Origin of the sequence: Sulfuritalea sp., assembly GCF_031426875.1 — a bacterium.
Lineage (GTDB): Bacteria > Pseudomonadota > Gammaproteobacteria > Burkholderiales > Rhodocyclaceae > Sulfuritalea.
The window spans coordinates 1-54571 of the sequence record NZ_JASJPC010000013.1; the positions used below are offsets into that span (position 1 = coordinate 1).

61 protein-coding genes (1 of these 61 cut by a window edge) are annotated in these 54571 nt (G+C 63.8%); 22 read left to right on the plus strand and 39 right to left on the minus strand.

Going from position 1 to position 54571, the window contains the following annotated elements:
• Positions 1-391 precede the first annotated feature (391 nt).
• Positions 392-982 (minus strand): tetratricopeptide repeat protein, encoded by a 591-nt coding sequence (locus RMO95_RS06535; protein ID WP_310449796.1) that lies wholly within the window; start codon positions 980-982, stop codon positions 392-394.
• A gap of 39 nt (positions 983-1021) precedes the next feature.
• Here RMO95_RS06535 and RMO95_RS06540 point away from each other — a divergent pair, with 39 nt between their 5' ends.
• Complete coding sequence (locus RMO95_RS06540) at positions 1022-1327, plus strand: hypothetical protein (RefSeq protein WP_310449797.1); 306 nt, start codon at positions 1022-1024, stop codon at positions 1325-1327.
• A 149-nt stretch (positions 1328-1476) separates the two neighbouring features.
• On the opposite strand, the gene RMO95_RS06545 is transcribed toward RMO95_RS06540, so the two are convergent.
• Genes RMO95_RS06545 through RMO95_RS06560 form a run of 4 tightly spaced genes read right to left on the minus strand, consistent with a single transcriptional unit; the run spans position 1477 to position 3923 of the window.
• Positions 1477-1836, minus strand: a complete 360-nt coding sequence (locus tag RMO95_RS06545; RefSeq protein ID WP_409574931.1) for a DUF167 domain-containing protein — start codon at positions 1834-1836, stop codon at positions 1477-1479.
• A gap of 7 nt (positions 1837-1843) precedes the next feature.
• Positions 1844-2422 (minus strand): YggT family protein, encoded by a 579-nt coding sequence (locus tag RMO95_RS06550; protein ID WP_310449798.1) that lies wholly within the window; start codon positions 2420-2422, stop codon positions 1844-1846.
• Positions 2422-3234, minus strand: coding sequence for a pyrroline-5-carboxylate reductase (proC, locus tag RMO95_RS06555; RefSeq protein ID WP_310449799.1), 813 nt, complete (start codon positions 3232-3234; stop codon positions 2422-2424). The genes RMO95_RS06550 and proC overlap by 1 nt, the downstream gene beginning before the upstream one ends.
• A complete protein-coding gene (locus RMO95_RS06560) occupies positions 3231-3923 on the minus strand; it encodes a YggS family pyridoxal phosphate-dependent enzyme (RefSeq protein WP_310449800.1) in 693 nt (230 codons plus the stop codon). Before RMO95_RS06560 ends, proC begins: the two co-directional genes overlap by 4 nt.
• 46 nt (positions 3924-3969) lie before the next feature.
• Here RMO95_RS06560 and RMO95_RS06565 point away from each other — a divergent pair, with 46 nt between their 5' ends.
• A complete protein-coding gene (locus tag RMO95_RS06565) occupies positions 3970-5013 on the plus strand; it encodes a type IV pilus twitching motility protein PilT (protein WP_310449801.1) in 1044 nt (347 codons plus the stop codon).
• Between the two features lie 122 nt (positions 5014-5135).
• Positions 5136-6272, plus strand: coding sequence for a PilT/PilU family type 4a pilus ATPase (locus RMO95_RS06570; RefSeq protein ID WP_310449802.1), 1137 nt, complete (start codon positions 5136-5138; stop codon positions 6270-6272).
• A gap of 210 nt (positions 6273-6482) precedes the next feature.
• Here RMO95_RS06570 and RMO95_RS06575 read toward each other — a convergent pair whose 3' ends face one another.
• From RMO95_RS06575 to RMO95_RS06585, 3 genes are read right to left on the minus strand one after another with little or no spacing between them, the layout of a single operon-like run.
• Positions 6483-7643, minus strand: a complete 1161-nt coding sequence (locus tag RMO95_RS06575; protein ID WP_310449803.1) for a THUMP domain-containing protein — start codon at positions 7641-7643, stop codon at positions 6483-6485.
• 2 nt (positions 7644-7645) lie between these two features.
• A complete protein-coding gene (locus RMO95_RS06580) occupies positions 7646-8062 on the minus strand; it encodes a CopD family protein (protein WP_310449804.1) in 417 nt (138 codons plus the stop codon).
• Between the two features lie 10 nt (positions 8063-8072).
• Positions 8073-8903 (minus strand): NAD(P)H-binding protein, encoded by an 831-nt coding sequence (locus RMO95_RS06585; protein WP_310449805.1) that lies wholly within the window; start codon positions 8901-8903, stop codon positions 8073-8075.
• Positions 8904-8953: 50 nt separating this feature from the next.
• On the opposite strand from RMO95_RS06585, the gene RMO95_RS06590 reads away from it, so the two are divergent.
• Positions 8954-10024: a CDP-6-deoxy-delta-3,4-glucoseen reductase gene (locus RMO95_RS06590; RefSeq protein ID WP_310449806.1), complete on the plus strand. Its 1071-nt coding sequence runs from the start codon at positions 8954-8956 to the stop codon at positions 10022-10024.
• Positions 10025-10061: 37 nt separating this feature from the next.
• Here the strand turns inward: RMO95_RS06590 and RMO95_RS06595 are convergent, their stop codons facing one another.
• On the minus strand, positions 10062-11120 hold the full coding sequence (locus RMO95_RS06595) for a helix-turn-helix domain-containing protein (RefSeq protein WP_310449807.1): 1059 nt from the start codon (positions 11118-11120) through the stop codon (positions 10062-10064).
• A gap of 229 nt (positions 11121-11349) precedes the next feature.
• On the opposite strand from RMO95_RS06595, the gene RMO95_RS06600 reads away from it, so the two are divergent.
• The 6 genes from RMO95_RS06600 to RMO95_RS06625 all read left to right on the plus strand — a co-directional run bounded on the left by RMO95_RS06600 (position 11350) and on the right by RMO95_RS06625 (position 17780).
• Positions 11350-12819, plus strand: a complete 1470-nt coding sequence (locus tag RMO95_RS06600; RefSeq protein ID WP_310449808.1) for a benzaldehyde dehydrogenase — start codon at positions 11350-11352, stop codon at positions 12817-12819.
• Positions 12820-12850: 31 nt separating this feature from the next.
• Entirely contained in the window at positions 12851-14041 is a 1191-nt protein-coding gene (locus RMO95_RS06605; protein WP_310449809.1) for an amino acid ABC transporter substrate-binding protein, read from the plus strand.
• Positions 14042-14252: 211 nt separating this feature from the next.
• The gene (locus RMO95_RS06610; protein WP_310449810.1) at positions 14253-15128 is read left to right on the plus strand and encodes a branched-chain amino acid ABC transporter permease; all 876 of its coding nucleotides are present in this window, start codon (positions 14253-14255) and stop codon (positions 15126-15128) included.
• Entirely contained in the window at positions 15125-16063 is a 939-nt protein-coding gene (locus tag RMO95_RS06615) for a branched-chain amino acid ABC transporter permease (RefSeq protein ID WP_310449811.1), read from the plus strand. The genes RMO95_RS06610 and RMO95_RS06615 overlap by 4 nt, the downstream gene beginning before the upstream one ends.
• A complete protein-coding gene (locus tag RMO95_RS06620; RefSeq protein WP_310449812.1) occupies positions 16056-16802 on the plus strand; it encodes an ABC transporter ATP-binding protein in 747 nt (248 codons plus the stop codon). Before RMO95_RS06615 ends, RMO95_RS06620 begins: the two co-directional genes overlap by 8 nt.
• A 231-nt stretch (positions 16803-17033) precedes the next feature.
• The gene (locus RMO95_RS06625) at positions 17034-17780 is read left to right on the plus strand and encodes an ABC transporter ATP-binding protein (RefSeq protein ID WP_310449813.1); all 747 of its coding nucleotides are present in this window, start codon (positions 17034-17036) and stop codon (positions 17778-17780) included.
• Between the two features lie 126 nt (positions 17781-17906).
• On the opposite strand, the gene RMO95_RS06630 is transcribed toward RMO95_RS06625, so the two are convergent.
• Positions 17907-18797, minus strand: coding sequence for an NAD(P)H-binding protein (locus tag RMO95_RS06630; RefSeq protein WP_310449814.1), 891 nt, complete (start codon positions 18795-18797; stop codon positions 17907-17909).
• A 119-nt stretch (positions 18798-18916) separates the two neighbouring features.
• On the opposite strand from RMO95_RS06630, the gene RMO95_RS06635 reads away from it, so the two are divergent.
• Both RMO95_RS06635 and RMO95_RS06640 read left to right on the plus strand, forming a co-directional pair.
• Positions 18917-19822, plus strand: coding sequence for a LysR family transcriptional regulator (locus tag RMO95_RS06635; RefSeq protein ID WP_310449815.1), 906 nt, complete (start codon positions 18917-18919; stop codon positions 19820-19822).
• Positions 19823-19948: 126 nt separating this feature from the next.
• Positions 19949-20311 (plus strand): hypothetical protein, encoded by a 363-nt coding sequence (locus tag RMO95_RS06640; RefSeq protein ID WP_310449816.1) that lies wholly within the window; start codon positions 19949-19951, stop codon positions 20309-20311.
• 36 nt (positions 20312-20347) lie between these two features.
• On the opposite strand, the gene RMO95_RS06645 is transcribed toward RMO95_RS06640, so the two are convergent.
• Together RMO95_RS06645 and RMO95_RS06650 are read right to left on the minus strand one after the other, a co-directional pair.
• Entirely contained in the window at positions 20348-20749 is a 402-nt protein-coding gene (locus RMO95_RS06645) for a heme-binding protein (RefSeq protein WP_310449817.1), read from the minus strand.
• A 75-nt stretch (positions 20750-20824) separates the two neighbouring features.
• Positions 20825-21505 carry an ankyrin repeat domain-containing protein gene (locus tag RMO95_RS06650; protein ID WP_310449818.1) on the minus strand — a complete coding sequence of 227 codons (681 nt, stop codon included), beginning with the start codon at positions 21503-21505 and terminating at the stop codon, positions 20825-20827.
• Between the two features lie 301 nt (positions 21506-21806).
• On the opposite strand from RMO95_RS06650, the gene RMO95_RS06655 reads away from it, so the two are divergent.
• Complete coding sequence (locus RMO95_RS06655; protein ID WP_310449819.1) at positions 21807-22259, plus strand: hypothetical protein; 453 nt, start codon at positions 21807-21809, stop codon at positions 22257-22259.
• Positions 22260-22551: 292 nt separating this feature from the next.
• Here RMO95_RS06655 and RMO95_RS06660 read toward each other — a convergent pair whose 3' ends face one another.
• Positions 22552-22791 (minus strand): hypothetical protein, encoded by a 240-nt coding sequence (locus tag RMO95_RS06660; protein WP_310449820.1) that lies wholly within the window; start codon positions 22789-22791, stop codon positions 22552-22554.
• A 29-nt stretch (positions 22792-22820) separates the two neighbouring features.
• On the opposite strand from RMO95_RS06660, the gene RMO95_RS06665 reads away from it, so the two are divergent.
• From RMO95_RS06665 to brnA, 6 genes are all read left to right on the plus strand, one after another.
• On the plus strand, positions 22821-23144 hold the full coding sequence (locus RMO95_RS06665) for a toxin-antitoxin system HicB family antitoxin (protein WP_310449821.1): 324 nt from the start codon (positions 22821-22823) through the stop codon (positions 23142-23144).
• 178 nt (positions 23145-23322) lie between these two features.
• Entirely contained in the window at positions 23323-23547 is a 225-nt protein-coding gene (locus tag RMO95_RS06670; protein WP_310449822.1) for a hypothetical protein, read from the plus strand.
• A 161-nt stretch (positions 23548-23708) separates the two neighbouring features.
• On the plus strand, positions 23709-23945 hold the full coding sequence (locus RMO95_RS06675; RefSeq protein WP_310449823.1) for a DUF4160 domain-containing protein: 237 nt from the start codon (positions 23709-23711) through the stop codon (positions 23943-23945).
• A complete protein-coding gene (locus RMO95_RS06680; RefSeq protein ID WP_310449824.1) occupies positions 23926-24225 on the plus strand; it encodes a DUF2442 domain-containing protein in 300 nt (99 codons plus the stop codon). Before RMO95_RS06675 ends, RMO95_RS06680 begins: the two co-directional genes overlap by 20 nt.
• A 58-nt stretch (positions 24226-24283) precedes the next feature.
• On the plus strand, positions 24284-25141 hold the full coding sequence (locus tag RMO95_RS06685; protein ID WP_310449825.1) for a hypothetical protein: 858 nt from the start codon (positions 24284-24286) through the stop codon (positions 25139-25141).
• A gap of 179 nt (positions 25142-25320) precedes the next feature.
• Entirely contained in the window at positions 25321-25584 is a 264-nt protein-coding gene (brnA, locus tag RMO95_RS06690; RefSeq protein ID WP_310449826.1) for a type II toxin-antitoxin system BrnA family antitoxin, read from the plus strand.
• Between the two features lie 121 nt (positions 25585-25705).
• On the opposite strand, the gene pobA is transcribed toward brnA, so the two are convergent.
• From pobA to RMO95_RS06755, 13 genes are all read right to left on the minus strand, one after another.
• A complete protein-coding gene (pobA, locus tag RMO95_RS06695) occupies positions 25706-26881 on the minus strand; it encodes a 4-hydroxybenzoate 3-monooxygenase (RefSeq protein ID WP_310449827.1) in 1176 nt (391 codons plus the stop codon).
• 25 nt (positions 26882-26906) lie between these two features.
• On the minus strand, positions 26907-27746 hold the full coding sequence (locus RMO95_RS06700) for a class III extradiol dioxygenase family protein (protein ID WP_310449828.1): 840 nt from the start codon (positions 27744-27746) through the stop codon (positions 26907-26909).
• Between the two features lie 82 nt (positions 27747-27828).
• Complete coding sequence (locus RMO95_RS06705; RefSeq protein WP_310449829.1) at positions 27829-28185, minus strand: protocatechuate 4,5-dioxygenase subunit alpha; 357 nt, start codon at positions 28183-28185, stop codon at positions 27829-27831.
• Positions 28186-28199: 14 nt separating this feature from the next.
• A complete protein-coding gene (locus RMO95_RS06710; protein ID WP_310449830.1) occupies positions 28200-29195 on the minus strand; it encodes an aldo/keto reductase in 996 nt (331 codons plus the stop codon).
• 1 nt (position 29196) lies between these two features.
• Positions 29197-30156 carry a Gfo/Idh/MocA family oxidoreductase gene (locus RMO95_RS06715; RefSeq protein ID WP_310449831.1) on the minus strand — a complete coding sequence of 320 codons (960 nt, stop codon included), beginning with the start codon at positions 30154-30156 and terminating at the stop codon, positions 29197-29199.
• On the minus strand, positions 30153-31007 hold the full coding sequence (locus tag RMO95_RS06720) for a class III extradiol dioxygenase subunit beta (RefSeq protein ID WP_310449832.1): 855 nt from the start codon (positions 31005-31007) through the stop codon (positions 30153-30155). Before RMO95_RS06720 ends, RMO95_RS06715 begins: the two co-directional genes overlap by 4 nt.
• A 354-nt stretch (positions 31008-31361) precedes the next feature.
• The gene (ligA, locus tag RMO95_RS06725) at positions 31362-31808 is read right to left on the minus strand and encodes a protocatechuate 4,5-dioxygenase subunit alpha (RefSeq protein WP_310449833.1); all 447 of its coding nucleotides are present in this window, start codon (positions 31806-31808) and stop codon (positions 31362-31364) included.
• A 3-nt stretch (positions 31809-31811) separates the two neighbouring features.
• Positions 31812-32726 (minus strand): amidohydrolase family protein, encoded by a 915-nt coding sequence (locus tag RMO95_RS06730; protein WP_310449834.1) that lies wholly within the window; start codon positions 32724-32726, stop codon positions 31812-31814.
• A gap of 2 nt (positions 32727-32728) precedes the next feature.
• Positions 32729-33649, minus strand: a complete 921-nt coding sequence (locus tag RMO95_RS06735; RefSeq protein WP_310449835.1) for a DUF1932 domain-containing protein — start codon at positions 33647-33649, stop codon at positions 32729-32731.
• Between the two features lie 14 nt (positions 33650-33663).
• Positions 33664-34353 carry a 4-carboxy-4-hydroxy-2-oxoadipate aldolase/oxaloacetate decarboxylase gene (ligK, locus tag RMO95_RS06740; RefSeq protein ID WP_310449836.1) on the minus strand — a complete coding sequence of 230 codons (690 nt, stop codon included), beginning with the start codon at positions 34351-34353 and terminating at the stop codon, positions 33664-33666.
• Positions 34350-35378, minus strand: a complete 1029-nt coding sequence (locus RMO95_RS06745; protein WP_310449837.1) for an amidohydrolase family protein — start codon at positions 35376-35378, stop codon at positions 34350-34352. Before RMO95_RS06745 ends, ligK begins: the two co-directional genes overlap by 4 nt.
• A 13-nt stretch (positions 35379-35391) precedes the next feature.
• Positions 35392-36084 carry a substrate-binding domain-containing protein gene (locus tag RMO95_RS06750; RefSeq protein WP_310449838.1) on the minus strand — a complete coding sequence of 231 codons (693 nt, stop codon included), beginning with the start codon at positions 36082-36084 and terminating at the stop codon, positions 35392-35394.
• 75 nt (positions 36085-36159) lie between these two features.
• Entirely contained in the window at positions 36160-37098 is a 939-nt protein-coding gene (locus RMO95_RS06755) for a LysR substrate-binding domain-containing protein (RefSeq protein ID WP_310449839.1), read from the minus strand.
• Positions 37099-37206: 108 nt separating this feature from the next.
• Here RMO95_RS06755 and RMO95_RS06760 point away from each other — a divergent pair, with 108 nt between their 5' ends.
• Genes RMO95_RS06760 through RMO95_RS06770 form a run of 3 tightly spaced genes read left to right on the plus strand, consistent with a single transcriptional unit; the run spans position 37207 to position 40130 of the window.
• Positions 37207-37746, plus strand: a complete 540-nt coding sequence (locus tag RMO95_RS06760) for a TRAP transporter small permease (protein ID WP_310449840.1) — start codon at positions 37207-37209, stop codon at positions 37744-37746.
• The gene (locus RMO95_RS06765; protein WP_310449841.1) at positions 37743-39071 is read left to right on the plus strand and encodes a TRAP transporter large permease; all 1329 of its coding nucleotides are present in this window, start codon (positions 37743-37745) and stop codon (positions 39069-39071) included. The genes RMO95_RS06760 and RMO95_RS06765 overlap by 4 nt, the downstream gene beginning before the upstream one ends.
• Positions 39072-39092: 21 nt before the next feature.
• A complete protein-coding gene (locus RMO95_RS06770; RefSeq protein ID WP_310449842.1) occupies positions 39093-40130 on the plus strand; it encodes a TRAP transporter substrate-binding protein in 1038 nt (345 codons plus the stop codon).
• Between the two features lie 149 nt (positions 40131-40279).
• Here the strand turns inward: RMO95_RS06770 and RMO95_RS06775 are convergent, their stop codons facing one another.
• The 13 genes from RMO95_RS06775 to RMO95_RS06835 all read right to left on the minus strand — a co-directional run.
• Entirely contained in the window at positions 40280-40906 is a 627-nt protein-coding gene (locus tag RMO95_RS06775; protein ID WP_310449843.1) for an ANTAR domain-containing response regulator, read from the minus strand.
• Between the two features lie 14 nt (positions 40907-40920).
• Positions 40921-42072 (minus strand): transporter substrate-binding domain-containing protein, encoded by a 1152-nt coding sequence (locus RMO95_RS06780; protein WP_310449844.1) that lies wholly within the window; start codon positions 42070-42072, stop codon positions 40921-40923.
• Between the two features lie 96 nt (positions 42073-42168).
• On the minus strand, positions 42169-44280 hold the full coding sequence (locus RMO95_RS06785) for a VWA domain-containing protein (RefSeq protein ID WP_310449845.1): 2112 nt from the start codon (positions 44278-44280) through the stop codon (positions 42169-42171).
• Positions 44281-44351: 71 nt separating this feature from the next.
• The gene (locus RMO95_RS06790) at positions 44352-45158 is read right to left on the minus strand and encodes a CbbQ/NirQ/NorQ/GpvN family protein (RefSeq protein ID WP_310449846.1); all 807 of its coding nucleotides are present in this window, start codon (positions 45156-45158) and stop codon (positions 44352-44354) included.
• Between the two features lie 151 nt (positions 45159-45309).
• Complete coding sequence (locus tag RMO95_RS06795; RefSeq protein ID WP_310449847.1) at positions 45310-46347, minus strand: aliphatic amidase; 1038 nt, start codon at positions 46345-46347, stop codon at positions 45310-45312.
• A gap of 35 nt (positions 46348-46382) precedes the next feature.
• Positions 46383-47075, minus strand: a complete 693-nt coding sequence (gene urtE / locus RMO95_RS06800) for an urea ABC transporter ATP-binding subunit UrtE (RefSeq protein WP_310449848.1) — start codon at positions 47073-47075, stop codon at positions 46383-46385.
• Between the two features lie 8 nt (positions 47076-47083).
• Complete coding sequence (gene urtD, locus RMO95_RS06805; RefSeq protein WP_310449862.1) at positions 47084-47821, minus strand: urea ABC transporter ATP-binding protein UrtD; 738 nt, start codon at positions 47819-47821, stop codon at positions 47084-47086.
• 109 nt (positions 47822-47930) lie between these two features.
• A complete protein-coding gene (gene urtC / locus RMO95_RS06810; protein WP_310449849.1) occupies positions 47931-48962 on the minus strand; it encodes an urea ABC transporter permease subunit UrtC in 1032 nt (343 codons plus the stop codon).
• A 4-nt stretch (positions 48963-48966) separates the two neighbouring features.
• On the minus strand, positions 48967-49899 hold the full coding sequence (gene urtB, locus RMO95_RS06815; protein WP_310449850.1) for an urea ABC transporter permease subunit UrtB: 933 nt from the start codon (positions 49897-49899) through the stop codon (positions 48967-48969).
• A 61-nt stretch (positions 49900-49960) separates the two neighbouring features.
• Positions 49961-51151 carry an urea ABC transporter substrate-binding protein gene (gene urtA / locus RMO95_RS06820; RefSeq protein ID WP_310449851.1) on the minus strand — a complete coding sequence of 397 codons (1191 nt, stop codon included), beginning with the start codon at positions 51149-51151 and terminating at the stop codon, positions 49961-49963.
• 440 nt (positions 51152-51591) lie between these two features.
• Positions 51592-53001, minus strand: a complete 1410-nt coding sequence (locus RMO95_RS06825) for an MBL fold metallo-hydrolase (protein WP_310449852.1) — start codon at positions 52999-53001, stop codon at positions 51592-51594.
• A gap of 114 nt (positions 53002-53115) precedes the next feature.
• On the minus strand, positions 53116-53556 hold the full coding sequence (locus RMO95_RS06830) for an acyl-CoA thioesterase (protein ID WP_310449853.1): 441 nt from the start codon (positions 53554-53556) through the stop codon (positions 53116-53118).
• Positions 53553-54571, minus strand: partial view of an indolepyruvate oxidoreductase subunit beta family protein gene (locus RMO95_RS06835; protein WP_310449854.1) — the 3' portion only. The gene runs 523 nt beyond the window's last position; 1019 of the gene's 1542 nt are visible here — the last part of the coding sequence; the start codon falls outside the window, past its right edge — the gene reads right to left on this strand; its stop codon occupies positions 53553-53555. The genes RMO95_RS06830 and RMO95_RS06835 overlap by 4 nt, the downstream gene beginning before the upstream one ends.

Sequence of the window (54571 nt, forward strand, 5' to 3'; positions counted from 1 at the left end):
AGCAGTATCATCAACAACCAATTGAATCTGTTCGCGATTTAGCCGGACAGCAGTGGTCTGACTTGGAAAGTCAGACGGTACCCCCCGGTGGGGTATGTCCGCGCCGGAGGCACGGGAGGTATTCCTCGGCGGGATATGTCTCGGAGGCTCTGCCGACGAGACGGTATGCAGAGCTATCGCCGGCCCGCGTCCCGGGATATCGTCCCTTGCAGGACATAAAGCGGAATCCCCGGCGGGCAAAGCCCTCGACCAAAACGCGAAGCGGTATTCCGGGATATATCCAGCCACTGGGCTGAATACATCCGCAGGAGGTCTTTGGCCTGGATGGATACGAATTTGCCGTGCCGCCAGCGTCAACTACCGTGGCGCTGCGGGCGGCAGCCTTAACGAATCAGAAGGGAAGTTCCGGAATGAATTTCATCAAATCGGCGCGCTGGGTGTCCTGCGCCAGTTTCCTTGCTCGCTTGGGCTCGAAACCGACCAGGCGCTTGAGGATTTTCGTGACGTCGTCGGGACGGTTGGCATGGTGATAGGCCATGCCCAGCTGGTAGAAGCCTTCGCCGCTCATGGGCTGCAGTTCGACCACTTTTTCCAACGCCGTGACCGCCTGGTCATGCTGCCCCAGGCGTGCATAGGCCAGGCCCATGCCGTACCAGGCCATGTCCTGCGAGGGCACCAGGCGCACCGCCTCGGTAAAGGCGGCGACCGCCTGCTGCGGCTTGCCCGCATGCTCGCAAACGTAGCCGAGGTTGAACCAGTTGGCGCCGTCGTCCGGAGTCAGCGCCAGCGCCGTCTCGAACCACTTGATCGCGACTTCGTAATTCTTCCGCTTCGCTGCAATCGCCGCCAGATGGCGTGCCGACTGCACGTCCTGCGGGTTGATGCTGAATGCCGTGAGGTAGGCGTCGAAGGCGCTGTCCTCGCGGCCGAAGAAGTGAAACAGCCAGCCGCGGGCATAATGCCGCCAGTGATCGTAATTCATCAGATTGACCAAGCAAATTAACGGAGACCGAAACATACCATGAGCCACCCTGAACTCTTCATGATCGGCGTGTTGCGCGCGCTGGTCGAAGTCGCGATGTTGTTTCTGCTCGGCCAGGGTCTGCTGGCTCTGCTGGCGGGCAGCCGCCGCCACAACAACACCATGTACAAATTGTTCCTGATCGTCACGGGGCCGGTGGTGAAGCTTGTGCGCAAGATTACGCCACGGCTGATCATCGACCGCCACGTGCCCGTGGTGGCCTTCTTCCTGCTGTTCTGGCTCTGGCTGGCCCTGGCTTACTGGAAGAAACTCTATTGCGATCAATACCTGCTGCAATGTTTTTGACGGGTCCGGTCGGACCGATATCGAATCCCCAGCGCCGGTGCGGCGCTGGCGCAATAGCCCTTCCATGGCAGGGCGGACCGTAGGGCGGGCTGTAGGGCGGACTTCAGTCCGCCAACCACTCTGGCCGACTGAAGCCGGCCCTGCAACCGCTAGGCTGGCCGCTTCGGCACGGCATCGCTGCCGCCGCCCAGGCGGGCTTGCACGGTAGACGGATCGATGCCTGCCACCCGCACCCGCTTGGCGCGCGAACTGTCGCCGCTGATCAGGCTGACCGCCGATTTGGCCACATCGAGCCGTTCGGCAAGAAAGGCCAGCAGGCAGGCATTCGCCTTGCCGTCCACCGGCGGTGCCGCAAGGCGGATCTTCAGCGCCTCGCCGTGCAGGCCCACCACTTCGGTTTTCTTCGCTCCCGGCTGGATATGCAGGCGCAATGTCACGCCGCTGCCGTCGGCCACCAGCCAGCTCATGATCTGCCGTAACCCTTTGTCCTGGATAAGGGGCTGGGGCACGGGCCGTTCATGAGAGCAGCATCATGGGCATCACGTTCTGGCGCAGGCCGGCGATGATGAACAGTGCAATCTGCAGCACCAGCAGCAGCGCCAGCGGCGAAAGATCGACCCCGCCGATGGGCGGGATGACGCGGCGGAACGGTCGCAGCAGGGGCCGCGTCAGGGTGTCGAACACCCCGGCCAGCGGCGCATGGGGATTCACCCAGGAGAATACCGCCGATATCAACACCGCTCCGATCATCAGATAGAGGCCGATCTTCGCCACGTCCAGCGCGGCGAGCATGGCCACCACAAGAATTGGTGCTGGCGATACGGCGGAGAGCACGCCCGAGAGCCCCAGTGCAAGTCCCTGATAGGCCACCTGCCACAGCCAGGCCAGCAGCAGGCTCGCCAGGTCGAGGCCGAACAGCCCGGGCACCAGGCGCCGCAGCGGGCGCACCATCCAGTCGGTGACGGCGACGATGAATTGCCCCAGGGGGTTGCGGAACGGGGTGCGCGCCCATTGCATCGCGAAGCGCACCAGCAGCGCCAGCGTCAGGAAGCCGCAGACGGTGTCGAGGACGAACAGGAATATCTGGGCAATCATCAGGCTTTACCGAGAATTTCGCCGAGTTCACGCCCTCGCGCCTCGGCGGCCATGATGCCCTCGCCGATGGCGCCGGCGATGTTGCTGGCAGCGAATGACAACAGTGCCGCTTCCGTGGTGCCGCCCTTGGAGGTTACGCGCTGGCGCAAGGTGGCGATCGACTCGCTGCTCTGTTGCGCCAGGCGGGCGGCGCCGACAAAGGTCTCGACGCTCAGCTGGCGTGCGGACTGCGCATCGAAACCCAGCTTGAGCGCGGCGGTTTCCATGGCCTCGATGAAATAGAAAACATAGGCCGGGCCGCTGCCCGAAATCGCGGTGACGGCATCCATTTGTTCCTCTTGCGCTATCCACACCGTGCTGCCCACTGCCTTGAGTATCTTTTCCGCCGTGCCGCGCCCTTCGAGGTCGACGCTCGGGTCGGCGCACAGGCCGGTGATGCCGGCGGCGATCAGCGCCGGCGTGTTCGGCATGGTGCGCACCAGCTTGCTGTAGTTGCCCAGCCAGCACGAGATGTCGGCCATGCGCAGGCCGGCGGCGATGCTCACCACCAGCTGCGTGCCGAGTTTGCCGCGCAGGGGGGCGACCGCTTCCCTGAGCTGTTGCGGCTTGACCGCCAGCACCAGCGCCTCGCAATCGAGCGCCGCGGCGTCGACCGCTGCCGTGCAACGCACGCCGAAACTCTCGGTGAGCTTTTCGCGCGCCTCGGCGAAGGGCTCCACCACCTGTATGCCGGCCGCTGAAAAACCCTGCTTGCGCAGGCCGCCGATCAGGGCGACGGCCATATTGCCGCCACCGATAAATGTAATTTTCATGTCGTGTAATCCCGTTTGCCGAAAATTGCGGTGCCGATGCGCACGATGGTCGCGCCTTCCATTATCGCCGCCTCGAGGTCTTCGCTCATGCCCATCGACAGGGTGTCGAGTTCCAGTCCTTCCGCGTTGAGCCGATCGCGCAACTGCCGCAACAGGGCGAAGCGGCTGCGCTGCAGGCGGCTGTCGTCGCTCGGCTCGGGAATCGCCATCAATCCGCGCAGGCGCAGGTCGGGCAGGGCGGCCACGGCATGCGCCAGGGCCGCGGCCTGGTCCGGTGCGCAGCCGCTTTTCGAAGCTTCGCCGGAGACATTGACCTGGACGCAGACCTGCAGCGGCGGCAGTTGCGGCGGGCGCTGCGCGGCGAGCCGCTCGGCGATTTTCAGGCGATCCACCGAATGCACCCAGGCAAAGCCTTCCGCCACCGGTCGCGTCTTGTTGCTCTGCAGCGGGCCGATGAAATGCCAGTCGAGTTTCAGTGCGGCCAGTTCCGCAGCCTTGTCGACGGCTTCCTGCACGTAGTTCTCGCCGAAGGCGCGCTGCCCCGCCGCGGCCGCTTCACGCACGCTGGCAGCCGGCCAGGTCTTGGAAACCGCCAGCAATTGCACGGAATCCACCGGTCGTCCCGCGGCAGCACAGGCGGCGGCGATGCGTGCACGCACGGCTTGCAAGTTGGCGGCGATTGATGTCATATAGCGTTTTCAAAGTATATCGCACCCCATCTAGAGGAAAGCGCTCATGGACATCACCGAACTGCTCACCTTCGTCGTCAAGAACAAGGCCTCCGACCTGCACCTGTCCGCCGGTCTGCCGCCGATGATCCGGGTCCATGGCGACGTGCGCAAAATCAATCTGCCGCCGATGGAACACAAGGACGTGCATGCCATGATTTATGACATCATGAATGACGGCCAGCGCAAGGTATATGAGGAAAATCTGGAGTGCGACTTTTCCTTCGCGGTGCCGAATCTGGCGCGCTTCCGGGTCAATGCCTTCGTCCAGAACCGCGGCGCGGCGGCGGTGATGCGGACCATTCCGTCGAAGATCCTGTCGCTCGAAGACCTCAAGTGCCCGAAGATTTTCGAGGAACTGGCCGACCAGCCGCGCGGACTGGTGCTGGTCACCGGGCCGACCGGTTCGGGCAAGTCGACCACGCTGGCGGCCATGGTCAACCACAAGAACGAAGTCGAATACGGCCACATCCTGACCGTCGAGGACCCGATCGAGTTCGTCCATGAAACCAAGAAATGCCTGATCAACCAGCGCGAGGTCGGCCCGCATACGCTGTCCTTCAACAACGCGCTGCGTTCGGCCCTGCGCGAAGACCCGGACGTGATCCTGGTCGGCGAAATGCGCGACCTGGAAACCATCCGCCTGGCCATGTCCGGCGCCGAAACCGGCCACCTCGTATTCGGCACGCTGCACACCTCGTCGGCGGCCAAGACCATCGACCGGATCATCGACGTGTTCCCCGCCGCGGAAAAGGAAATGATCCGCGCCATGTTGTCGGAATCGCTGAAGGCGGTGATCTCGCAGACCCTGTGCAAGACCATGGATGGCACCGGCCGCGTCGCGGCGCACGAGATCATGGTCGGCACCCCGGCCATCCGCAATCTGATCCGCGAGGCCAAGGTGGCGCAGATGTATTCGGCGATCCAGACCGGCCAGCAGTACGGCATGCAGACGCTGGACCAGAACCTGCAGGACCTGGTCAAGCGCAAGATCATTTCTCCCGGAGAGGCGCGCAGCAAGGCGGCGAACAAGGATAATTTCCCTGGCTGACGCCAGGGAATTGTCCTTGTTCGCAAATTACGCCCGCCCCTCCCATCCTCCCCTCGCGGGGAGGCTACTAGTCGGAGCCGCTGACGCGGCTAAAGCAGAAAGAATCAACGGAGATTCCCACCATGGAACGCGACGAAGGCCTTAAGTTCATGTACCAACTTCTGACAATGATGATGCAGAAGAAGGGGTCGGACTTGTTCATCACCGCCGGCTTCCCGCCGGCCATGAAAATCGACGGCAGGATGACGCCGGCCACCACCCAGCCGCTGTCGCCGCAACACACGCAGGAATTGGCGCGCGCCATCATGAACGACAAGCAGGCCGCCGAGTTCGAGGCGACCAAGGAATGCAACTTCGCTATCTCTCCCGCCAGCATCGGCCGCTTCCGCGTCAATGCCTTCGTCCAGCAGGGTCGCGTCGGCATCGTCATGCGCACGATCAATGTGCAGATTCCCGAATTCGAAGATCTCAAGCTGCCGCCGGTGCTGAAGGACGTGTCGATGACCAAGCGCGGCCTGGTGCTGTTCGTCGGCGGCACGGGTTCGGGCAAGTCGACCTCGCTGGCGGCGATGATCGGCTACCGCAACCAGAACAGCTACGGCCACATCATCACCATCGAGGACCCGGTCGAATACGTGCATGACCATCGCAACTGCGTGATCACCCAGCGCGAGGTCGGCGTCGATACCGACTCCTGGGAAATCGCGCTGAAGAACACCCTGCGCCAAGCGCCCGACGTGATCCTGATCGGCGAGATCCGCGACCGCGAAGTCATGGAACACGCCATCGCCTTTGCCGAAACCGGCCACTTGGCGATGGGCACGCTGCACGCCAACAACGCCAATCAGGCGATCGACCGCATCATCAACTTCTTTCCCGAGGAACGCCGCCCGCAGCTGCTGATGGACCTTTCCCTCAACCTCAAGGCTATCGTTTCGCAGCGCCTGATTCCGGTCAAGGAAGGCAAGGGCCGTGCGGCGGCCGTCGAGGTGCTGCTCAATTCACCGCTGATTGCCGACCTGATCTTCAAGGGCGAGGTTCACGGCATCAAGGAGATCATGAAGAAGTCGAAGGAGCTCGGCATGAAAACCTTCGACATGGCGCTGTTCGACCTGTTCGAGGAGGGCCGCATCAGCTACGACGATGCGCTGCGTTTCGCCGACTCGATGAACGAGGTGCGCCTGATGATCAAGCTGCACAGCAAGCAGTCGCAGGACATGGATCGCAACGCCGGGATCCAGCATCTGGATATTGTCTGACTTTCACGATACGTGAGCTGCGCTCACGATCGTTAAGTCAGACAATAAACATAGTCCCCCCCCGTTCCACGGCCGGCTTTGCACAGCCGGCCGGCTACGGCGGCGCAAAGCAGTGCTTTGCGAAACCCCGCCTGCGCCCCCCGCCCCGGGGCGGGCGCTAAAGTTCGCTCGCTTCACTCGAATTCGAGGGGCGCTTCGAACCGAAGCGCCTTACTGCGCTCGCTCGCGGCGGTTGCCGCCGGCGATGATCTCGATGTTGTACAGCCGGCATTCGAGCGCGCCGTTGTAGAGCGGGATCTTGCGCGATGTCTGCAGCCGGATCAGCTTGGGCAGGCGCGTGTCGGCCGAGAGGAACCAGCAGCTCCAGCCGGCGAAGCGCTGCTTCAGCGCATCGCCCAGCGCGGGATAGAAGGCCGCCAGTTCCTCCTCGCTGCCGAGCCGTTCGCCATAGGGCGGATTGGCCACCAGCACGCCCGCCGGCGCCGGCGCCGGGCGGGTCAGCAGGTCGGCCTGTTGCAGCGTGACCAGATCGTCGAGCCCGGCGCCGGCAAGGTTCTGCCGCGTGCGGGCGACGGCATCGGCATCGATGTCGCTGCCGAACAAGGGCAGGGCGACGGCTTCGCGGCGGCGCTCGGCGGCTTCACGCTGGAGTTTGCGCCAGAGGCCGGGATCGAAGGACTTCAGATGCTCGAAGCCGAAGTCGCCCGGTTCACGCGACAGGCCCGGCGCGTCGTCGAGGCTGATCTGCGCCGCTTCGAGCAGGAAAGTGCCGCTGCCGCACATCGGATCGAGCAGCGGCGTGCCGGGCTGCCAACCGGACAGGCGCAGGATGCCGGCGGCGAGGTTTTCCTTGAGTGGCGCGCCGACCTTGGCCAGCTTGTGGCCGCGCATGTAGAGCGGTTCGCCCGAGGTGTCGAGGTAGAGCGTGGCCTGCTGCTCGGTGATGAAAAGATGGATGCGGACCTCGGGATTTTTCGTATTGACGCTGGGACGGCGCCCGGTCTCGGCGCGAAAACGGTCGCAGACGGCATCCTTGACCTTCAGGGTGATGAACTCGATGCTCTTCAGCGGCGAGCGGATCGCCGTGACATAGACGCGGATCGAGCGGTCCACCGAAAACAACCGCGACCAGTCGACGTCGTAGGCCAACTGGTAGATCTCGGCTTCGTTGCGATAGCCGCCGCGCGCGACGCGCCACAAGGCGCGCGTCGCAATGTGCGATTCGAGATTGATGCGATAGCCGGTTTCGAGACTGCCGTTGCAGCCGACGCCGCCCGGTACCGTCGCAAGCTCCTTGCCGCCGGCGGCGGCGAGATCTTCGGCGAGCAGGGATTCGAGTCCGCGCGGACAAGTGACGAAATAGTGGTTCATGTTCAGAAGGGTTTCACCACGGTCAGGATGCAGATCGCCACCAGCACCAGCACCGGCAGCTCGTTGAAGAAGCGAAACCAGACATGGGTTTTGGTCGAGCCGCCGCTGGCGAATTCGGCGAGCAGCCGTCCGCACCAGACATGATAGGCGGCGAGGACCAGTACCAGCGTGAGCTTGGCATGCAGCCAGCCGCCGCCGAAGCCGTAACCGAACCACAGCCACAGGCCGAAGCCTATCGCCAGCACGCCGATCGGTGTGACGAAGCGATACAGCTTGGTCGCCATCAGCCGCAGCCGTTCCCGTTCGGCATGACTGTCGGCCGGCACCATGGCGAGGTTCACGAATATGCGTGGCAAATAGAACAGTCCGGCGAACCAACTGACGACGAAGACGATGTGAAAGGCTTTTACCCAGAGCATGGTGCTTCCTCTATAAAACCGCCGAAATTCCCGCGGCTACGGTCGGATAGCGCAGGCGCAGGCGCAGTTCCTGTTTCATCCGGCTGTTGTCGAGTCGCCGCGATTCGTTCATGAACGACCACTGCAGCGGCGGTACCAGGCGCCGCACTTCCTCGCGCGGCAGCCGCGGGGCGCGCGGCAGGGCAAAGGCGTCTGCCAGCGCGTCGAACCATTCGCCCATCAGCAGCGAAGAGTCGTCGTTGATGTTGTACGCGCGGTTGGCCCGTCCGCGCGCCAGCGCCGCGATGCAGGCGCGCCCGAGGTCGTCGGCGTGGATGTGGTTGGTGTGGCTGTCCTCGGCGTGCAGCATCAGCGGCAAGCGTTTGTGCAGGCGCTCCAGCGGCAGCCGGTCGGCCGCATAGATGCCCGGTGCGCGCAGGATGCTGACGCGGCAATGGCGCCCCGGCTGGCGGCCGAAGCGACGCAAGCGGTGTTCGGCATCGACGCGCCTTGCCGCGCGGGCGGACTGTGCGGCAGGGCTCCGGGTTTCGCTGACCCAGGCGCCGCCGCAATCGCCATAGACGCCGCTGGTGCTGATGTACACGAGTTGCCGTGGTAGACTTTTGCCGCGCTGCAAAGTGGCAATCAGATTTCGTGTGCGGGTGTCATCCGTTCCCTGCGGGGGCGGCGGCGCGCTGTGGATCACGGCATCGCTGATGCCGGCGAGGCGGGTCAGGGTCTCGGGCCGGTCGAGGTCGCCCTCGATTTGCGTGATGCCCAGCGCGGACAGTTGCGGATCGTGTTGACGCACCAGCGCCAGCACGTGCCAGCGACGCACGAGTTGCGGCAACGCGCGGCGCATCACGTCACCGCAACCAATTATCAGCAATCTTCGCATCGGATGATTATCGCATGGCCTCAGTTGCCCCCTCAGTTGCCCCCCCAGCCACCCCATTTCGCGTCACCCTGCAGCCCAGCGGGCACAGCTTCACCAGCGACGGCAGCGATACCGTGCTGCAGGCGGCGCTCGACGCCGGCCTGACCCTGCCTTACGGCTGCCGCAACGGTGCCTGCGGCACCTGCAAGGGCAAGGTGCTCGACGGCCTGGTGGACCACGGCGCGGCGCAGGACCAGGCTCTGTCCACCGCCGATCGCGCCAGCGGGCTGACGCTGTACTGTTGTGCCAAGCCGCTCTCCGACCTGGTGCTCGAATGCCGCGAAGTGGGCACGGCCAAGGACATCCCGGTCAAGATCATGCCCTGCAGGGTGCAGACGATCGAGCGCGTGGCCGACGACGTGATCGTGCTGAGCCTCAAGCTGCCGGCCAACGAGCGCCTGCAGTTCCTTGCCGGGCAGTACATCGAGTTCATGCTCAAGGACGGCAAGCGCCGCGCCTTTTCCATCGCCAATGCACCGCATGACGATGGCTTTCTGCAACTGCACGTGCGCCTGATCGCCGACGGCGAATTCACCGGCCATGTGTTTTCCGGCATGAAGGAAAAGGACATTCTGCGTTTCCAGGGCCCCTATGGCAGCTTTTTCCTGCGCGAGGAATCGAGCAAACCGGTGATCCTGGTCGCCGGCGGCACCGGCTTCGCGCCGATCAAGGCCCTGGTCGAGCACGCCATTCACAGCCACATCGCGCGGCCGATGGACATCTACTGGGGCGCGCGCACCCGTGGCGGGCTCTACCTGCCCGACCTGCCCGCAGGCTGGGCCGCCACGCACCCGCATATCCGCTACGTGCCGGTGCTGTCGGACGCCACGCCGCAGGATGCCTGGGCCGGGCGCAGCGGCCTGGTGCATCGCGCCGTGCTGGAAGATCACGGCGACCTGTCCGCCTATCAGGTCTATGCCTGCGGCGCGCCGGCCATGATCGACGCTGCGCGAGCCGAGTTCATCGCGCGCGGCCTGCCGGCCGAAGAGTTCTTCGCCGACGCCTTCACTTTTGCGCCTGCCGTGGCCGCTCCGCTGCCGGCCTGATTTTTCGATCGCTGGAGCCGGGGCCTGAAAGCTCTTCCTAGCCTGCGCGATATTCGTCGGGCAGGTCGATGCTGCGCAGGACCGACGCCACCGACGACGTGAATGACGCGTCGCGCCGAACCCGAGGACGCAGGTGTTCGCTCTCCTTGCCCGCCGCCAGCCGGTAGGCGCGCGGTGGCATGCCGAAGGCTTCCTTGAATGCCTTGCTGAAGTGCGTCGAGCTGTTGAAGCCCCAGGAAAATGCGATCTCGGTAATGGATTTCCAGGCGCAGGTGGGCGCCGCCAGATCATCGCGACAGCGCTCCAGCCGCAGTCTCCAGATGAAGTCGCTGATCGTCGTGCCGTCATGGCTGAAGACCTTGTGCAGGTTGCGCTTGCCGCAATGCAAGGCATCGGCGATCTGGTCGATCGACAGTCCGGGGTCGCGCAGATTTCGATCGATGTAGGCCTTGATGCGGTCGCGCAGCGCCTCGCGGTGCGACAGGTCGGTGGGCACGCCCGAGCGCTCCAGCAGCGAGTGCCGCAGCAACTGGGTGATCGCTTCGCCAACGGCCGCCGCCGACTGCGGGCTGCTGCCGGGAATTTCGTCGAACGCGGCGCCCATCAAATCGCAGGCCAGGCGGCCGATGCCCGCACGCGCCGAATAGCGCTGCACCATCAGGTCGTCGGCTTTCATGCCGGCCGTCAGCACCTGCTCGCGCGGCACCAGCAGCACCAGTTGTTCGATTGGGCCGGTGTTGGATACGCTGTAGGCCTTCATCGTGTCGTAGATGCTCCATTCGCCCGGTGACAACAGGGTCTTTTGCCCGTTCTGCTCGAACCAGGTGCTGCCTTCCAACTGCACCACCAGCTTGAGATAGCCGCGGTCATCCTGGCGGATCAGGTCGGGCGTGCGCAACACGCGGTGGCGCGCCGCCGAAAGGCGGCACATCTTCACGCTGCCGACCTCGCCCAGCACCATGCGACCGCGGAAGTTCTCGTCGCCGAAGGTCTCGGAACGCAGGCGTCCGAGCTTGTGCCAGATCAGATCGGTCCAGAAAGCCGTCCGCTCATGCGGCCGAACCTCGTCGGTGGAAACCGTCGCCAAAGTGCCCATGGGGTGTTCTCCTCCGTCGGCCTTTTGATTGGAATGGCCAACTGTTTAATACTAAACAACATAGCAGACAATCCGGGACGGCGCAAACCGCGCCGGGCTGCTGCGGTGCGCAATCGAATGTGCGCTGGCGGACAAGAATCCGTGCGCTGTGGTGCAAGCCGCGCGCGGCTGGGCGGCCTACTCTGGGGTCTGCTGCAGCCACCAGCAAGAACCAACAGAGGAGACCTCAATGGGTGCCAACGACAAACCTTTCCTGAATACCGGCATCTGGAACGGCAAACTGTTCCTCGGCGGCTGGAAGGCCGCCGCTGCCGCACGCGAAATCCTGGAACCGGCCACTGGCGCGGTACTGACCCGCGTCGGCATGGCCACTCCGGCCGATGTCGCCGAAGCCGCGCAGGCCGCCAGGGCCGCGCAGGCGGCCTGGGTCGCGCTGCCTTACGAGCAGCGCGCCGCGATCTTCCGCAAGGCCGCCGCGATCATCGAGCGCGAGACCGAGGGCATGACGCAATGGATCGTGCGCGAGACCGGCTGCATCCCGCCCAAGGCCGGCGTCGAACTGCACATGGCGGTCGGCATCCTGCACGAGGCCGCCGGCATGGTGACCCAGCCCAGCGGCCTGATGCTGCCCAGCGACGGCGGCCGCATCAGTTTTGCCCGACGCGTGCCGCACGGCGTGGTCGGCGTCATCTCGCCCTTCAACTTTCCGCTGATCCTGTCGATCCGCGCCGTCGCCCCGGCGCTCGCGGTCGGCAACACCGTGGTGCTGAAACCCGATCCGCAGACGCCGATCACCGGCGGCTACCTGATCGCCCGCGTCTTCGAGGAAGCCGGCCTGCCCAAGGACTGCCTGCAGGTGCTGCCCGGCGCCGCCGACGTCGGCCAGGCCATGTGCGCCGATCCCAACATCGCCATGATCTCCTTCACCGGTTCCACCGCGGCCGGGCGCAGCGTCGGCGAACTGGCCGGCAAGCACCTGAAGAAAGTCACGCTGGAACTCGGCGGCAAGAACCGCCTGATCATCCTCGACGATGCCGATGTCGATCTCGCCGCATCGTGTGCGGCCTGGGGCGCCTACCTGCATCAGGGGCAGATCTGCATGAGCACCGGGGTGATCCTGGTACACGAAAAGATCGCGGCGAAAATCACCGACCTGCTGGTCGGCAAAGCCACCCACCTGCCGGTCGGCGACCCGGCGACGCAGCAGGTCGCCCTGGGCCCGCTGATCAGCGAACGCCAGCGCGAGCGCGTGCACGGCATCGTCGAGGACAGCATCAAGCAAGGCGCGCGGCTGGCCGCCGGCGGTACTTTCGAGGGCAATTTCTACAAGCCGACGGTGCTGACCCAGGTCGCGCCCGGCATGCGCTGCTTCGACGAGGAAGTGTTCGGCCCGGTGGCCTCGGTGGTCGAGTTCAAGGACGAGGACGAGGCCGTGGCGCTGGCCAACCAGACCGACTATGGCCTCTCGCTCGGCGTCATCAGCGCTTCGGTCGGGCGCGCCATGGCGCTGGCCAACCGCATCCCGACCGGCCTGCTGCACATCAACGACCAGACCGTGGCCGACGAGCCGCACATTCCCTTTGGCGGCCGCGGTGCCTCGGGCAACGGCGGGCGCCACGGCGGGCCGGCCAACTGGGAAGAGTTCACGCAGTGGCAGTGGGTCACGATCAAGGACAGCGCGCCGCGCTATCCCTTCTGACCATCAAACATTCCAACAAGGAGGAGACACCATGCATCCATTACCCAGAAGACTCACCCTGCAAGCCGCCCTCGCCATCGCCGGCCTGCTGGCACTTCCCGGTTTCGCCGTGGCGCAGGAGCCAACCATCAAGGTCGGCTACACCCAGTCGCGTTCCGGCCCCTTCGCGCCCGGCGCGCAGACCACGCAGGAGCCCAACTACCTGCTCTGGGCCGACATGGTCAACAAGGCTGGCGGACTCAACGTGCAGGGCAAGAAGCGCAAGATCGAACTGGTCGGCGTCGATGACCGCAGCGACATGGAAACCATCGTGCGCAGCTACGAAAAATTCATGACCACGGACAAGGTTGATATCGTCCTGCCGCCCTGGGGCACCGGCGCCAACTTCGCCGTGGCGCCCGTCGCCAACAAGCACGGCTACCCGCTGGTGGCGCCCACCGCGCTGTCGCAGAAGCTGGTGGACATGAAGCTGCCCTACTACTTCGTCACCCTGCAGCAACCCAAACCGATGATGCAGGCGCTGGTCGACATGCTCGCCGCCAACGGCGTCAAGACCGTCACCGTGGCCTACATGGACGACCTGTTCGGGCTGGAGAACATCGGCGCGCTGGAGCCCATGCTCAAGGACAAGGGCATACAGGTGCTGGACAAGAAGAGCTACCCGCTCGGCGTCAAGGATTTGTCGACCATGCTCAAGGGCATGAAGGCCGCGAACCCGGATGCCTTCGTCGGCATCACCTACCCGCCGGACAACTTCCTGATCACCGGCCAGTCGAAGGAAATCGGCTTCGCGCCGAAGATCTTCTACACCGCCGTCGGCACCGCCTTCCCGATCTACCGCGAGCGCATGGGCAAGGCCTCCGAAGGCGTGATGGGCATGGGCTCGTGGAACCCGAAGATGAGCAAGGCGGCCAAGACCTACTTCGACGCCCACGTCGCGGTGAACAAGCGGGAACCGGACCGCTGGGCCAGCGCCCACGCCTGGGCCGCGCTGGAAATCATCCAGCAGACCGTGGAGAAAGTCGGCCTCGACCGCAAGGCAATGCGCGACCACATCGCGAAGACCGAGTTCGATACCGTGCTGGGCAAGATGAAATTCAACGGCACCGAAGAAGTCGGCGTGCCGGGCATGGTAGGCCAGTGGCAGAACGGCGAATTCGAAATCGTCTGGCCGCCGGCGCGGGCCACGGCCAAGGCGGTGGTGCCGAAGGTCTGGAACTAGTGATCGCCACGGATTTTCGGCAAGCCCGTGGGATGGCGCCGTAGGGCCGACTTCAGTCGGCCAGGGGTGGATCGGCGTTGTAGGGCCGACTTCAGTCGGCCAAGGGTGGATTGGCGGACTAAAGTCCGCCCTACGGCCCGCCCCGCAGTCCGCCTGTCCTTGTCTTCGCTGAATGACAGGGGCCGCAAGGCCCCTGTCGCATAATCCCCGAATGAATTTCTACCTGTTCATCGACCTCGTCGTCGCCGGCCTGGTGACCGGCGGCATCTACGCCGTGGTCGCCCTTGGTCTGAATCTGCAGTACGGCCTGATGCGCATCATGAACATCGCCCACGGCGAGTTCCTCATGCTCGGCGCCTACCTGACTTACACGATGGTCAGGCTCACCGGCATGAGCCCGCTGTGGTTCATTCCGCCGATGATGGTCGCGCTGTTCCTGCTCGGCCTGCTGCTGCACCGCCTGATCTTCCGCCGCCTGGCCGCCACTTCGCCGACCATCGAAGCCATGGAATCGCGCAGCCTGATCGTCGGCTTCGGCCTCATGTTCATCGCCCAGAACGCCGCGCAACTGATCTGGGGCGGCGGCATGAGCGGCCAGCCCTACCTCGACGAAGCCGTGAAGTTCGGCGAAATCACGGTGGCCGCCAACCGCCTGCTGGTGCTGGTGGTGGTCGCCGCGGCGAGCCTGGCGCTGGTGCTGGTGCTGAAGAAGACGTTGCTCGGCAAGGCCGTGCGCGGCATGCTGCAGGCGCCGCTGGGCGCCATGCTGGTCGGCATCGACACGCGCAAGCTGCATCCGGCCTGCTTCGGCCTCGGCCTGGCGCTGGCCGGACTCGCCGGCGGCCTGCTGAGCATGGTCTATGAACTGACGCCGGCTATGGGCGAGCCCTACACCATATCGGCGCTGATCGTGATCACGCTGGGGGGGCTGGGCAACATCCCCGGCGCCATCGCCGGCGCTGTGCTGCTGGGCCTGGTCGAGACCTTCGGCATGTACTGGACCAGTCCCTCGCTGAAAATCCTGATCAGCTACGGCGTGCTGGTCGGCGTGCTGCTGCTGCGGCCGAAGGGGCTGTTCACCAAATGAAACAGGGCGCCTTCGTCTTCGTTGCCGCAATATTGCTCGCCGTACTGCCGGTACTCGATTCGCCCTTCGTCCAGTCGATGGCGCTGACCTGTTTGATGTACGCCGGGCTGGCCGTGAGCTGGTCGATGTTCAGCGGCCCGACGCGCTATCTTTCGCTCGCCACCTCGGCCTTCTTCGGTCTCGGTGCCTACTGCACGGCCTGGGGCCTGGCCAAGCTGCCCTGGCCGGTGGTGATCATGGCCGGCGGCCTCGCCGCAATGATCTTCGCCTTGCTGATCGGCCTGGTCGTGCTCAAGCTGCGCGGCGCCTATTTCGCCGTCATCACCTACGGCCTCGGCGAACTGGTCAAGCACACCATCACGCATTTCGAGAAGACTTACGCCGGCACCGTCGGCCGCGTCATGACCGACACGCCCTCGTCGAACGTGGTGTACTGGACCGTGCTGATCATCGCCCTGCTCGCCGTCTTCACCTATGTGCATTTCGGCCGCAGCCGTTACGGCCACGCCCTGCGCGGCATCGGCATGGACGAGGAGCGCGCCGCCACGCTCGGCGTCAATCCGATGCGCGTCAAGCTGATCGGTTTCTGCCTCTCGGCCTGGTTCGCCGGCGCGCTCGGCGCGGCCATGGCGGTGCGCTGGACCTACATCGACCCCAACACGGTGTTCAATCCCTTCATCGTGTTCCAGACCGTGCTGATCTCCATGGTCGGCGGCCCGCTGACGGTGGGCGGCCCGCTGGCAGGCGCCTTGGTGTTCAGCCTGCTTTCCGAATTCCTGAGGCTCTCCTTGCCCTACCTCTATATGATCCTGCTCGGCGTGCTGCTGATCGTCTCGGTGCTCTACCTGCCCGAGGGCATCGCCGGCCACGACTGGCGCGCGATGTGGGCACGCTTCGGGCGCAAGTGGTTCGGGAAGGAGCCGCGCGGTGAGTAAGCACTTCCTCGAAATCAGCAATCTCACCGTGCGCTTCGGCGGCCTCACCGCGCTCGACAGCATCGACCTGGTCGCCGAGGAAAGCGAGTTCATCGGCATCATCGGCCCCAACGGCGCCGGCAAGACCACCTTCTTCAACGCCATCAGCGGCATGGTCAAACCCACCTCCGGCCGCATGCGCTTCTGCGGCGCCGACCTGACCGGCGCGCCGCCCTACGTGCTGGCCCACGCCGGCCTGGCGCGCACCTTCCAGACGCCGCGCGTGTTCGGCAGCCTGACGGTGGCCGAGAACGTCCAGTTCGCCCTCGACTTCGTCGGCAACCTGCGGCGCAAGCACGACTCCTTTGCCGAAGCGAAATCCGGCGGCGCACTGCTCGAACGCGTCGGCCTCGAGCGTTACGCCACGCTGCATGCCGGCAGCCTGCCGCCGGCCAGGCAGCGGCAACTCGAAATTGCGATGGCATTGGCCAGCCACCCGCGCCTGCTGCTGCTCGACGAAGTCGCGGCCGGCCTGACCGAGGCCGAGGTCAAGGAAATTGCCGCGCTGATCCGCGAGCTGTGGAGCGAGCACGGCTTCACCGTGATCTGGATCGAGCACGCGGTGAACATCCTGATGCGCACCGTCGACCGCGTCGCGGTGCTCAACTTCGGCGCCAAGATCGCCGACGGCAAGCCGGTCGACGTCAGTCGCGACCCGCAGGTGATCGAGGCCTATCTCGGCGATCGGGCTGCAGCATGAGCAGGAAGCAGGGGCCCCGCGCAGCGGGGATGCGACCGACCGCGAGTGCTGCAGTCCGCCGACAGTGTGGCATTTGGAATCGAGAAAACGGTCCGGAGGCGGAGGTGGCGGCATGAGCATGCGCGCCGCCCGCCGGGCCGCCCCAAGGGCGGCGCAGTCAACAACATGGAGCCGCATCGCGGCGAACGGGCGTCACCCCCTTTCCTGGAAAGGGGGACGGGGGGAATGCTCATGACTGGCCTGGAACTCGAAGTGCGTGATTTGCGCGCCGGCTACGGCGGGCTGCCGGTGCTGCACGGCATTTCGCTGATCGCGCCGGCCGGACGCATCACCGTGCTGGTCGGCGCCAACGGCGCCGGCAAGACCACGCTGCTGAAGACGCTGGCCGGCGTCATGGCGCCGGCCTCCGGCAGCGTGCTGATCGATCGCCAGGCGCTCGCCGATGACAGCCCGGCCGACCGCGTGCGGCGCGGCATGGCGCTGGTGCCCGAAGGCCGCCACCTGTTCCCCGGGATGAGCGTGCGCGAAAACCTCGAACTCGGCGGCTACCTCGCCACGCGGCAGCAGCGCGGCGAAATGCTCGATCGCGTGATCGAAACCTTCCCGCGCCTCGGCGAACGCCTCGCCCAGCTGGCCGGCACCATGAGCGGCGGCGAGCAGCAGATGCTGGCCATCGGTCGCGCCCTGATGAGCCGGCCGCGCCTCTTGCTGCTCGACGAGCCCTCGCTCGGCCTGGCGCCGAAAATGGTCGACGAAATGTTCGCCGCACTGCGCCGCATCAACCGGGAAGGCGCCACCGTGCTGCTGGTCGAACAGAACGTGTTTCAGGCGCTCAATGTCGCCGACTTCGCCTACGTTCTGGGCCACGGCGAGATGATCGCCGAGGGCGCGGCCTGGGAGCTGCGCGGCAACGAACTGATCAAGCGCGTCTATCTCGGCGAAGCCATTCCCGACGAGACGGCGCCGGCGGTCTGGTAGGTGAAGGCGGAAGCCGCAAGAGTTGGCGCTGATGAAGCAACTGCGCTACAAGGCGGTCGAGCAAAGAACGCTCTCCGCGTCGTAGCGGATGGCGGCACGGCGATTCCCGCGGCAACCCAGCCGCGTTCAGAGCGCGCTGTAGGCGGCAGCAAACACCGGGGCGAAATCCTCCAGGCGGGTCGGTGTGGTCTCCGTCGTTGCGTCGTCGAACCCGGCAATGATCCGGCCGTCGGAAATCGCCGCCGCCATTTCTTCGAACAGGTCGGCGACGTTTTGCGAGAAGCCGTGCGCCACCATCCCCGCCTTGGCCTGCGCCGGATCGGCCTGGACATGCCTGAGGTCCGGCTTGCCGATGGCAGCGCCGAGAATGCTTGCGGCATCCTGCTGCGAATACAACCGGTCGGCGCGCAGGTGCAGCACGCGTTGCCGGCCGGGCTGCACTGGCGCCTGCAATTCGCGCGCGACGACGGCGGCAATGTCCTGCGTCGCGATCATGGCGATCGGCGTCTGCGACTTTTCCATGCTCGGATAGACGCCGAGCGCCTTGATCAAGCCGGCGGCGTGCAGGTGATTCTCGAAAAAGTAGCCGGGGCGCAGGTGCACCACATCGAGTCCGGAAATCCGATTCAGCCGCTGTTCCTGGTCATACAGGCCGGCGATCGGGCCGGTGCCGTCTGCCAGCTGCGCACCGCCGCTGCTGAGATTGACCAAGCGGCGGACGCCGCTGTCGGCCGCCGCCCGGGCGATCGCTTCTCCGATGCGGTTCTGGTAGGCACGGAAGTCGGGCGAGGCGTAATCGGGCGGAATCATCGCGTAGACCGCCGTCGCGCCCTTGAAGGCCTGGCTCAGGAAGTCCGCGTCGAGCCCGTCGCCGATGGCAAGTTCGGCGCCGGCGCGCTCCAGGCCCTTGAGATTCGCCGCGTTGCGGCCGATCACGCGCACTTTGCCGCCCTGCCCAAGCAGCCCTTGCGCGGCTTTGGCGGTAATGTTGCCGTTTGCTCCCATCAATACGTACATGGCATTCCTTTGCGTTGGTTGAGCGATATCGGAGCAGGCATGATGCACCGGATGATTGACCGGAAAAAGCGCTTATTGCAGAATCGATTGTTCTTCATTCGCGAACAATCCTGGCTGCCATGACTCGCCCCAATCTGGAACAAATGTCGGTCTTCGTCGCGGTTGCCGAAGCGGGTTCATTTACCGCCGCCGCCGACCGCCTTGGCATGGCCAAGTCGGCGGTCAGCCAGGCCGTCTCTTCGCTGGAGCGCGAACTCGGCGTGCAACTGCTGCAGCGCTCGACGCGCAAACTGGCGATCACCGAAACCGGCGCGGCCTTCTGCCACGACTGCGTCGAGTTGCTGGCCCGGGCCGCGGCGGCGGTCGACCGCGTGCGCACCGGCAAGGCGCAACCCACGGGGATCCTGCGCATTACCAGTGTCGTCGACTCGGCGCCGATGGTGGCGGAGTGGATCGCCGAGTACTGTGCGCGCTACCCGGCGATGCGAATCGAATATCTGCCGACCGACCAGAAGATCGATCTGATCGCCGAGCGCTTCGATCTCGCGTTGCGCATCGGCAGCATGCAGGATTCCAGTCTGCGGGCGGTCAAGCTCGGCGAACTCGAGACATGGCTTGTCGCCGCCCCGGACTACCTGGCGCGGCGAGGGACGCCGCGGACGCCGCAGGATCTGGTCAGCCACGAGTGGATTGCCCTGACCGTGGTGCCGACGCCGTGGACCCGCGTCTTCGAATCGCCATCCGGCCGCCAGGAACGGGTACGCCTGAGTGGCGCGATCAGCGTTTCGGCCGCGGCGGCGATGCGCAGCCTGGTCGTCGCCGGCGCCGGTATCGCCGCCTTCCCGGATTCGATGGTCCGCGCCGATCTGGCCGCCGGCAGGATGAAGCGCCTGCTGGCCAATTACCGGCTGCCGAAACTCTTTCTCTACGCGGTGTATCCCGGTTCGCGGGCCGTGCCGGCGAAAACGCGCAGTTTTATAGATATTGCGAAAGCGCGGCTGGGAATGCCGGGGACCGCCGGCTGAACGGGACTCGTCGCTGCCGAACAGCCGGCGCCGGCCGCCGGCACGAACCGGCCTTGACGAAAGCGCCCCCGGGAGAAGCCCTTGGAGTAGCATTGTTATCTGCATTGCTCTTCAAGGAGATCAATCATGAGCCTGCTTGAAAACATCCTCGGTCCAAAATCCAAATACGACGACACCCTGCCCTATACCTATGAGGCGCGGATACGCATGTTCGAGGAAAGCGACGAGTACAAGTCCTACTTTTCCGACACGATCTGCGGCCTGATCGAGTACCTGGACCGGCAGCAGATCGCGCCGCCCGGCGTCGAGATATTCGAGGTTTACCTGGAACAGGAAGCGCCCATCGACGCGCGGCTATTCACCACGCCGGACCGGAAATGGCTGTTCAAACCGGATATCTGCCGCGTCTTCGAGCAGCACTATCCCGGGCACATACACGGCGCCATTTGCTCGTTCAAGGACCGGGCGCGCCACGGCATCGGCCCCTGAGCCCGAACCCGCGCGTCGGCGGCGCGGCAACGGGCGTCAGGCGGCCGCTGCACCCGCCCGGGCAATCTGGGCATCCTGCTCCGATTTGACCCCGGAAACACCCACGGCGCCGACCACATGGCCGTCGACCACGATGGGCACGGCGCCTTCGAGCATGCCTTGCAGGAGCGGGACCGACAGGAAGGCGTTGCGGCCGGCATTGATCATGTCTTCGTATTGCTTCGATTCGCGCCGGCCGAGGGCGGCGCAGCGGGCTTTCTCGGTCGCGATGTAGGCGCCGATCGGCGCACAGCCGTCGAGCCGCTCCAGCGCGAGCGGGTGGCCGCCGTCGTCGGCGACGACGATGGTCACGGCCCAGTTGTTGTTGCGGGCTTCCTGGCGGGCGGCGATCAGGATGCGAGCCGCATCCTCCTGGGTCATGTAGGGTTTGCTTTGCATGAGAGTGGTATCCGAATCAAGGGTTGGGAATTGGCCGCGAATCATACAAGGCCGGTGGGTTTGCGTATTCCTGGGTCACTTTGGCCGCGGCGCCTTATGCGCCTCCTGCCATTTCCTGATCACGGTGCCTGGCGTCGAATGGCCGTTGCCGTCGGCCAGCGCCGCGGCGGTCTTGCCATTCTTGTCGCGCGCCGCGGTATTGACTTTGCTGGCGAGCAGCAGTTCGACCAGCGCAACCTGGTTGGTTGCCGCAGCCACATGCAATGCCGTGCGCCCCGCGGCATCCCGGCCATTGACGTTGGCGCCGCCCGCGAGCAGGACCTTTGCCGTCTCCATCCCGCCGATAATCACCGCCGCATGCAGCGGCGACATGCCGTTCGAATCGGCGGCGTCGTGCCGGGCGCCCTTCTCCAGCAGCAGCTTCACCAGTTCCGGGTGATCGCAGAATGCCGCCACGATCAGCGGCGAGCGTTTGAGCGCGCCGATGGCATTGACATTGGCGCCTTGTTCCAGCGACTGCTCCACGCCGCGCACATCGCCGGCGGCAGCCGTGGAAAACAATTCGCCATCGCTCTTGCTCAGCTCGCCATTGGGAAGGGTGAGGGGGATCAGGCAGGGGCTCTTTGCCTGCTGTGCCGAGGCCGGCGCCGTCGCCACCGACTCGGACTTGCCGCAGGCCGCGAGCAGCCCGATGGCGCACAGTCCCGCGATACCGGGGAAGGCATATCGAGAAACGGATTTTCTTGCTGGATTCATTACAGCTCCTTGCTCAGGTCCGTCATTTTGCCTCGGAAACCACCGGGGCCGCGCATGTCCGGGTCATTGCGCGGCGGCGATCGTTCCATGCGCCGTCCCGCCAGCGCCAACTTTGATCGGGAGAGCCGGCGCCGATGTGGCGCCGATTCATGCCGCGGCGAAACGCAATAAGATACTGCTTCGTCCTGCGCCGCCGCGCCGGGTGCGAGGGCGCCTGGGTTGCGGCGACTGGGTCGACAGGTGAAGGACGAGCATCGTTCCGCAGCCGGAAAAATAATCATCGACTTCAGTGAGGAAAGCCATGCAAGCCATGTTCGGTGGTGCGATTGCCGCAATTCTTCTCGGTATCTACCTGCATCTGATCCGCGTCGCCTATCAGGTGGTGGACTGCGTTACCGACACCAAGGGGTGCACGACCTACACCGTGGCCTATTTCAACGATGGCATGGCCCAGGCCCTGTCGATAGTCGGCGGGCTGGTTTCGGCGCTCGTCATCGCCGAGCTGGCGGCCACCAAGCCCGGCGAAGCCCCGGCGGTGCGGGCGCTCGCGGCGGATGCCTCAGACCGGTCCAAGTTCATCCTCAAGGTCGTCACCGCCTTTTACGTGCTCGCCTGGATGCTCGCGGGACTCACCGCGTTCTTCATCGGGCTCTACCATCCGAAAGTATTGCCGCCGCTTACCAACCTCGGTCAAGCCTGGCTCGGCCTGGCCGTGGCGTCGGCCTATGCCTACTTCGGCATCAAGGCGAAGTGAGGCCTGGGATCGGTTCACGCAGTCTGCCGACAAACCGCGCCGCCGCTGTCAGTCAGGTGATCGCCTGGTATCGCCGGGGGCTGGACTTCTCCGATGCCTTGCACCTGGCTCAGTCCGGCTTCTGTGCGGTCCCCGCCACTTTCGATGCCCGCTTCGCCAAGACCGCCCGCCGTCTCGATTTGGAACCCCAAGTCTCGGCGCCGGACTGAGGTGCCATCCGACAGCGGCCCTGAATTTCGTGCTGATTCTTCGCGGTGGCTCGACCGGCACGGCCGGTTGAAAAGTGGTGCCGCTATTGGTACCATTGATTCATGGCGTCTTCCACCAAAATTCTCGACCAGATGCGACGCGAACCCAGCAATGTGCGGTTCGGCGATCTCAAGAAGCTTTGCGAGGCGTATTTCGGGAAGCCGCGCCAAAGTGACACCGGCGAGGCACCAGTCACGCCATCTTCAAGACGCCTTGGGTGGGCGATCCGCGGATCAACATCCAGGACGACAAAGGCAAGGCCAAGGCGTATCAGGTCAGACATTGCAATCGACAAACTGGAGGGACTGCGCAATGAGCGTTGATCACTACACCTACCGCGTTACCTGGTCGGCCGAGGACGGCGAACACGTCGGCCTCTGCGCCGAATTTCCATCGCTGTCGTGGCTGGCGAAGACGCCGGAAGCCGCGCTGAAGGGAATCCGGCGGGTCGTGTCCGAGGCGGTGGCCGACATGCAGGCCACCGGCGAGGCCGTTCCGGTTCCCCTGGCGGAAAAGCACTACAGCGGCGAGTTCCGCGTGCGCATTCCGCCGCAGGTGCACCGCGCCCTGGCGACAGAGGCCGCCGAGCAGGGCGTCAGCCTGAATCGACTGGCGAGCGCAAAGCTGGCAGCCTGAGGTCATCCGCGTCGTGGTCGCTGATTTCTGCGACATCAAAACCTGCCGACCGCCACCCGGCGCTGGTTTCCCAGCCGTCGTCCCGAGAGATGAGCGCAAGAGTTGGCGCTGGCGACACGGCGATTCATGCTGTGATGAAAGGCAACGCGATACCGATTCGTTCTACCCGGAGTGAAGCATGAACCCGCAGCACTGGCCCCGTACCTTCATCGTCTTCACCGCCCTCGGAATCATCTGTCTGCTGGCCGGCATTGCTGCGCTGGCAGGAATGCTGAAGGGCGTCCATCCGCTGTTCAATGACGACATGGCAGGCTGGGCACTGATCGTGTCGGCCATCGCCTGCTTTCTGACCGGTGCCTTCCCGCTCGTCTTGCGCCGCCTCGCCGAACGCGAAGGCGCCTGAGGTCCGGCGGATGGGCGACAAAGTGACGACGGCAATACAAGTCGGCGCTGACGGCGACCCGAAGGTAGTGCAGCGCAAGGCTTTGTCTTGTACGAAATCGCCTATCATTTCGGCATGGCAAAGAACATCAAACTGAGTAACACGCATCTGGAGCAGCCAAGATGCCGACGGTAATGCGCATCGGCCCATATCGGTTCTTCTTCTATGCCAGCGATCGGGAAGAACCAATGCATGTACATGTCGAGCGCGACGCCGCACTTGCGAAGTTCTGGCTTGCTCCGGTAAGGTTGCAGCACAGCCTTGGCTTCGGACGATCCGAACTGGTGAAACTTGAGTCTCTCGTGGCCGAACACCGCGATGCCCTGATGGAGGCGTGGAATGATTATTTCGCAAACTGAAATCGCTATCCCGAACGCTCAGAACGTGTCGGTGACCGAGAACACTCTGACGGTGGACCTCGAAGACGGTAGAACCCTGTCGGCTCCGCTCGGCTGGTATCCCCGGCTTGCAAACGCCACGCCCGAGGAACGCGAACATTGGCGGCTGATCGGGCAAGGCTCGGGCATTCACTGGGACGATATCGACGAAGACATCAGCATCGAGGGACTGCTCCTCGGTAAGCGGTCTGGCGAGAGTCAGGGATCGTTCGAGAGATGGCTAGCGACTCGGCGTCGGTGAAGATGTTGCTGCGAAATCGTGGCCTGTTCTTGAATATCACGCACCCTCGTTAACGGTCATGGTTGTTCCTGACGATATTCGAAAATGTGTTGCGTTTATCGGTCTTCGAATGGCTGATGGCACATTTCGCTTCGCCGGTTCCCTATTCTTTCTGGGGAAAACTATCGAGGGAGGAGTTCTCGCGGGTTCGATGTACGCGGTGACAGCAAGGCATGTCATAGACAATATTCGAAAAACCGGAGTGACGGAATCCTATCTTCGCGTGAATCTGAAGGATGGACAGGCGCAATGGTTCAAGGCGCCATTAGGTACATGGTTTGTGCATCCGACGGACCTCTCTATCGACGTAGCAATTCTTCCAATGGGGTTGCCGGAGCCTCTCGATCATCTATTTCTTCCATACTCGCTGTGTGCCACGGAGCAGCAGATGAAGGACAACGAAGTCGGGGTTGGCGAAGAAGTATTTGTTACCGGATTGTTCAAACACCATCACGGATCCCGCAGAAATATCCCGATTGTCCGTGTTGGCAATCTCGCATGCATGACAGAGGAGAAGGTCGCAACAAATCACTTTGGAGAAATGGATGCGTTCCTCATTGAGGCACGGTCAATTGGTGGATTGAGCGGCTCTCCGGTATTCTTGAGCTTGGGATCATCTCGAGTAATCAAAGGCACAGTAAGACTTGGGCCAAACGATCCACCGTTTCTGCTGCTTGGTCTAGTTCATGGGCACTATGATGTTGGAACGACTGAGATTGACCGGCTGAGTGATGACGGCACGGACGCGGCTCAAAATGATTACGTGAATACGGGAATCGCGATCGTCGTTCCATTCAACAAGATCGATGCCGTAGTTTCGGCATTTGAGGCATCACGTGCAGAAAGCGGTCGGAGTGATAAAGAGGCGTCGCAGTGATTTTCATAGCATCGAAAATAACCTTGCTCCCCACTCGCTTTGGGTCGCCGTCAGCGCCAACTCTGCGGGCCGGACGGATGAAGGCCGCCTGTTACATCTGACCTTCACCCTGCGCCAGGCCGCCAGTCTGATCCGGGTGATGTCGGCCCGCGACATGCATCGCAAGGAGCGAACGATTTATGAGCAAGCCGACTACGACCATTCCCCGCTTTGCCAGCGAGGCCGAGGAACGCGCGTTCTGGGAAGGCCAGGATTCGACGGCGTATGTCGACTGGTCGAAAGCGAAGCGAGCCGTTCTACCGAATCTCAAGCCGACGACGAAGACGATCTCGCTGCGCCTGCCGCAGCACTTGCTGGATTCGATCAAGGTTGCCGCGAATGCGCGCGACGTGCCTTACGAGTCGCTGATCAAGGTTTGGCTACAGGAAAAGCTGCATAGCTGAATGCGCGGCGGCGGACGAAATGTACGCCGTATCGCCAGCGCCAACTCTTGACCGGGATTGGTGGCGCATCGCGCCGCTGCCTGCGCTCTGCGCGCCGGGGATTCCGCTTCGCGGGCCGGCGTCAATCCTCGAACGGCAATCCCACGTAGTTCTCCGCCAGCGTCGTCCTGCCGGCTTCCGAATGCACGACGTAATCGAGTTCGGCTTCCAGTGCCTTCTGGTCGAAGGGGTTGGTGTCGGGGAAGCGGTGCAGCAGCCGGGTCATCCACCAGGAGAAGCGCTCGGCCTTCCAGACGCGGCGCAGGCAGCGATCCGAGTAATGGTCGATGCCGGCGCTGCTGCCGCCGTAGTGTTCGATGAAGGCGCGCGACAGGTAGCGCACGTCGGAGGCGGCGAGGTTTAACCCCTTGGCGCCAGTCGGCGGCACGATGTGGGCGGCGTCGCCGGCGAGGAACATTCTGCCGAAGCGCATCGGCTCGGCGACGAAGCTGCGCAGCGGGGCGATGCTCTTCTCGATCGCGGGGCCGGTGACCAGCGCGGCGTTGGCCGGCGCATCGAGGCGGCGGCGCAGCTCGTCCCAGAAGTGCTGGTCCGACCAGTCTTCGACCTTCTCGCTCAGCGGCACCTGCAGGTAGTAGCGGCTGCGCGTGTGCGAGCGCATGCTGCATAGCGCGAAGCCGCGTTCGTGGTTGGCGTAGATCAGTTCTTCGGCGACCGGCGGCGTGTCGGAGAGCAGGCCGAGCCAGCCGGAGGGATAGGCGCGCTCGAAGTTGCGGATGGCGCTGGCTGGCACGCTGGCGCGGCAGACGCCGTGGAAGCCGTCGCAGCCGGCGATGAAGTCGCATTCGAGCTTGTGGCTGACGCCGTCCTTGACATAGCGCACGCACGGCCGCTCGCCGTCGAAGTCATGCACGCTGACTTCCCTGGCCTCATACACGGTCGGCAGGCCGGCATCGGCGCGCGCTTCCATGAGGTCCCTGGTCAGTTCGGTCTGGCCATAGACCATGACCTGTTTGCCGCCGGTGAGGCCGACGAAGTCGATGCGGTGGCGGCGGCCTTCGATCAGGATCTCGATGCCGTCGTGCGGCAGGCCTTCGGCGTGCATGCGGGCGCCGACGCCGGCCTCGTCGAGCAGGTCGACCGCGACCTGCTCCAGCACGCCGGCGCGGATGCGGCCCAGCACGTATTCGGGCGTGTGCGCTTCGAGGATGACGGCGTCGATGTTGGCCTTGTGCAGCAACTGGCCGAGGATGAGTCCGGCGGGGCCGGCGCCGATGATGGCGACTTGGGTTCTCATTATTTTCTCTCTGTGGGGCTGGGGTTTATACGACTTCCATGGCGAGCAGGCCGGACGCGGTGTTGGAAATCGGGATGTGGTAGTTGCCATGCAGCTTCGCCACTTCGCCGAGCAGCGCGCCGCGCGTGGTCAGCCAGTTGAGCAGCTCGACGCCCTGGGTGCCGGTCAGCTCGACCAGGTCGGGGACCGAATAGCGCGTCACCCAGAGCGGATCGGTGATCAGCTTGTCCATGAACATCAGGTCGAATTCCTTGTTGATGAAGCCGGCGCGCTGGCCGTCGAGCTGGTGCGAGAGGCCGCCGGTGCCGATCACCACGACGCGCGCCTCAGAGTTCCAGGATTCGATGGCGCGCCCGATGGCCTGGCCGAACTTGAAGCAGCGCGCCGCCTTCGGCAGCGGGAACTGCACGGTGTTCACGCAGACCGGCACGGTGCGCACGGGGCAGCTCTTGCGGTTCGGCCAGAGCAGTTCCAGAGGCAGCGTGAAGGCGTGGTCGACCAGCATTTCCTGGCAGCTCGTGATGTCGAACTCCTCCTCGACCAGCGAATCGATCATGTGCCAGGAAAGGTCCAGCTCGCCGCGATAGGGCGGCAGGGTGGGGATGCCCCAGCCCTCGTCGGCGTTGCTGTATTCGGGCGCGGCGCCGACGGCGAAGGTCGGCATCTTGTCGAGGAAGAAGTTCAGCCCGTGGTCGTTGTAGATGACCACGGCGACGTCCGGCTTGACCTTCGCCAGCCAGTCGTGGATCGGCGGGAAGCCGTCGAAGAAGGGCTTCCAGTAGGGGTCCTGCTGCAAGTTGTTGGCGATCGCACGGCCGATGTAGGGCACGTGGGTGACGTTGATGCCGCCGACTATTTTGGCCATTATCTTGCCTCCTGAAGGGCCGCCCCGAAGGAGGCAAACGCCCCCTCGGGGGGCAGAGAGTGAATGCGAACGTGGGGGCTCATCATCTCTTCCCCGCTTCAACGAGCCTGGCCTTGAAGGCCTCCTTGCTCATGCCCGTCTGTTGTGCGCCGATGTCCTGCATGTCGAGCCCGAATATGCCGCCCAGTTTGGCCAGGTAGTAGGCGTTGCCGCCGGCGGCGAGCATGTCCAGCACCTGCAGGCTGAGCACGGCCTGCTTCTGCTGCTGGTTGAGGCCGTACTTGTCGCAATAGGCTTGCTGGTCCTTGAGAAACTCGGCGCGGTTCTCCGCCGAGTTGAAGGAAAAGCACATCTTGTTCAGCGCGTAACCCTTGCGCGCCTGGTCGCCGTCGAAGATCGTGGTGCCGGGTATCACGCGTTTCTGCTTGCCGCTGGGCATGGTTTCTCCTTGGCTCAATCGGGGAAGGTTTCGGTATCGATTTCCAACTGCGTCGCGGCGTTGTAGCGCGGTCCCGCCACGGTCTGCCGGTTGATCAGTGCGTCGAGCTGCTTGATGACGCGGCGATCGAGCCGCAAGGCGGCGGCGCCGATGTTCTCGTCGCAATGCGCGAGGCTCCGGGTGCCGAAAATCGGCACGATCTCCTCGCCCTGCGCCAGCAGCCAGGCCAGGGCGAGCTGGGCCGGGGTGCCGGCGGCGGCGGTGGCGATGCGCCGGTACTCGGGCAGCAGTTCGAGGTTCTTCGCGTAGTTGGCCGGCTCGAAACGCGGCATCTGGCGGCGGATGTCCCTGGCTTCGAGCTGCGTCTCGGGGTCGTGCAGCGTGTCGGTGAGAAAGGCGCGCGCCAGCGGACTGAAGGCGACGAAGGCCACGCCCAGTTCGCGGCAGGCGGCGAGCGTGGCGATTTCCGGTTCGCGTGTCCATAGCGAGTATTCCGACTGCAGCGCGGCGATCGGGTGCACGGCATGGGCGCGCCGCAGCGTCGCCGCCGAGACTTCGGAAAGGCCGATGCTCCCCACCTTGCCGGCCCGTACCAGCTCGGCCAGCGCGCCGACGCTGTCCTCGATCGGCACCTGCTTGTCCCAGCGGTGCAGGTAGTAAAGGTCGATGACATCGGTCTGCAGGCGCTGCAGGCTTGCCTCGCAGTCGCGCTTCAGACTTTGCGGCCGGCCGTCGATCACACGGCGGCCATCGATGCCGGTCATGCCGCCCTTGCTCGCCAGCACGATCTTGTTTCGATGCGGTTTCAGCACGCGGCCGACGAGCGTCTCGTTGGCGCCGAAGCCATACAGTGCGGCGGTGTCGAACAAGCTGATGCCGCGCTCCAGCGCGCGCAGCAGCAGCGCTTCCGCGGCCTCCGGCGCCGGCGGCGTGCCATAGGCGTGGCTGAGGTTCATGCAGCCCAGGCCGAGGGCCGAGACGCTGAAGGGACCGAGGCGGCGTTGCTGCATTTCAGACGCCCTGGTTCAACTGTTGTTCAAGCCGGTGCAGCGTGCGGTAGCAGGGCAGCACCTGGGCCACGCTGGCGTTCGGCTCGCGGCCTTCGCGGATCGCGGCGAAAAACTCGCGGTCCTGCAGCTCGATGCCGTTCATCGAGACATCGACCTGGCTCACGTCGATCTTGTTGTCCTTGGCGTCTATCAGGTCGTCATAGCGCGCGATGTAGGTGCCGGTGTCGCCGATATAGCGAAAGAAGGTGCCGAGCGGACCGTCGTTGTTGAAGGAGAGCGACAGGGTGCAGATCGCGCCGGTGCTGCTCTTCAGCTGGATGGACATGTCCATGGCGATGCCCAGCCCCGGATGGATCGGGCCTTGCAGCGCGTTGGCGGCGACGATGCTGCCTCCGGTCTGGTAAGCGAAGAGGTCGACCGTGTGCGCGGCGTGGTGCCACAGCAGGTGGTCGGTCCAGCTGCGCGGTTGGCCCAGCGCGTTCATGTTGCTGCGGCGGAAGAAGTAGGTCTGCACGTCCATCTGCTGGATGTTGAATTCGCCCGCGCCGATCTTCTTGTGCAGCCACTGGTGGCTGGGATTGAAGCGCCGCGTGTGGCCGCACATGGCGACCAGCCCGGTCTGCCGCTGCAGCGCCGCGACCTGTTCGGCGCCGGCCAGGCTGTCGGCCAGCGGAATCTCGACCTGCACGTGCTTGCCCGCGTTCATGCAGGCGATGGCCTGCGCCGCGTGCATCTGGGTCGGGGTGCACAGGATCACTGCGTCGACCTCCTTCAGCGCCAGGCTCTCGGCGAGGTCGGTGCTGACGTGGGCGATGCCGTATTTGTCGGCCACTTCCTTCGTCTTCGCCGGATCGCGGCTGACCAGCGAGACGACTTCGACGCCGGCTATCAGCTTGATGGCGTCGAGGTGCTTGATGCCGAAGGCGCCGGCGCCGGCCAGCGCGACTTTTATGGGTTTCATGTGTTCTCCAGAATCAGATGGCCGACGGCGGTGTTCGACGCCGGCACATGGTAGAAGCGGTGGGCGACGCGCGGTAGCGTGTCGCTCATGGCGCCGCGTGCGATCAGCCACATCACGAGTTCGATGCCTTCCGAGCCGGCCTCGCGCACGTAGTCGATGTGCGGCATGCGGGCGAGGTCCACGGGGTCGGCGATCAGGCGGTCGAGGAAGGTCTGGTCGAACTCGCGGTTGATCAGGCCGGCGCGCGGCCCCTGCAATTGGTGGCTCATGCCGCCGGTGCCCCAGACCTGCACCTTGAGTGGCGCGTCGAAGCTCTCGACCGCCTTGCGGATGGCGTGGCCCAGGTTGAAGCAGCGCCGGCCCGAAGGCACGGGATACTGCACCACATTTACGGCGAAGGGGATCACCGGGCAGGGCCATTCGAATTTGTCAGCCGGGGGTTGTCCGCACATCAGCGACAGCGGCACGGTGAGGCCGTGGTCGACCGGCATCCTGTTCGCGATCGTCAGGTCGAAATCGTCCTGGATCACCGACTGCGCGATGTGCGCGGCAAGCTCGGGATGGCCCTTGACCGCCGGCACCGGGCGTGGCCCCCAGCCTTCGTCGGCAATCGGGAATTCGGCCGCGCAGCCGATGGCGAAAGTCGGGATCAGGTCCAGGCTGAAGGCGTTGGCGTGGTCGTTGTAGACCAGGAAGATGACGTCGGGCGTGTTCTCGCGCAGCCACTGTTTGGAGAACTCGTAGCCGGCGAAGACTTTCTGCCAGTAGGGCTCGCCGGATTTGCCGAGATCGAGCGCGGCGCCGATGGCGGGGACGTGGGAGGTATAGACCGAGGCGGTGATGTGGGCCATGTCAGTTGCTCCATGGTGCCGTGCGCACCTGATACAAGTCAAAAGCGTTGATTGCCGAAGGTGTGCGAGCGCCAAGGGCGACGGGTGGTCGCCGCCGCTCGTGTCCTCCGAGCCCGGCTGCGCCGGGCTCTCCCCCTTTACCTCGCCGCGTCGACCACCCGCCACCCTTGGCGGGAATCGCTTCTGCTTTGCAACCGCCAATCTGCGACAGCGCCACCGGAGCGGGATGGTGGGGCGTTCTGCGCAGCGAAGTAAAGAAGGAGGAGGAGCCCGAAGGGCGACGACGGGTGACATGAGCAGCGCAGAATGCCCCACCATCCCGATCTCGCACCGGCCTCAAATCCGCGACAAGTTTCATGCCGTGCCCTCCTTGCGCCCAGTCCGACCCTGCGGTTGGCGATGCGCCTGCGCGCTGCCATCCTCGCCGAGGCGGCGATTGCCCTCGACGGAACGGCCGCCGGAAATCATCATGTCGCGGTATTCCTCTTCCGTCATGCCGGTCATGCTGCCGGCCATTTGCTGGAAGCTCTTGCCGTCGGTGGCGCCGATCTTGGCCAGGAAATAGATGTTGCCGCCCAGCCGTATGCACCAGTTGAGGTCGCGCGCCAGCACGGCCTGCTTCTGCTCTTCCGTCATCGGCCACTGGTCGAGGTAGGCGCGCTCGTCGGCCTTGAAGCGGGCGCGGTTTTCGGCCTGCATCAGCGACATGCAGAACTGGTTGAGGTGGTAGCCCAGGCGCGACTGCTCGGCATCGAAAATCGTCGTGCCGGGAATGTCCTTGTAGGGTTTGTCGAGAGACATGACTTAGTTCTCCTCCGGCCAGTAGAGGCGCATCGGGTTGTCCACCAGCAGTTTGCGCTGCAATTCTGGCGTGGTCGCGATATGCGGAATGAAATCGACCAGCAGGCCGTCGTCGGGCATGTGGTCCTTGAGGTTGGGGTGCGGCCAGTCGGTGCCCCACAGCACGCGGTCGGGGAAAGTTTCGACGATGCGTCTTGCAAACGGCACGACGTCGCGGTAGGCATTCGGCTCGCCGTTCAAGGCTTTCGGTCCGGTAAGGGAAAGCCGCTCGGGGCAGCTGACCTTGCTCCAGACGTTCGGGTAGTCGCGCATGAACTTGACGAAGAGCTCGAACTCGGGTCCGTCGACCGGCTTGCTCACATCGGGGCGGCCCATGTGGTCGACCACGATAGTCGTCGGCAGTGCGGTGAAGAAATCCCACAGCTCGGGCAGGTCGGCCGCCTCGAAATAGATCACCACATGCCAGCCCAGCGGCGCGATGCGCGCGGCGATTTCCATGAGTTCGTCCTTCGGCGTGAAGTCCACCAGGCGCTTGACGAAATTGAAGCGCACGCCGCGCACGCCGGCCGTGTGCATGGCCTGCAGCTCGGCGTCGCTCACCGTGCGCCGCACCGTGGCGATGCCGCGCGCGCGGTCAGCCGAGTGGATCAGCGCATCGACCATGGCGCGATTGTCGGCGCCGTGGCAGGTGGCCTGGACGATCACGTTGCGCGCGAAGCCGAGCCGGTCGCGCAGCGCATGGAGCTGCTGCTTCGAGGCGTCGCAGGGCGTGTACTTGCGCTCCGGCGCGTAGGGGAACTCGGCGCCGGGGCCGAACACGTGGCAGTGCGCATCGACGCTGCCGGCCGGCACTTTGAAAGTTGGCGCTGACGGCACGGCGTACCAGTCGAGCCAGCCCGGAGTCTTCTCGAATGCCATGTTCATTGCCTGCCCCTGGCGATGATGCGGTCGGCCTCGACGCGCCAGTCGGCGCTGCGGGCGAATTCCGTGCTGCCGCGCGCACCGAATACGCCCTCGTCGGCCAGCGCCGCCATCGCCGCGTCGCGCTCGGCGCTGCCGGCCGCGGAGCAGGGCGCCAGCCCGGCCTCGCGCACGGTCTGCGCCACTTCGCGCATCTCCTCGGCGCGGCGGCGGCCGTGCTCGATCACGCGCTGGAAGAAATAGGCACCCTGTTTTTCCCAGTCGATGCCGGGGAAGGTTTCGTACAGCGAGGCGACCACGGCATCCTCGACGCCATAGGCGCGCGCCGCGGTGAAGCTCTCGATGACCATGGCTTCGAGCCCCTTGATCATCACGCTGCGGCACATCTTGGTGGCCGAGGCGACGCCGAGCTTCTCGCTGGCGACCCTGGCGACGAAGCCGAGTTCCGTCAGCAGCGGCGCCAGTTCTGCCGCGCCCGGGCCGCCGAGCAGCAGCGGCACGCGGATGCGATGGGGCGGGATCGAGGTCATCACCGCGCCCTCGACATAACGCGCGCCGGCGGCGTCGATGATTGCGGCGGCCTCGATCTTGGCATTCGGCGAGGCCGAGTTGAAATCGAGAAACCAGGCGTCGGGCTTGAGAGTTGGCGCTGACGACACGGCGACGGCGACCGTCTGGTCGGCCGTGACGGCGGAGATGACCAGCTCGGCGGCGCGCGCCAGCGCGGCGTGGTCGGCCATCAGGCGCACGCCGTATTGCGCCGCATGCGCGCGCAATGGCGCGTCCTGCGCCGTGCCGAGCTTGACGTCATAGGCCAGGATGTTGCCGACGCCGCGCGCGCGCAAGTCCTCGGCGAGGATGCGCCCGACCTCGCCGTAGCCGACGAGGCCGATCGACCATTGCAGGGGCTTGGCACTCATGGTTCCCGGGCTCATCAGTCGATGTACTTGAGGCCGGCCTTGGCCAGCGTCTCGCGCATGTTGTACATGTCGAGGCCCAACTCGCCGGCGGCGAAGCGCGCGCGCTTGGAGGTCTCGTTGGCTTCGCGTGCCGCGGCGGCATCGGCCACCTGCTGTGCGATCGCGGCGGGCACGACGACCACGCCATCGTCGTCGGCCACCACCACGTCGCCGGGATTGACCAGCGCGCCGGCGCAGACCACGGGGATGTTCACCGAACCCAGCGTGGCCTTGATGGTGCCCTTGGCCGAGACGGCGCGCGAGAACACCGGGAAGTTCATCGCGGTGAGATCCTTCACGTCGCGCACGCCGGCGTCGATGATCAGGCCGCGCGCACCGCGTGCGCGGAAGGAGGTCGCCAGCAGGTCGCCGAAGAAGCCATCCTCGTTGTCGCTGATGCAGGCGGCGACGGCGACGTCGCCTTCCTGCAACTGTTCGGCGGCGACGTGCATCATCCAGTTGTCGCCGGGCTGCAGCAGTATCGTCACCGCCGTGCCGCAGACGTGGGCGCCGGTGTAGATCGGCCGCATATAGGGCTTCATCAGGCCGACGCGGCCCATGGCTTCGTGGATCGTGGCGACGCCGAAGTGCGACAGCTTTTCCACGGCTGCCTTGTCGGCGCGGACGATGTTGCGTTTGACGATGCCCAGGTTGTTCATGCTCATTTTCCTTTCGCCTTGAGCGCCGCGTCGAGGCGCGGATAGACGCGGCGCGCGTTGCCCTCATAGACCTTGTAGCGATCCTCGGCGCTGAGGTTCAGCGTCGCCTCGATGTAGCGCTTGGTGTCGTCGAAGTTGTGGCCGGTCTCGGGATCGATGCCTTTCACGGCGCCGATCATTTCCGAGGCGAAGAGGATGTTGTCCACCGGGATGACTCGGGTCAGCAGGTCGATGCCGGGCTGGTGATAGACGCAGGTGTCGAAGAACACGTTGTGCAGCAGGTGGTCCGTCAGCAGCGGCTTCTTGAGTTCCTGCGCCAGCCCGCGGTAGCGCCCCCAGTGGTAGGGCGCGGCGCCGCCACCGTGCGGAATCACGAACTTCAGTTCGGGGAAATCCCTGAACACGTCGCCCTGGATCAACTGCATCACGGCCGTCGTGTCGGCGTTGATGTAATGCGCGCCGGTGGTGTGGAAGCAGGCGTTGCACGAGGTCGAGACGTGGATCATGGCGGGGATGCCGTACTCGACCATTTTTTCGTAGAGCGGATACCAGTGGCGGTCGTAGAGCGGCGGCGAAGTCCAGTGGCCGCCGGACGGGTCGGGATTGAGGTTGATGCCGACGAAGCCGTATTGCTTGACGCATTTTTCGAGTTCGGGGATGCAGCTCGCCGGATCGACGCCGGGCGATTGCGGCAGCATCGCGGCGCCGATGAAGTGCTCGGGAAAGAGTTGCGAAACCCGGTAGCAGAGTTCGTTGCAGATCGCCGCCCAGGTCGAGCTGACATTGAAGTCGCCGATGTGGTGGGCCATGAAGCTGGCGCGCGGCGAGAAGATGGTCAGGTCCGAGCCGCGCTGCCGCATCTTTGCCAACTGGTTGGTCTCGATGGTCTCGCGCAGCTCGTCGTCGCTGATCTTGAGTTCGGACACTTTCGGCATCGCGGCCGGGTCCTTGATGCCGGCGATCTGCCGCTTGCGCCAGTCCTCCAGCGCCTTTGGCGCGGTGGTGTAATGGCCGTGGATGTCGATGATCATCGTGGGGCTCCTGTTACGCCGGTTCCATGCCGTGGCGCCGCTTGGCGTCGGCCGCTGCCGGGGAATGCATGAAGGCCAGCAGCGTGCGCGCAGCCACGGCCTGTTTCGTGGCGGTGCAGACGCCGCCGGAGAATGTGGTGACGATCTCGCAGCCGGCGGGCATGGTGCCGAGCACTTCTATCCCGGGCTGGTGCAGCATTTCGCTGAACTGCTGGAAGCCGAGTTCGACCGCGCCGTCGGCCACGAGCTGGCCCACCGGCACGCCGGGCGGCGCCTGGACGATGCGGTCGCGCACCATGTCGGCAATGCCCCAGCGCGCGAACAGTTGCAGCAGCTCCGTGCCGCTCGGCCCGGTCGAGTAACCCAGCGTGCGCGCGGCCAGCACGGCGCGGCGCAGCGCGTCCTCCGAACCGACATCCGGCCGCGCGCTGCCGGCGCGCACCGCGATCGCCACGGTCGAGCGCACCAGGTCGGTCCGGCTGTCGGCGAGCACCTGTCCCGAGGCGATCAGCTTGGCGATGGCATCGGCGGCCAGCACCACGAAATCGAAGACCTCGCCGGCCTGGACCCGCCGCGCCGCATCGACGCCGCCCACCGACTCGATCGACACCTCGACGCCGCCGCTCTGCCGATACGCGGCGGCCAGTTTCGCCAGCACCTGGCGCGTCGCCATCGACGAGATGCCGGTGATCTTCGGAGTTTGCATTTGCCCCACCCATAATCGATGGGGCGATTCTGACAAAACGCCGGTGGCGGGCCTAGCCGCCGCGGGCACTACTAGCTATCGCGTTTTGTTATGGGCGGGCGGCACGGCCTCGGCCGCGGCCAGGATCAGCTCGCGCAGGAGGCGCAGCACCTGCTTGGTCAGCGGCGTCGACGGCTTGTGCGCGGAGACGGCCAGGCATAGCGTGCTGGTCAGGCGCGGCTCGCTCAGGGGGCGCAGGACGAAGGCTTCGGACTGGCTCGAGGCGGCCAGCGCCGTCGCCGTCAGGATGGCGTGGCCGTGGCCGGCGCGTACCAGTTCCAGGATGGATTGCACGCTGGAGATTTCCATGGCGACATTCAGCTTGTGGCCGGACAGCGCGGCCTGGGTTTCCAGCAGCTTGCGAATCGCATGGCTGCGCTCGGGCAGGATCAGCGGATAGCGCGTCAGCTCGGCCAGGGTCACCGGGGCGCCAGCGCCAACTTTGCGGCCCTTGCCGGCGCCGGCCGGGCTGACCATGCCCAGCGGTTCGTCGAGCACCGGCGTGAACTCGATCGCCTCCTGCGATTCCGGGTTGTGCAGCAGTCCGACATCGACACGGCCGGTCGAGATCCATTCCGCGAGGTGGGTGGACAGGCCCTCGACGATGGCCAGCCGTGCCTTCGGCAGCGTGCGGCGGAAGCCCTCCACCAGCGGCAGCGTCAACAGGCGGCCCATGCTCGGCGGCAGGCCGACGACGATGCGCCCGGCCGGCTCGCCGCGCGTGCTTTCCAGGTCTTCGCGCACCCGCGACATCAGTTGCAGGATGCCGATGCTGTGGTCGAACAGGCGCTTGCCGGCCTCGGTCAGCACCACGCCGCGGCCGTTGCGCATCAGCAGCGTGACGTGCAGGTCGGTCTCCAGCAGGCGCACCTGGCGCGACAGCGCCGGCTGGGCGATGTTCAGGATCAGCGCGGCGCGGCTGAAGCTGCCCAGTTCGGCGACGCGTACGAAGTATTCAAGTTGCTTGAGGTTCATCCGGAACCGGCGAGGGCCATAACAAAATGAGATAGCTAATAGTACCCACATTCCGTATCGGCTAAACCGCGTCCCTGCCAAAATGCGCCGATTCAATAGAGGCGCCGCATGCAGGAACCGCAAGCACCCACTCCCTACGCATTGAAGGACACCTTCGGTCCGCTCGGCAATTTCCTGCTCACGGCGGCGCGGCTGATGGCGGTCGTCGGTGGCCTGATCTTCGTCGGCCTGGTCCTCATGTCCATCGTTTCCATCGTCGGCCGCAAGACGGTCGGCTTCGTCGTGCCGGGCGACGTCGAGGTTCTGCAGATGCTTGCGGCATGCGCAGCGGCTTCGTTCTTTCCCTACTGCCATTTGCTGCATGGCGACGTCAAGGTGGATTTCTTCACCCACAATCTGTCGCAGCGCACGCTGTGGTTCATGGACGCGATCGGCTCGCTGCTGGTCGGCAGCTTCGGCGCGCTGATCGCCTGGCGCTCCTGGGCCGGCGCGATGACCGTCAAGGACGCGGGCGAGACCTCGATGATCCTGGCCTGGCCGGTGTGGATACCGCAGGCGCTGATGGTGCCCGGCTTCCTGCTGCTGGCTGTCGCTGGTCTCTACATGTTCCTGCATCAGCTGCGCATGGCGATGAAGGGGCAGCCGTGAGCGGTACGACGATCGGCTTCCTGATGTTCGGCATCCTCATGGCATTGCTGGTGCTGCGCATCCCGATCGGCATCGCGATGTTCATGGTCGGCGCCGGCGGCTACCTGTATCTGGTCGGCGACACGCTGCCGCTGCTCAACTCGCTGAAGAACCTGGCCTATGCGCGGCTTTCCAACTACGACCTGGTGGTGATCCCGCTGTTCCTGATGATGGGCCAGTTCGCCACCCACGGCGGCCTGTCGAAGGCGCTGTTCCGTTCCGTCTCGGCCTTCCTCGGCCACCGCAAGGGCGGCGTGGCGATGGCCGCGATCGGCGCCTGCGCCGGCTTCGGCGCGATCTGCGGCTCCTCGCTGGCGACGGCCGCGACCATGGGCCAGGTGGCCCTGCCCGAGCTGCGCCGCTACGGCTATTCCGGTTCGCTGGCCACCGGCGCGCTGGCTGCCGGCGGCACGCTGGGCATCATGATCCCGCCCTCGGTGCCGCTGGTGATCTATGCCATCCTGACCCAGGAATCGATCGGCAAGCTGTTCATGGCCGCCGTGCTGCCCGGCATCATCGCCATGCTCGGCTACATGGCCGTGGTGCGCATCATCGTGACGCTGAACCCGGCGGCCGGCCCGGCCGGACCCGAAGCCAGCCTGGCGGAAAAAATCAAAAGCCTGGTCACCGTGCTGCCGGTGCTGCTGGTCTTCGTCGTGGTCATCGTCGGCATCTACGGCGGCTGGGCCAACCCGACCGAGGCCGCCGCGATCGGCGCCGCCGCCTGCGGCATCCTTGCCGTCGTCACCGGCGGCATGCGCGCGGAAGGCCTGCTGGAAAGCCTGGTCGGCACGGCACAGGCCACCGCGATGATCTTCCTCGTGCTGCTCGGCGCCGACATGCTCAACACCGCGCTGGCGTTGTCGCAGATGCCGGGCGAGCTCGCCGCCTGGGTCAAGCACAGCGGCCTGTCGCCGCTCCTGGTGATGGTGATGATCCTGCTGATCTACGTCCTGCTCGGCTGCGTGATGGATTCGCTGGCGATGATCCTGCTGACCATCCCGATCTTCTACCCGATGGTGATGGGCCTCGATTACTGGGGCATGTCGCAGGTCGACAAATCGATCTGGTTCGGCATCCTGGCGCTGATGGTGGTGGAGATCGGCCTGGTGCATCCGCCGGTCGGCATGAATGTCTACATCATCAACCGGCTGGCGAAGGACGTGCCGCTGGTGGAAACCTTCAAGGGCGTCATCCCCTTCCTGATTTCCGATTTTCTGCGCATCGGGCTGCTGCTGTTTTTCCCGATCATTTCGCTGTACCTGGTCCATACCTTTCAGCAATAGTTTTTCACGGAGGAGACACCAATGAAAACCCGCAAACTCGCACGACTGATTACCGCCGCAGCCATCGCCCTCGGCAGCGGCAGCGTCCTCGCCCAGGAAGTCACGCTCAAGGTGCATCATTTCCTGCCGCCCAGCTCCAACGCCCACGCCAACCTGATCGTCCCCTGGTGCGACAAGATCGCCAAGGAGTCGAGCAACAAGATGAAATGCCAGATCTATCCGGCGATGCAGCTTGGCGGCACGCCGCCGCAGCTGTTCGACCAGGCCAAGGACGGCGTCGCCGACATCGTGTGGACCCTGCCGACCTACCAGGCCGGGCGCTTCACCAAGTCGGAAGTCTTCGAGCTGCCCTTCCTGACCAAGAATGCCACCACCGCCAGTCCCGCGCTGTGGGAATACGTGCAGAAGAATTCGCTCGACGAGTTCAAGGGCACCAAGCTCATCTTCATGCACATGCATGACGGCGCGACCTTCCATTTCGGCAAGGTCGGGCCGAAGAACCTCGAAGAACTCAAGGGCCTCAAGGTGCGCACGCCGAGTCGGCTCGGCTCCAAGATGATCGAGGCCCTGGGCATGATCGCGGTGCCGATGCCCGCGCCGCAGGTGCCCGAGGCCATCGCCAAGGGCGTGGTCGACGGCGCCAACATCCCCTGGGAAGTGGTGACCCCGTTCAAGCTGCAGGAGATCACCAAGTTCCACGTCGAGGTGCCGCCCGGCATGCCCAAGCCGGGCAATTCGATCTTCGCCTTCGCCATGAACCAGGCCAAATACGACAGCCTGCCGGCCGACCTGAAGAAGGTGATCGACGCCAACAGCGGCATCGAGACTTCGAAGTGGGCGGGCACGGTGTTCGACGGCCCCGAGGGCCCGGCGCGCAAGATCTCGAAGGATCGCGGCAACACCTTCATCACCATCACCCCGGCGGAATATGTGCGCTGGAAGAAGGCCACCGACCAGGTCGACGAAGCCTGGATGAAGGAAGCCGCCACCAAGGGCGCCAACGGCAAGGCGCTCTACGAGGAGGCCGTAGTGCTGCTGAAGAAGCACGGCAGCCTGTAACAAGCGCTGCACTCCAGCCAAAGGCAGGCCTGCGGGCCTGCTGTGTGAATGAAATGGAGCGGGATATGCGTTGGTGGCGATGGGCCATCAACGGCCCGAGGCAAGCGGCAAAACCAGGCTTCCAGGCAACCGATAGGCGCGTCCTTGCGCTAGGAACTTTTGACCCCCACCATCGAAAGAATCTCGTTGGCATTCACGATCGCCGTCGCGATCTCTTCGATGGTGACCCGCTTTACCATTGCCTGATCGCGAATCACGGCATAGGCATCTTCCTCTGATATCTTGCGCGAGTTCATCAGGACACTCTTTGCATCGGTAATCTTGCGGATCGACTGAAGCTTGGACTCAAGCTTGGCCACGCGTTTTCGCTCTTGCCGCAAATCCCCTGCCAGCTGACGTGCAAGTATCAGCGTCGACAGCACTCCAAAGGAGCGGATAGGCGTGGCAATGACCGCGCTTGCTCCAAGTCGCAGCATGCCATCGACGATCGTCGGATTCTCGTAGTTGACTACCGCTACCCTGATCGGGGCATCTTCACTTTTGATCCACGGCAGGTCCAGGACAATGGTCTCCGGATTGACCGCAAGAAAAGCGACGTCGAACGGCTCGTTCAACTCGCCCGGCAGAGGCCAGAACGCCTGAACCTGGCATCCGATCCGCTGCAACTGGCGAATCAGTTGCTCGCCGTCGTTGTCGCGCGGATGAAAAACAGCGACTCGCAGACTGCGCAAATCCTTGAGCAGTTCTGGGGTGCTACGTGTTCCTGTTCTGCGCATCCGGCCTGGCTCCCCTATAGGTCCAGGGTATCGATCTGGGTCGTCCAGTCGCCCAATGAATAGGTGACCAGATAGGGATCGGGATGCACCGGACGCTTGGCCTCTCGCACAATGGTGAATTGCCCCTTTGAATTGGCACGCCCGATTCTCGGGTAGAGACAGGTATGGTGCGTGGCAGGGTCGATACGCACCCGTCCTTGCGGTGCCTGGAACTCGGCGCCAAGCAACTCGGGCAGGAGCGCCTCGACCTGGTCGGTACCGCTTTGCCGCATGGCGTTGGCAAACATATGGACCTGGAAGTAAGCAGCTTCCCAACACATGTTGGTAACGACTTCTCCGCCCATGAATTTCCTGTACAGATCCAGTACACGTCGGTTGGTATCGGAGTCGATGGACTGAAAATACGGCGCTGCGGTGTAGTGGCCAGCGGCATACTCGGCACCCATGGCCTTGATCTCGGCTTCGCACGTGGTCAGGCTGGCGATCGGCATTTCCTTCGGATTCAAGCCTGCCTCCGCGTACGCCCGGTAAAGGTGCTGGGTCGACTCGCCCACCACCGTCGAAAAGATGAAATCCGGCTGTTGCTTCCTGATGTCGCTTACGACCGAGGTGAACTCCTCGTAGCTGGCCGTGAGGGGCAGGTAGCGCTTGCCGACGGTCTTGCCATTCCGTTGTTCCACCAGATCGGTCATGATGCGATTTGACTCGAAGGGGTAGATATAGTTGGAACCGACCAGATAGACCCGGGAGCCGAAGTTAAGGGTCATGAAATCGGCCAGCTGGACACTGTTCTGGTTCGGCGCGGCGCCGGTATAGATCACGTTGTTGGAGAACTCGAAACCCTCGTAGATGGTCGGGTAGAAGAGCAGCCGGTTCCACTTCTCCACAATCGGCAGCACCGCCTTGCGCGTGCTGGACATGTAGCAGCCGAAGATGACATTTACGTCGTCATTGAGTATCAGCCGTTCTGCCAGGCTGGCGTACTGCACCGCATCCGATTGGGGATCGTAGAGGACAGGCACCAGTTCTCGTCCGTTAATGCCGCCTGCAGCATTGACTTCGTGAATCGCGAACAAGGTACCGCTGAGTTGGGTACGCTCGATCGGGGCGGTGACGCCGGTGTTGGAAAACAACACGCCGACGTGGATGGGTTGCTGATTAGACAAATCTGTAGTCCCTGAAAGCGTCTATGACTGCCATCCCGCTCAGCGGAGATGACGTGAATGATAGCAACGGCTGTACGAATTGGGTGGCGCCCGTTCTCATCGGGAAAGCAGGCGTACAAAGACATGTGACAGCTGTGTCACGAGATCCTGGGGATTGTCGAGCAGCAGATAGCGGTCGCCGAAAATATGCGCGACATAGCGTTCGGCCTTTTTGTCCACCGTCAGGCAGAATGGAATCGTGCCTTCGCCATGGATCACGCGCACGGTCCGTGCCGTATCCTCGATCAAATAGTTGGCGTCTCCGACATCGACATCCGATGGTTCCCCGTCGGTAACCAGCAGGAGAATCTTCCGTTCGAGCGGCTGTTCCGCCAGCATTGCCTGGGCGTGACGCAGCGCGGCGCCCATGCGGGTGGAACAGCTTCCCCGCAGTGCCCGCACCCGTGTCTGCTCGACGGCGCCGAAAGTCTCGTCGAAGTCCTTTATCCGATAGTAAGAGACCTCTTGGCGACCGTTGGAGCAGAAGGCGTGGATGGCAAACCGCTGTTTGGCTTGGTCCATCGCCGTGCCCAAATTCAGGGTGGCGCTCTTGATGGCGTCCAGCAGCGATTCGAAGCGCCCCGGAAGGCAATCGTTGGTGGACTCGGAGATATCCAGCAGCACCAGAATGGCCGACTCGATCAGGCGCCGGCCGGGGCGCTTGAAGACTCGGGGATCCGGCGGCAATCCCGATCGCATGTCCACCCTGGCGGCAACGGCGGCGTTCAGGTCGAGTTCCTCGCCCTCCCATTGGCGGGTCAGTTTGGTCGACCGGCTCAACTGGCGCGCCTTGATCATGGAGAACAGGTTGCGATGCGACTGCGGCGCCGAGACCGGCGACGCCGGAGACATGGCGGCTTTCGCTGCCAGCGGCTGCTCGATTACCGTTGTCCAGGCGTCGCGTTCCACGGCGCTCTGATAATCCCACTCGGGGTATTCGAAACGCACCTGAATCTGTAGCGGGGACACGCTGGCCGGCGGGGCTTGCCCCGCGTTGCCACCTCCGGTCTGCTGTTCATTCTCGTCCCGCTCCATCCGTGCCGTGTCCAACTGCAGTGGTTCTTGCTGCGGTGGCGGATTTTGGGATTCACCGTAATCCCAGAGGAAGGAATTGTCATCCCGATAGGCAGGCGCTGGCATGTATGACTCGGCGATGAAGCGCACCCGCATCTGCCCCAGATCGTTGGCCAGAATCGAGGCGATGCGGCGAAAGGCCGCATAGTCGCCCGGCTCGACCAATTGTTCTCGAAACAGGCGCGCACCCTTGTTGACCCAATAGTTGTCGTCCTCACGGTCTGGATCGTGAAGTGCGAGGGCCAGGCGGCTGCTCAGGCCGGCGAAACTCAGGTTGTCGGCATCCGCGGATGCTTTGTGAAAGCGGTTCCACAGGACGCGCAAGCCTGGCAATTTCCTCATCATCAAATATTCGACACGGGCATCCTCGATCAGCGCGATTACCGCCAGCAGCATCGGCTTCAGTCCTGCTGTCGACAGTTTCTGCGGCGAGAACTTCAAGTGAGCGACCGCATGGGCAGCCGCGGCACGATAGAGGGCACTGCCGTCGGCACCATCCAGCACGCTGTAGCCTTCCGGCAAGAACAGACCACCTTCCGTCACCACCGAGCGCAGCGGTGGCCCGTGCAGGGCGCCCTGGCCACGGCTGCTCAGTCCGAGATGGTCGCCCAGCAAGCCGTCGACGTAGTACTGGAGAAAGTTGTGGAGCGTTGCGAACCTGACATTCGCCTGCTCGTGAGCCAGACTGCGGGCAGCCAGCGGATCATCGAGCCGGAAGTAGGCCAGCAACTTTGCCGGATGTTGCCCGTAGGCGCGCAAACCGGTCACGGTCCAGCGCCGCAGACCAGGTACATCGAGGTGCTCGGCCAGGTAGCCGAGGCTGCCGGCGAGGCCCGCCGCTTCACCTCTACCCAATGCCGGCAATTCTTCCAGCAGGTCCAGCAGATCGCGGAAATGCTGCCCGACCCCATCTTTGTGAATGATGCGCGGCAGTGCCTGATCGAGCTGTTCGGCGACGTGAAATCCCGACTGCTCTGCGATCCGATCGAGCCGCAGCCCTATCTCCTTGGCCGCGACATCGCCCAGGCGATCACCGACCGCGCGCTGGATCGACCAATCCGCTGGCTTACTGGATATGCGTGCCAGGTTGGACATGCGCTAAACGTGCTGTGCCGAGTTAATGACGGATGCGGGAACTCACCTGCCGGCTTCGGCAGCGGACCGGGTCACGCGAAATGAGCCTCGATGAAACCATCGAGCGCCTTGTAAAGGGCTTCGTCGTCGGTAATCGGGCGCGTCATCGCCAGGCGGCAGGCATCGACCGCCGCAACGCCATCCCGAATCAGTGCTCCTGCGTAAATCAGCATGCGCGTCGAGATGCCTTCCTCCAGCCCGCGCCCCTTGAGTGCGCGCGACTTGTGCGCTATCCCGACCAGAGTGCGCGCTGTCTCGACATCGACCCTTGCCTCGTGTTTCACGATCTCCGCTTCATGCCCGCCATCCGGGTAATGAAAGTCGATCGCGCCAAAGCGCTGTTTGGTGGATTGCTTGAGGTCCTTGGTCATACTTTGGTAACCGGGGTTGTAGGAAACCACCAGCTGGAAATCCGGGTGGGCGTGAAGTACCTCGCCCTTCTTCTCCAGCGGCAGAATCCGCCGCGCATCGGTGAGCGGGTGGATGATCACCGTGGTGTCCTGGCGGGCTTCGACGACTTCGTCCAGATAACAGATTGCACCGTGGCGAACAGCCGTAGTAAGCGGACCGTCGTGCCAGACAGTTCCGCTGGCGTCCAGCAGGTAACGGCCGACCAGGTCCGATGCCGTCATGTCCTCGTTGCAGGCGATGGTGATGAGCGGCCGACCGAGCTTCCACGCCATGTATTCGACGAAGCGCGTCTTGCCGCAACCGGTCGGGCCTTTCAGCATCATCGGCATGCGCAGGCCATAGGCCGCCTTGAACAGCGCGACTTCGTTGCCGCTCGGGTAGTAGTAGGGCTCTACCGGAATCAGGTATTGATTCATGGCTGCTGACATCTTGTTGGTACCTCGGATCTGACGGGTGGCGTATGAATCCTTGGGCGATAAAGATTCATCACCCAGGATTCATACTCGCTGCGTGTTGGCAACAAGGCGTATCCGGCGCGAGGCCGCTCTTCGGTGAGAGCGGCCTCGATGCGCTGGAAAATCAGCGATGCTGTTGCGCCGTGTTCGGAATACCCTCAATCGGGCATTCCTCGGTTCCCGGGGTGTTGCGGGTCAGGGATTCGACCATCTTCTTGGTCCCGTCGGGATCATTGACCCACTTCGAATAGAACTGGAACGGACAGGCGGCAACGCCATCCGGTCCTTCGCCGGAATTTATTTTCCCCGTGTAGCCGCGATGCAGCAGCTTGTAGAGGTGGTTGTTCGACTGGGAGTTGCGGCGGGCATCGCGGATCAGCGACATCGACAGTTCCGCGTATTGGATACCCATGTCTTCCTCGCCGCATTCGCCCAGGGTACGGCCGTCGAAACCGACGATGGCGGAGTGGCCAAAGTAGGAATAGACACCGTCGAAGCCGGTAGCGTTGGCCACCGCGACATAGATGTTGTTCATCCAGGCCATGGTCTTGGCGACCATGACCTGCTGTTCCTTGGCCGGGTACATGTAGCCCTGGCAGCGGACGACCAGTTCGGCGCCGCGCATGGCGCAGTCGCGCCAGATCTCCGGGTAGTTGCCATCGTCGCAAATGATCAGGCTGACCTTGAGCCCCTTGGGGCCGTCCGATACGTAGGTGCAGTCGCCCGGATACCAGCCTTCAATCGGCACCCACGGCATGATCTTGCGGTATTTCTGCACGATCTCGCCCTTGTTGTTCATCAGGATCAGGGTGTTGTAGGGGGCCTTCTTGGGGTGCTCCTCGTGGCGCTCTCCGGTGAGGGAGAACACCCCCCAGACGTTGGCCTTGCGGCACGCGGCGGCGAAGATTTCCGTTTCGTCGCCGGGAACGGTGGCGGCGGTTTCGTACATTTCCTTTGAGTCGTACATGATGCCGTGGGTCGAGTATTCCGGGAAAACCACGAGGTCCATTCCCGGCAGGCCCTGCTTCATCCCGACCACCATGTCGCCGATCTTGCGGGCGTTTTCCAGCACTTCTGCCTTGGTATGAAGGCGCGGCATCTTGTAGTTGACGACCGCGACGCCGACGCAATCGTTGCTGCTTGAAATATCGCCATGTCTCATCATGCTCTCCTTTGGTGTTTGTAAAAAAAGCCCAGTCAGACGGTAAGGTAGGACCGCACCTCTTCGAGGTTGAGGTTGGCCTTGTCGGCTTCGCGGACGATACGACCACGATCAATGACCAGCAGACGGTCCGCTACCTCCAGAGCGAAGGAAAGGACTTGCTCGGACACCAAAATCGCGATGTTCAGCTCTGCGCGCAGTGCATTGAGCGAGCGCGCAATCTCTTTGATGATCGAAGGCTGTATGCCTTCGGTGGGTTCGTCGAGGATCAGCAGGCGTGGCTTCGATGCCAGTGCCCGGGCAATCGCCAGTTGCTGCTGTTGGCCGCCGGAGAGGTTGCCGCCCTTGCGATTGCGCATATCCTTGAGAACGGGGAAAAACTCGTAAAGGAAGGACGGAATCTCCTTGTAGCGCCGGGTTTCCAGTCCGGTGAGGAGGTTCTCCTCGACAGTCAGCTGAGGGAAGATGAGTCGCCCCTGGGGGACGAAGGCCAGCCCCGCCTGCACGCGTTTGTGGCTTGCGGTTCCCATCAACTCCCTACCCTCGAGGTTGATCGAAGAACCGTGTCGCGCGGGCACCATGCCGATCAGGGATTTGAGCAGCGTGCTCTTGCCCATGCCGTTGCGACCGACGATTGCCATTGCGGCGCCCGGTTGTACCAGGAAGGACACGTCGTGGATCACTTGGCTTTCGCCGTAGGCGACATTCAGGTTATGCACTTTGAACATGGTCGGCCTCAATGTCCCAAGTAGACTTCTATGACGCGCGGATCGTTTTGAACCTCTTCCACGCTTCCCTCGGAGAGCAGTCGTCCTTGGTGGAGGACGGTGACCTTTTTCGCTATCGAGCGTACGAAGTCCATGTCGTGTTCGATCACCACCAGAGACTTGCCGTTGGCGATCCGCTTCAGCAGTTCGGCCGTCTCCTCCCGTTCGCGCGGACTCATCCCGGCTACCGGCTCATCGAGCAGCATCAGGTCGGAGTCCTGCATCAGCAGCATGCCGATCTCCAGCCACTGCTTCTGGCCATGCGAAAGTTTTCCGGACTTCATCCGCAGGTGATCCTTGAGCATGATTTCCTCGGCGACGTAAGCGATGCGCTCGCGGACTTCCTTGGTGCGACGAAAGAAGATCGATGCCCACACACCATGTACCTGGGGAATGGATATCTCCAGGTTCTCGGCTACGGTCAGATCTTCGTAGATCGATGGCGTCTGGAACTTGCGACCGACACCCAGGCGCACGATTTGATAATCGGACAGCTTGCTGAGTTCGGTGCCACGGAAGCGAATGCTGCCGCTGGTCGGTTTGGTTTTGCCGCAAATCATATCCAGCAAGGTGGTCTTGCCGGCACCATTGGGGCCGATGACGACCCGCAGTTCGTTTTCATCAATCGACATGTCCAGTCCGTCGACCGCCTTGAAGCCGTCGAACGAGACAGTCAGTGCTTCTATGGACAGGATTTTTCCATTCATGAGAGTCGATTTGGCATTGACGGGTTGGCTGGCGGCGATCGATTCGGGTCGCTGGGAAGCGACCGCAAAATGCGTAGTGACGAGAGCGTTGTCCATGGCGGGCGATCCTTCAGGTTTTCACTCGCAAGATCTTCCGGAACAGATCGGCGAGACCGTTCGGCAACACCCAGACGACGAAGATGAACATGCCGCCCAGGAAGAACAGCCAGGTCTCGGGATAGTGTTCCGACAGATAGGACTTCGTGAAGCCGACCAACAGGGCTCCGACAACGGCACCGACCACTGACAAGCGCCCGCCGACGGCGGCATAGATCACCAGCTCGACTGAAGTCACAGCACCGATCAGGCTCGGCGTGACGAGCCCGGCTTGCAGCGCAAACATGGCGCCACCAACGGATGAGAGTACTGCCGAAACCGTGAATATGAAGGCCTTGATCATGGCGGTGTCGAAGCCGGAGAACCGGACCCGATCCTCGCGATCGCGAACGGCAATAAGCAGTTTGCCGAATCGGCTGTGCAGCAGCAGTGCCGCCAGGGTGGTTGCCGTCAGGAGAAGCGCGACTTCGACCCAATAAATCGCCTTCTTGCCGGCGTCATCGATGATGTCGAAGCCGAGCAATGTGCTGAAGTCGGTAATGCCGTTGGCGCCGCCGGTCTCGCCTTGCTGGCCGATGTTGAGGACCACCAGGGTCATGGACAAGGCAATCGTCACGATCGCGAAGTACACGCCGCTGACGCGTTTGCGGAATATCGCGTACGCGAATATGAAGGCCACCGGAATTGGAACGAGGAAGATCGACGCGAGGGTCACGCCGAAGCTGGAGTAGGGCTCCCACCAAAACGGCAGTTGCTCGACGCTGCTCCAGACCATGAAATCAGGCAGCTCGGGCGCCGATGCCTCCAGCTTGAGGAACATGGCCATGGCATAGCCGCCGAAGCCGAAGAAGACGCCCTGCCCGAGGCTCAGAATACCGCAGTAGCCCCAGGCCAGCACGATTCCGACGGCGACGAAGGAAAAGGCCAGATACTTGCCGACAAGGTTGAGCCAGTAGGGTCCGAGCGCCAGCGGCAGTAGTCCGAGCAGCAGCAATGCCAAGCCCGCGTGAGCGAATTTCTCGCCCTGTTTGGCCGAGAGGTTCATGAGATCAGGTCCTCACTTTCGAAGCGAACAAGCCGTTCGGACGAAAGTACAAAACGGTGATCACCAGCAGGAGAATCGCCACTTTGGCCATCGAACCGCTCATCAAATATTCCAGAGTGGTTTGCATCTGGGCGATGAGGAAGCTGGATGCCGCCGTTCCGAGCAGACTGGCGACGCCGCCGAAAACGACGACGATGAAGGAGTCGACTATGTAGAGTTGACCCGTGCCAGGGTTGGTGGATCCAACCATGGTGAATACGCTGCCGGCGATTCCCGCGAGTCCGGAGCCCAGAGCGAAAATAAGGGCGTCAACGCGGTTGGTATCGATCCCCACGGCAGAGCTCATGGCGCGGTTTTGCGTCACGGCGCGCGCGCGAAGTCCCCAGCGCGTCTTGTGCAGGATGTACCAGACGCCCAGCGTCACCAGAATCGTCAGGGCGACGATGAATATGCGGTTGAGAGGCAGTTGAATCGATTCGGTGGGCTCCCATGCGCCGGAAAGCCAGGCCGTCAATGGAACGCTTACTTCCTGTGCGCCAAACACCGATCGGTAGGTCTGCTGCAGGATCAGGCTGAGGCCCCAGGTTGCCAGGAGCGTGTCCAGCGGCCGATGATAGAACCAGCGAATGAAGCCGCGTTCGAGCAGATAGCCAAAGGCGAACGTGACGCAGAAGGCGAGCAGGATGGCGACAAACAGGTACACGTCCATCAGCCCCGGCAAATGACGCTCGAAGAAGCTTGCAGTGAGATAGGTTGTGTAGGCGCCCATGGCCATGATCTCGCCGTGGGCCATGTTGATGACGCCCATCAGACCGAAGACGATCGCCAGCCCCAGCGCCATCAGCAATAGGATGGTGAACAGACTCAGTCCGTTGAACAGTTGCATCACGAGAATGCCGAAGGTCACGATAGCTTCCTTGATCGATGTCGTGGGCATGACAACCCCCGCCTCGGGGCGAGTAACCGCCCCGAAGCGAAGGACTGTGCATGCTCCGCGCTCAGAGCTTGGGGAATGGGTTCGGCTCGATCACACCCGACTCAAACACGATATCGAACTGCCCATCGGTTCGGGCGCGGCCGATGCGAATCTTCTTCGAGACATGGTGATTGGTCTTGTGAATCGCGACCTTGCCTTCCGGCGCATTGAATTGAATCCCGCTGGAAGCAGCCACAACCTTGTCCACGTCGAACGACTTCGCCTTCTCGACTGCCATCTTCCACAAGTAAACCGAGTTGTAGGCGCATTCCATTGGATCGCCGACGACGCGATCCTGGCCATACTTGGCCTTGATGGCCTTGACGAATTTTTCGTTTTCCGGGCTCTTGATGCTCTGGAAGTACCCCATGCAGGCGTAATAGCCGACGGCATTTTCCTTGCCGATGCCGTCGATCTCGTTTTCCGAGACGACCGTGGACAGCAGTTTCTGTTTGCCGCCATCGAGGCCGGCGGCTTTCAACTGCTTGTAGAACGCCACATTGCTGCCGCCGACTACGGTGCTGTAGATCCAGTCCGGCTTGGCCGCCTTGATCTTGTTGATGATGGAGGAGAACTCCGTGTGCCCGAGGGGCGCATACTCTTCGCCGACCACCTTGCCGCCGAGCCGTGCAACGGTGGGCTTGGCAATCTTGTTGCAGGTGCGCGGGTAGATGTAGTCGGAACCGACCAGGAAGAATGTCTTGCCCTGCTGCTTGGCCATCCACTCGATTGCGGAAATTACCGATTGGGTCGCCTCTTGCGAAGTGTAGATGACCTGCTTGTCCTCTTCCTGGCCCTCGTAGTAGGTTGGGTAGTAGAGCAGCCCCTTGGACTGCTTGAGGACCGGCAGAACGGCCTTGCGGGAAGCCGAGGTGTAACAGCCCACGATGGCCGCCACCTTGTCGCGTTGCAAGAGCTGTTTGGTTTTCTCGGCGAATGTCGGCCAATCGCTGGCGCCGTCTGCCACGACGGGGTCAATCATCCGTCCAAGGACGCCCCCGGCGGCATTGATTTCGTCAATTGCCATTTTCTCGGCTTCGACCAGTGCTGCCTCGGCAATGGCGATGGTGCCTGTAAGTGAATGCAGCAAACCGAGCTTGATCGGTTCGGCAGCAAAACTGCTTTTGGTCAAAAGACCGGCGCCAGGGATTGCACCTGCAGCCACCAAACTACCGCTAATCTGCATGAAGCGACGCCGACTGATTTTGCTCATTGATTTCTCCTTGCTAGGTTGTGGAAATACTCGTTTTTGGCCCGCCACCACATAAACAAATCAAATACAGAACGACCAACTACTCCCTGCCCCGGGCATTCCCCTCACATCGAGCGGATTTCTTTGGGCTGTCACGCCTCAGATTTATGCGACGTCAAAGCCCAAACCTTGGGACTGACGAAACAAAAAAAGCCCAAAGCAGCGCAAGCGCTGCTTTGGGCTTTCTTAGCCACCTCATACTGCCGGCATCATTGGCGGCAAACGAGGATGTATTTGTTTCAGACGGCGATCCGTCAGTTCTTGGCAGCAAATTAGCAAGAATGCTTGATGGCTGTCAACCACTTTTTTCCAAAACACTATATAGGCGGCCTTGGTGCTGCGCAGCATTTCGTCGGTGCCATCACGGATATCTGACCTGCTCACCGCGTCGCGCGCATTTCCTACAGGTCGATCCGCTCGCCGAGCTGGGGCAGGTGCGGCCTGGGCCAGCCCAGCTCATCCTGGATGGCCTGGGCGAACACCGCGGAGGCGGCGGCCTCGCCGTGCACGACGTAGGCATGCTTCGGCGGCGTGCGGAAACCGCGCAGCCAGTCGAGCAATCCGGTTCGATCGGCATGGGCCGACAGGCCGCCCACCGTATGGATTCGGGCCCTGACCGGGATGGCCTTGCCGAAGATACGGACCAGGCGGGCGCCGTCGACCAGCCTGCGGCCGAGCGTTCCCGCCGCCTGGAAGCCGGTGATCAGGATGCTGCATTCGCTGCGCGGCAGGTTTTCGCGCAGGTGGTACTTGATGCGGCCGGCATCGCACATGCCGCTGGCCGAGATGATCACCGCGCCGCTGCGAACCTCGTTCAGCGCGCGCGACTGGTCGACATCGGCGACAAACTCCAGTTTGATTTTCCCCGGATGCTGCTGCATCCAGTCGATCAGTTCGTGGGTATGGCTGTCGACCAGGGCCGGATGCTGCAGCGTGATGTGCGTGGCGGCCGTGGCCATCGGTGAATCGATGTAGATCTTGAGCGGCGCAAGACGCTCGCGACGCACCAGGTCGGCCAAGATGTAGATGATCTCCTGGGTGCGGCCGACGGCGAAGGCGGGGATGATCAGGTTGCCCCGGGTATGGCGCGTGCGCTCGAAGGCCGCCACCAGTTCGTCCTCGGTTTCGCTGAAGGGACGGTGCAGGCGGTCGCCGTAGGTCGATTCGATCAGCAGCACATCGGCTCCGTCGGCGACCTTTTCGGGATCGTGCAGCACCGGCCGGTCGCGCATCCCGAGGTCGCCGGAAAACACCAGCCGGCGCGGCTTGCCGGCATCGGCGAGCGTCACGTCGAGCCAGGCGGAACCGAGAATATGGCCGGCGTCGTGGAAGCTGACCGATATCTTCTCGGCCGGGCGAACCGGCTCGCGGTAGGGCGCCGGACGCAGCAGCTTGAGCGCCGCCTCGGCTTGCGCCACGGTGTAGAGCGGTGGCTGCATGCTGCCGCTCTGGCCACGGCGCCGCCGATGGCGCAGTTGCCACTCGGACTCCTTCTCCTGGATGTGCGCGCTGTCGCGCAGCAGCACCTGGAGCAGGTCGATCGTCGCCGGCGTGGCATAGACCGGGCCGCGATAGCCGAGCACCGACAGCAGGGGCAAGAGGCCGGAATGGTCGATATGGGCATGCGTCAGCAATACGAAATCGATGGCGCGAACGTCGAAGCCGAATTTCAGCGCATTGAGGTTTTTCGTCCGCGCCTCGCGTCCTCCCTGAAACATGCCGCAATCGACCAGGAACCGGCACTCGCCGGTTTCGACCAGCGTGCATGAGCCGGTCACCTCGCCGGCCGCCCCGAAAAATCCGATTCGCATTATTCGATCCTCCCGCCAGGCCTCATCTTCGGCCTCATTGCGCGGGATTTCAATCTCGGCGGAATCCGGGGAGCAACCGGCTGCCTTGATTCCTGCCCGGGAATCGGGCGGATGTCAGCAGCAGAGCGTCTTGATGTCCTCGGGAATCGGGATCGGCTTGATGCGCAGCGCATCGTCGGGATCGCGGATGGCGAAGATGCGCACCTCGCGTCCCTCGGCCAGCACCGTGTCGCCGCGCCGCGCGACATGGCGCATGACGAAGCTGCGAGTGTTCCAGCTCTCGACGAACGTCTCGATCTCGATGTCCTCGCCATAGGTGGCGGAATTGAGGAACTTCGCCTGCGCGTCGAGCAGCGGCGTGCCGATGATGCCGCGTTCGCGTTCCATCTCGCGCCAGCTCGGCACGCCGCAGGCGGTGAAGAACTCGCGGCTGGCAATATCGAACCACCTGAAATAGTTGGCGAAGAACACGATCTGCGCCGGATCGCAATCCGAAAACGCGATGCGCAGGCGCTGCATATGCTTACGCCCCGGTTTCGCCGTATTGTCGTTCACGGCCTGCTTGCCTGGCGTTTGAACCAGCGCACCGGCACCGGCTTGACGGCGCGCTGCGGCGCGCCGGTCTGCAGCAGCACCTGGTCGAGGCCGCTGCCGGCTTCGTCGGCCAGCGCCGCGGTGCGCGCCCGGCCGATGTCGGCGGCATCCTTGTGCGCCAGGTGCTCGACGATGTGGCGCAGGTTGTCCTTGGCGCGTTCGTTGGTCGCGCCGTAACCCTTGACCAGCCGCGCGCAGAGCGCCAGTTCGAAGCCGGCCTGCCAGTCGCGCGCCGCGGCTTGTTCCACCGCGGCCAGCCAGCGCTCGATCAGCGCCTGCTCCTCGGCGTAGCGCTGGCCGCGGCGGCGCAGCGGGCGCAGGCCGGCCAGCAGGCGCAGCGCGAGAAAACCGGAAATGCTGTCGGCGCGCAGTTTCAAGGCGATGCCCAGCGGCGCCTTGCCCGCCCGCCGGCGCCGGCTTTCCCAGGCCAGCAGGCGCCGTCCTGTTGACGGCGGCAGCAGCCCGGCCAGTTCCGTCACGCCAGGCTTGAAGTGATCGGCGATGCGCAGCAGATCGCCCGCCGCGGCGCCGGCCTCGGCGCGCACGCGGGCGAAGCGGCTGGCACGGCTCTTCAGGTCGGCGACGCGGATGACATCGTCGAAGGCCATCCACAGCGCCAGGAAGCGGGCGCCTTCGCGCGCCAGTTCGGCGCCGTGCCGTCCCTGCGGATCGGCCAACTGCTCGGCGGCGCGCAGGCGCTCGACGCGTTGGCGATACAGCTCGCCGTAGGCCGCGTCCTGAAATTCGACGACGCGCGCATGGCCCTGGGCGATGAGGTCGGGGTGCTGTAGGGCGGACTTCAGTCCGCCATCCACCTCTACAACGCCATCCACCCCCTGGCCTACTGAAGTCGGCCCTACAGAGACTGCCGCCGTGCAGCGTTCGAAACCCAGCGCGAAACCGCGCAGGCTGGCCTCGACGCCACGCCCCGAGGTACGGATTACATCCTCGAAGGCGGCGCGGGCGAAGGGCAGTA

Excerpts from the sequence above, each read along its gene's own strand:
- RMO95_RS06590 (WP_310449806.1), top strand. The coding sequence starts at position 8,954 with ATGGCCTCAGTTGCCCCCTCAGTTGCCCCCCCAGCCACCCCATTTCGC.
- RMO95_RS06625 (WP_310449813.1), top strand. The coding sequence starts at position 17,034 with ATGACTGGCCTGGAACTCGAAGTGCGTGATTTGCGCGCCGGCTACGGC.
- RMO95_RS06680 (WP_310449824.1), top strand. The coding sequence starts at position 23,926 with ATGATTATTTCGCAAACTGAAATCGCTATCCCGAACGCTCAGAACGTG.
- RMO95_RS06580 (WP_310449804.1), bottom strand. The coding sequence starts at position 8,062 with ATGCTCTGGGTAAAAGCCTTTCACATCGTCTTCGTCGTCAGTTGGTTC.
- RMO95_RS06610 (WP_310449810.1), top strand. The coding sequence starts at position 14,253 with ATGAATTTCTACCTGTTCATCGACCTCGTCGTCGCCGGCCTGGTGACC.
- urtB (WP_310449850.1), bottom strand. The coding sequence starts at position 49,899 with ATGCCCACGACATCGATCAAGGAAGCTATCGTGACCTTCGGCATTCTC.
- RMO95_RS06540 (WP_310449797.1), top strand. The coding sequence starts at position 1,022 with ATGAGCCACCCTGAACTCTTCATGATCGGCGTGTTGCGCGCGCTGGTC.
- urtE (WP_310449848.1), bottom strand. The coding sequence starts at position 47,075 with ATGTTCAAAGTGCATAACCTGAATGTCGCCTACGGCGAAAGCCAAGTG.
- RMO95_RS06585 (WP_310449805.1), bottom strand. The coding sequence starts at position 8,903 with ATGCGCCGCGCGTTGCCGCAACTCGTGCGTCGCTGGCACGTGCTGGCG.
- RMO95_RS06790 (WP_310449846.1), bottom strand. The coding sequence starts at position 45,158 with ATGTCAGCAGCCATGAATCAATACCTGATTCCGGTAGAGCCCTACTAC.
- RMO95_RS06615 (WP_310449811.1), top strand. The coding sequence starts at position 15,125 with ATGAAACAGGGCGCCTTCGTCTTCGTTGCCGCAATATTGCTCGCCGTA.
- RMO95_RS06655 (WP_310449819.1), top strand. The coding sequence starts at position 21,807 with ATGCAAGCCATGTTCGGTGGTGCGATTGCCGCAATTCTTCTCGGTATC.
- RMO95_RS06685 (WP_310449825.1), top strand. The coding sequence starts at position 24,284 with ATGGTTGTTCCTGACGATATTCGAAAATGTGTTGCGTTTATCGGTCTT.
- RMO95_RS06755 (WP_310449839.1), bottom strand. The coding sequence starts at position 37,098 with ATGAACCTCAAGCAACTTGAATACTTCGTACGCGTCGCCGAACTGGGC.
- RMO95_RS06760 (WP_310449840.1), top strand. The coding sequence starts at position 37,207 with ATGCAGGAACCGCAAGCACCCACTCCCTACGCATTGAAGGACACCTTC.
- RMO95_RS06575 (WP_310449803.1), bottom strand. The coding sequence starts at position 7,643 with ATGAACCACTATTTCGTCACTTGTCCGCGCGGACTCGAATCCCTGCTC.
- RMO95_RS06595 (WP_310449807.1), bottom strand. The coding sequence starts at position 11,120 with ATGGGCACTTTGGCGACGGTTTCCACCGACGAGGTTCGGCCGCATGAG.
- proC (WP_310449799.1), bottom strand. The coding sequence starts at position 3,234 with ATGAAAATTACATTTATCGGTGGCGGCAATATGGCCGTCGCCCTGATC.
- urtD (WP_310449862.1), bottom strand. The coding sequence starts at position 47,821 with ATGAATGGAAAAATCCTGTCCATAGAAGCACTGACTGTCTCGTTCGAC.
- RMO95_RS06670 (WP_310449822.1), top strand. The coding sequence starts at position 23,323 with ATGAACCCGCAGCACTGGCCCCGTACCTTCATCGTCTTCACCGCCCTC.
- RMO95_RS06745 (WP_310449837.1), bottom strand. The coding sequence starts at position 35,378 with ATGATCATCGACATCCACGGCCATTACACCACCGCGCCAAAGGCGCTG.
- RMO95_RS06825 (WP_310449852.1), bottom strand. The coding sequence starts at position 53,001 with ATGCGAATCGGATTTTTCGGGGCGGCCGGCGAGGTGACCGGCTCATGC.
- RMO95_RS06640 (WP_310449816.1), top strand. The coding sequence starts at position 19,949 with ATGAGCCTGCTTGAAAACATCCTCGGTCCAAAATCCAAATACGACGAC.
- RMO95_RS06600 (WP_310449808.1), top strand. The coding sequence starts at position 11,350 with ATGGGTGCCAACGACAAACCTTTCCTGAATACCGGCATCTGGAACGGC.
- RMO95_RS06550 (WP_310449798.1), bottom strand. The coding sequence starts at position 2,422 with ATGATTGCCCAGATATTCCTGTTCGTCCTCGACACCGTCTGCGGCTTC.
- RMO95_RS06535 (WP_310449796.1), bottom strand. The coding sequence starts at position 982 with ATGAATTACGATCACTGGCGGCATTATGCCCGCGGCTGGCTGTTTCAC.
- ligA (WP_310449833.1), bottom strand. The coding sequence starts at position 31,808 with ATGTCTCTCGACAAACCCTACAAGGACATTCCCGGCACGACGATTTTC.
- RMO95_RS06700 (WP_310449828.1), bottom strand. The coding sequence starts at position 27,746 with ATGGCCAAAATAGTCGGCGGCATCAACGTCACCCACGTGCCCTACATC.
- RMO95_RS06675 (WP_310449823.1), top strand. The coding sequence starts at position 23,709 with ATGCCGACGGTAATGCGCATCGGCCCATATCGGTTCTTCTTCTATGCC.
- RMO95_RS06665 (WP_310449821.1), top strand. The coding sequence starts at position 22,821 with ATGAGCGTTGATCACTACACCTACCGCGTTACCTGGTCGGCCGAGGAC.
- RMO95_RS06705 (WP_310449829.1), bottom strand. The coding sequence starts at position 28,185 with ATGCCCAGCGGCAAGCAGAAACGCGTGATACCCGGCACCACGATCTTC.
- RMO95_RS06630 (WP_310449814.1), bottom strand. The coding sequence starts at position 18,797 with ATGTACGTATTGATGGGAGCAAACGGCAACATTACCGCCAAAGCCGCG.
- RMO95_RS06570 (WP_310449802.1), top strand. The coding sequence starts at position 5,136 with ATGGAACGCGACGAAGGCCTTAAGTTCATGTACCAACTTCTGACAATG.
- RMO95_RS06735 (WP_310449835.1), bottom strand. The coding sequence starts at position 33,649 with ATGAGTGCCAAGCCCCTGCAATGGTCGATCGGCCTCGTCGGCTACGGC.
- ligK (WP_310449836.1), bottom strand. The coding sequence starts at position 34,353 with ATGAGCATGAACAACCTGGGCATCGTCAAACGCAACATCGTCCGCGCC.
- RMO95_RS06605 (WP_310449809.1), top strand. The coding sequence starts at position 12,851 with ATGCATCCATTACCCAGAAGACTCACCCTGCAAGCCGCCCTCGCCATC.
- RMO95_RS06775 (WP_310449843.1), bottom strand. The coding sequence starts at position 40,906 with ATGCGCAGAACAGGAACACGTAGCACCCCAGAACTGCTCAAGGATTTG.
- RMO95_RS06560 (WP_310449800.1), bottom strand. The coding sequence starts at position 3,923 with ATGACATCAATCGCCGCCAACTTGCAAGCCGTGCGTGCACGCATCGCC.
- RMO95_RS06660 (WP_310449820.1), bottom strand. The coding sequence starts at position 22,791 with ATGTCTGACCTGATACGCCTTGGCCTTGCCTTTGTCGTCCTGGATGTT.
- RMO95_RS06795 (WP_310449847.1), bottom strand. The coding sequence starts at position 46,347 with ATGAGACATGGCGATATTTCAAGCAGCAACGATTGCGTCGGCGTCGCG.
- pobA (WP_310449827.1), bottom strand. The coding sequence starts at position 26,881 with ATGAGAACCCAAGTCGCCATCATCGGCGCCGGCCCCGCCGGACTCATC.
- RMO95_RS06785 (WP_310449845.1), bottom strand. The coding sequence starts at position 44,280 with ATGTCCAACCTGGCACGCATATCCAGTAAGCCAGCGGATTGGTCGATC.
- RMO95_RS06565 (WP_310449801.1), top strand. The coding sequence starts at position 3,970 with ATGGACATCACCGAACTGCTCACCTTCGTCGTCAAGAACAAGGCCTCC.
- RMO95_RS06710 (WP_310449830.1), bottom strand. The coding sequence starts at position 29,195 with ATGCAGCAACGCCGCCTCGGTCCCTTCAGCGTCTCGGCCCTCGGCCTG.
- urtC (WP_310449849.1), bottom strand. The coding sequence starts at position 48,962 with ATGAACCTCTCGGCCAAACAGGGCGAGAAATTCGCTCACGCGGGCTTG.
- RMO95_RS06750 (WP_310449838.1), bottom strand. The coding sequence starts at position 36,084 with ATGCAAACTCCGAAGATCACCGGCATCTCGTCGATGGCGACGCGCCAG.
- RMO95_RS06770 (WP_310449842.1), top strand. The coding sequence starts at position 39,093 with ATGAAAACCCGCAAACTCGCACGACTGATTACCGCCGCAGCCATCGCC.
- RMO95_RS06720 (WP_310449832.1), bottom strand. The coding sequence starts at position 31,007 with ATGGCCCACATCACCGCCTCGGTCTATACCTCCCACGTCCCCGCCATC.
- urtA (WP_310449851.1), bottom strand. The coding sequence starts at position 51,151 with ATGAGCAAAATCAGTCGGCGTCGCTTCATGCAGATTAGCGGTAGTTTG.
- RMO95_RS06650 (WP_310449818.1), bottom strand. The coding sequence starts at position 21,505 with ATGAATCCAGCAAGAAAATCCGTTTCTCGATATGCCTTCCCCGGTATC.
- RMO95_RS06645 (WP_310449817.1), bottom strand. The coding sequence starts at position 20,749 with ATGCAAAGCAAACCCTACATGACCCAGGAGGATGCGGCTCGCATCCTG.
- brnA (WP_310449826.1), top strand. The coding sequence starts at position 25,321 with ATGAGCAAGCCGACTACGACCATTCCCCGCTTTGCCAGCGAGGCCGAG.
- RMO95_RS06715 (WP_310449831.1), bottom strand. The coding sequence starts at position 30,156 with ATGAAACCCATAAAAGTCGCGCTGGCCGGCGCCGGCGCCTTCGGCATC.
- RMO95_RS06730 (WP_310449834.1), bottom strand. The coding sequence starts at position 32,726 with ATGGCATTCGAGAAGACTCCGGGCTGGCTCGACTGGTACGCCGTGCCG.
- RMO95_RS06635 (WP_310449815.1), top strand. The coding sequence starts at position 18,917 with ATGACTCGCCCCAATCTGGAACAAATGTCGGTCTTCGTCGCGGTTGCC.